The organism is Naumannella huperziae (assembly GCF_054073625.1).
Genome location: NZ_JBSXPH010000001.1, coordinates 452783 through 510132 on the forward strand (window position 1 = coordinate 452783; position 57350 = coordinate 510132).

General features: G+C 71.6%; 50 protein-coding genes (2 of these 50 running past the window's edge). 27 read left to right on the forward strand and 23 right to left on the reverse strand.

All coding sequences use genetic code 11. From position 1 onward, the window contains the following. On the reverse strand, positions 1 to 425 hold the beginning of the coding sequence (locus ACXDC7_RS02215; protein ID WP_459221029.1) for an outer membrane protein assembly factor BamB family protein. 1804 nt of this gene lie to the left of the window's left edge; 425 of the gene's 2229 nt are visible here — the first part of the coding sequence; the start codon lies at positions 423 to 425; the stop codon falls past the left edge of the window. Positions 426 to 681: 256 nt separating this feature from the next. Here ACXDC7_RS02215 and ACXDC7_RS02220 point away from each other — a divergent pair, with 256 nt between their 5' ends. Both ACXDC7_RS02220 and ACXDC7_RS02225 read left to right on the forward strand, forming a co-directional pair. Then, positions 682 to 1716, forward strand: a complete 1035-nt coding sequence (locus ACXDC7_RS02220) for a Gfo/Idh/MocA family protein (RefSeq protein ID WP_459221030.1) — start codon at positions 682 to 684, stop codon at positions 1714 to 1716. Further along, positions 1713 to 2717: a Gfo/Idh/MocA family protein gene (locus tag ACXDC7_RS02225; protein ID WP_459221031.1), complete on the forward strand. Its 1005-nt coding sequence runs from the start codon at positions 1713 to 1715 to the stop codon at positions 2715 to 2717. The genes ACXDC7_RS02220 and ACXDC7_RS02225 overlap by 4 nt, the downstream gene beginning before the upstream one ends. A 55-nt stretch (positions 2718 to 2772) precedes the next feature. Here ACXDC7_RS02225 and ACXDC7_RS02230 read toward each other — a convergent pair whose 3' ends face one another. From ACXDC7_RS02230 to ACXDC7_RS02240, 3 genes are all read right to left on the reverse strand, one after another. Continuing rightward, positions 2773 to 3639 (reverse strand): carbohydrate ABC transporter permease, encoded by an 867-nt coding sequence (locus ACXDC7_RS02230; protein ID WP_459221032.1) that lies wholly within the window; start codon positions 3637 to 3639, stop codon positions 2773 to 2775. Further along, positions 3636 to 4514, reverse strand: coding sequence for a carbohydrate ABC transporter permease (locus tag ACXDC7_RS02235; protein ID WP_459221033.1), 879 nt, complete (start codon positions 4512 to 4514; stop codon positions 3636 to 3638). Before ACXDC7_RS02235 ends, ACXDC7_RS02230 begins: the two co-directional genes overlap by 4 nt. Before the next feature lie 83 nt (positions 4515 to 4597). Further along, positions 4598 to 5968 (reverse strand): ABC transporter substrate-binding protein, encoded by a 1371-nt coding sequence (locus ACXDC7_RS02240; protein WP_459221034.1) that lies wholly within the window; start codon positions 5966 to 5968, stop codon positions 4598 to 4600. A gap of 164 nt (positions 5969 to 6132) precedes the next feature. Between ACXDC7_RS02240 and ACXDC7_RS02245 the strand changes: the two genes are divergently transcribed. Then, positions 6133 to 7149 (forward strand): Lrp/AsnC family transcriptional regulator, encoded by a 1017-nt coding sequence (locus ACXDC7_RS02245; protein WP_459221035.1) that lies wholly within the window; start codon positions 6133 to 6135, stop codon positions 7147 to 7149. A gap of 54 nt (positions 7150 to 7203) precedes the next feature. Here the strand turns inward: ACXDC7_RS02245 and ACXDC7_RS02250 are convergent, their stop codons facing one another. From ACXDC7_RS02250 to ACXDC7_RS02270, 5 genes are all read right to left on the reverse strand, one after another. Continuing rightward, a complete protein-coding gene (locus tag ACXDC7_RS02250) occupies positions 7204 to 8235 on the reverse strand; it encodes a prenyltransferase (RefSeq protein WP_459221036.1) in 1032 nt (343 codons plus the stop codon). Then, on the reverse strand, positions 8232 to 8933 hold the full coding sequence (locus tag ACXDC7_RS02255) for a class I SAM-dependent methyltransferase (RefSeq protein ID WP_459221037.1): 702 nt from the start codon (positions 8931 to 8933) through the stop codon (positions 8232 to 8234). Before ACXDC7_RS02255 ends, ACXDC7_RS02250 begins: the two co-directional genes overlap by 4 nt. Continuing rightward, a complete protein-coding gene (locus ACXDC7_RS02260) occupies positions 8934 to 10196 on the reverse strand; it encodes a glycosyltransferase family 4 protein (protein WP_459221038.1) in 1263 nt (420 codons plus the stop codon). A gap of 61 nt (positions 10197 to 10257) precedes the next feature. Then, on the reverse strand, positions 10258 to 11262 hold the full coding sequence (locus tag ACXDC7_RS02265; protein ID WP_459221039.1) for a hypothetical protein: 1005 nt from the start codon (positions 11260 to 11262) through the stop codon (positions 10258 to 10260). Between the two features lie 139 nt (positions 11263 to 11401). Continuing rightward, positions 11402 to 11935 carry a TetR/AcrR family transcriptional regulator gene (locus ACXDC7_RS02270; protein WP_459221040.1) on the reverse strand — a complete coding sequence of 178 codons (534 nt, stop codon included), beginning with the start codon at positions 11933 to 11935 and terminating at the stop codon, positions 11402 to 11404. 70 nt (positions 11936 to 12005) lie between these two features. On the opposite strand from ACXDC7_RS02270, the gene ACXDC7_RS02275 reads away from it, so the two are divergent. Then, positions 12006 to 13004, forward strand: coding sequence for an FAD-dependent monooxygenase (locus tag ACXDC7_RS02275; protein WP_459221041.1), 999 nt, complete (start codon positions 12006 to 12008; stop codon positions 13002 to 13004). On the opposite strand, the gene ACXDC7_RS02280 is transcribed toward ACXDC7_RS02275, so the two are convergent. Next, positions 13005 to 14534 (reverse strand): ATP-dependent DNA ligase, encoded by a 1530-nt coding sequence (locus ACXDC7_RS02280; protein WP_459221042.1) that lies wholly within the window; start codon positions 14532 to 14534, stop codon positions 13005 to 13007. A gap of 125 nt (positions 14535 to 14659) precedes the next feature. Between ACXDC7_RS02280 and ACXDC7_RS02285 the strand changes: the two genes are divergently transcribed. Genes ACXDC7_RS02285 through ACXDC7_RS02295 form a run of 3 tightly spaced genes read left to right on the forward strand, consistent with a single transcriptional unit; the run spans position 14660 to position 18294 of the window. Beyond that, positions 14660 to 15811 (forward strand): acyl-CoA dehydrogenase family protein, encoded by a 1152-nt coding sequence (locus ACXDC7_RS02285; RefSeq protein ID WP_459221043.1) that lies wholly within the window; start codon positions 14660 to 14662, stop codon positions 15809 to 15811. 19 nt (positions 15812 to 15830) lie between these two features. After that, entirely contained in the window at positions 15831 to 16421 is a 591-nt protein-coding gene (locus tag ACXDC7_RS02290) for a flavin reductase family protein (RefSeq protein WP_459221044.1), read from the forward strand. 31 nt (positions 16422 to 16452) lie between these two features. Further along, complete coding sequence (locus tag ACXDC7_RS02295) at positions 16453 to 18294, forward strand: cation:proton antiporter domain-containing protein (protein WP_459221045.1); 1842 nt, start codon at positions 16453 to 16455, stop codon at positions 18292 to 18294. 190 nt (positions 18295 to 18484) lie between these two features. On the opposite strand, the gene ACXDC7_RS02300 is transcribed toward ACXDC7_RS02295, so the two are convergent. Both ACXDC7_RS02300 and ACXDC7_RS02305 read right to left on the reverse strand, forming a co-directional pair. Beyond that, positions 18485 to 19165, reverse strand: coding sequence for a 4a-hydroxytetrahydrobiopterin dehydratase (locus ACXDC7_RS02300; RefSeq protein ID WP_459221046.1), 681 nt, complete (start codon positions 19163 to 19165; stop codon positions 18485 to 18487). 48 nt (positions 19166 to 19213) lie between these two features. Continuing rightward, complete coding sequence (locus ACXDC7_RS02305) at positions 19214 to 19969, reverse strand: SIR2 family NAD-dependent protein deacylase (protein WP_343045900.1); 756 nt, start codon at positions 19967 to 19969, stop codon at positions 19214 to 19216. Between the two features lie 131 nt (positions 19970 to 20100). Between ACXDC7_RS02305 and ACXDC7_RS02310 the strand changes: the two genes are divergently transcribed. The 4 genes from ACXDC7_RS02310 to ACXDC7_RS02325 are packed head-to-tail and all read left to right on the forward strand — an operon-like array spanning position 20101 to position 25176. Then, positions 20101 to 21153, forward strand: a complete 1053-nt coding sequence (locus ACXDC7_RS02310) for an extracellular solute-binding protein (protein WP_459221047.1) — start codon at positions 20101 to 20103, stop codon at positions 21151 to 21153. A gap of 10 nt (positions 21154 to 21163) precedes the next feature. Next, positions 21164 to 22684 carry an ABC transporter permease gene (locus tag ACXDC7_RS02315; protein WP_459221048.1) on the forward strand — a complete coding sequence of 507 codons (1521 nt, stop codon included), beginning with the start codon at positions 21164 to 21166 and terminating at the stop codon, positions 22682 to 22684. After that, complete coding sequence (locus ACXDC7_RS02320; RefSeq protein WP_459221049.1) at positions 22681 to 23712, forward strand: ABC transporter ATP-binding protein; 1032 nt, start codon at positions 22681 to 22683, stop codon at positions 23710 to 23712. Before ACXDC7_RS02315 ends, ACXDC7_RS02320 begins: the two co-directional genes overlap by 4 nt. A 45-nt stretch (positions 23713 to 23757) precedes the next feature. Continuing rightward, positions 23758 to 25176, forward strand: coding sequence for a protealysin inhibitor emfourin (locus tag ACXDC7_RS02325; protein WP_179445007.1), 1419 nt, complete (start codon positions 23758 to 23760; stop codon positions 25174 to 25176). Here the strand turns inward: ACXDC7_RS02325 and ACXDC7_RS02330 are convergent, their stop codons facing one another. Further along, positions 25177 to 26460, reverse strand: a complete 1284-nt coding sequence (locus ACXDC7_RS02330; protein WP_459221050.1) for a cation:proton antiporter — start codon at positions 26458 to 26460, stop codon at positions 25177 to 25179. Positions 26461 to 26569: 109 nt separating this feature from the next. On the opposite strand from ACXDC7_RS02330, the gene ACXDC7_RS02335 reads away from it, so the two are divergent. Then, entirely contained in the window at positions 26570 to 27220 is a 651-nt protein-coding gene (locus tag ACXDC7_RS02335; RefSeq protein ID WP_459221051.1) for a hypothetical protein, read from the forward strand. 7 nt (positions 27221 to 27227) lie between these two features. Here ACXDC7_RS02335 and dinB read toward each other — a convergent pair whose 3' ends face one another. Together dinB and ACXDC7_RS02345 are read right to left on the reverse strand one after the other, a co-directional pair. Beyond that, complete coding sequence (dinB, locus tag ACXDC7_RS02340) at positions 27228 to 28448, reverse strand: DNA polymerase IV (RefSeq protein ID WP_459221052.1); 1221 nt, start codon at positions 28446 to 28448, stop codon at positions 27228 to 27230. Between the two features lie 57 nt (positions 28449 to 28505). Then, positions 28506 to 29219, reverse strand: coding sequence for a transporter substrate-binding domain-containing protein (locus tag ACXDC7_RS02345; RefSeq protein ID WP_459221053.1), 714 nt, complete (start codon positions 29217 to 29219; stop codon positions 28506 to 28508). Between the two features lie 98 nt (positions 29220 to 29317). On the opposite strand from ACXDC7_RS02345, the gene ACXDC7_RS02350 reads away from it, so the two are divergent. Next, positions 29318 to 30079 carry an IclR family transcriptional regulator gene (locus ACXDC7_RS02350; RefSeq protein WP_459221054.1) on the forward strand — a complete coding sequence of 254 codons (762 nt, stop codon included), beginning with the start codon at positions 29318 to 29320 and terminating at the stop codon, positions 30077 to 30079. Between the two features lie 58 nt (positions 30080 to 30137). Here ACXDC7_RS02350 and ACXDC7_RS02355 read toward each other — a convergent pair whose 3' ends face one another. Continuing rightward, complete coding sequence (locus ACXDC7_RS02355) at positions 30138 to 30944, reverse strand: hypothetical protein (protein WP_179445001.1); 807 nt, start codon at positions 30942 to 30944, stop codon at positions 30138 to 30140. Between the two features lie 144 nt (positions 30945 to 31088). On the opposite strand from ACXDC7_RS02355, the gene hutH reads away from it, so the two are divergent. From hutH to ACXDC7_RS02405, 10 genes are all read left to right on the forward strand, one after another. Continuing rightward, positions 31089 to 32630 carry a histidine ammonia-lyase gene (hutH, locus tag ACXDC7_RS02360; RefSeq protein ID WP_459221055.1) on the forward strand — a complete coding sequence of 514 codons (1542 nt, stop codon included), beginning with the start codon at positions 31089 to 31091 and terminating at the stop codon, positions 32628 to 32630. A 78-nt stretch (positions 32631 to 32708) separates the two neighbouring features. Continuing rightward, positions 32709 to 35516 (forward strand): reprolysin-like metallopeptidase, encoded by a 2808-nt coding sequence (locus ACXDC7_RS02365; RefSeq protein ID WP_459221056.1) that lies wholly within the window; start codon positions 32709 to 32711, stop codon positions 35514 to 35516. 65 nt (positions 35517 to 35581) lie between these two features. Further along, complete coding sequence (locus ACXDC7_RS02370; RefSeq protein WP_459221057.1) at positions 35582 to 35941, forward strand: ArsR/SmtB family transcription factor; 360 nt, start codon at positions 35582 to 35584, stop codon at positions 35939 to 35941. Beyond that, positions 35941 to 36423 (forward strand): SRPBCC family protein, encoded by a 483-nt coding sequence (locus ACXDC7_RS02375; protein ID WP_459221058.1) that lies wholly within the window; start codon positions 35941 to 35943, stop codon positions 36421 to 36423. Before ACXDC7_RS02370 ends, ACXDC7_RS02375 begins: the two co-directional genes overlap by 1 nt. Before the next feature lie 96 nt (positions 36424 to 36519). Next, positions 36520 to 38175, forward strand: coding sequence for a urocanate hydratase (hutU, locus tag ACXDC7_RS02380; protein WP_459221059.1), 1656 nt, complete (start codon positions 36520 to 36522; stop codon positions 38173 to 38175). Positions 38176 to 38177: 2 nt separating this feature from the next. Next, positions 38178 to 39602 (forward strand): purine-cytosine permease family protein, encoded by a 1425-nt coding sequence (locus tag ACXDC7_RS02385; RefSeq protein ID WP_459221060.1) that lies wholly within the window; start codon positions 38178 to 38180, stop codon positions 39600 to 39602. Then, the gene (locus ACXDC7_RS02390) at positions 39599 to 40801 is read left to right on the forward strand and encodes an allantoate amidohydrolase (protein ID WP_459221061.1); all 1203 of its coding nucleotides are present in this window, start codon (positions 39599 to 39601) and stop codon (positions 40799 to 40801) included. Before ACXDC7_RS02385 ends, ACXDC7_RS02390 begins: the two co-directional genes overlap by 4 nt. Continuing rightward, entirely contained in the window at positions 40798 to 41970 is a 1173-nt protein-coding gene (locus ACXDC7_RS02395; RefSeq protein ID WP_459221062.1) for a formimidoylglutamate deiminase, read from the forward strand. Before ACXDC7_RS02390 ends, ACXDC7_RS02395 begins: the two co-directional genes overlap by 4 nt. After that, positions 41967 to 43100, forward strand: coding sequence for an imidazolonepropionase (hutI, locus tag ACXDC7_RS02400; protein WP_179444993.1), 1134 nt, complete (start codon positions 41967 to 41969; stop codon positions 43098 to 43100). The genes ACXDC7_RS02395 and hutI overlap by 4 nt, the downstream gene beginning before the upstream one ends. 40 nt (positions 43101 to 43140) lie before the next feature. After that, positions 43141 to 43908, forward strand: a complete 768-nt coding sequence (locus ACXDC7_RS02405; RefSeq protein ID WP_179444992.1) for an SDR family oxidoreductase — start codon at positions 43141 to 43143, stop codon at positions 43906 to 43908. A gap of 22 nt (positions 43909 to 43930) precedes the next feature. Here ACXDC7_RS02405 and ACXDC7_RS02410 read toward each other — a convergent pair whose 3' ends face one another. From ACXDC7_RS02410 to ACXDC7_RS02430, 5 genes are all read right to left on the reverse strand, one after another. After that, positions 43931 to 45037 (reverse strand): alpha/beta hydrolase, encoded by a 1107-nt coding sequence (locus ACXDC7_RS02410; RefSeq protein ID WP_459221063.1) that lies wholly within the window; start codon positions 45035 to 45037, stop codon positions 43931 to 43933. Positions 45038 to 45046: 9 nt separating this feature from the next. Next, the gene (gene fabG / locus ACXDC7_RS02415) at positions 45047 to 45820 is read right to left on the reverse strand and encodes a 3-oxoacyl-ACP reductase FabG (protein WP_179444990.1); all 774 of its coding nucleotides are present in this window, start codon (positions 45818 to 45820) and stop codon (positions 45047 to 45049) included. 122 nt (positions 45821 to 45942) lie between these two features. Continuing rightward, positions 45943 to 47508 carry a M20/M25/M40 family metallo-hydrolase gene (locus tag ACXDC7_RS02420; protein ID WP_459221064.1) on the reverse strand — a complete coding sequence of 522 codons (1566 nt, stop codon included), beginning with the start codon at positions 47506 to 47508 and terminating at the stop codon, positions 45943 to 45945. 84 nt (positions 47509 to 47592) lie between these two features. Then, positions 47593 to 48459, reverse strand: coding sequence for a M56 family metallopeptidase (locus ACXDC7_RS02425; protein WP_459221065.1), 867 nt, complete (start codon positions 48457 to 48459; stop codon positions 47593 to 47595). A gap of 7 nt (positions 48460 to 48466) precedes the next feature. Beyond that, positions 48467 to 48868: a BlaI/MecI/CopY family transcriptional regulator gene (locus ACXDC7_RS02430; RefSeq protein WP_459221066.1), complete on the reverse strand. Its 402-nt coding sequence runs from the start codon at positions 48866 to 48868 to the stop codon at positions 48467 to 48469. Between the two features lie 104 nt (positions 48869 to 48972). Between ACXDC7_RS02430 and ACXDC7_RS02435 the strand changes: the two genes are divergently transcribed. From ACXDC7_RS02435 to ACXDC7_RS02450, 4 genes are read left to right on the forward strand one after another with little or no spacing between them, the layout of a single operon-like run. Continuing rightward, positions 48973 to 50469 carry a cytochrome ubiquinol oxidase subunit I gene (locus ACXDC7_RS02435; RefSeq protein ID WP_459221067.1) on the forward strand — a complete coding sequence of 499 codons (1497 nt, stop codon included), beginning with the start codon at positions 48973 to 48975 and terminating at the stop codon, positions 50467 to 50469. A 12-nt stretch (positions 50470 to 50481) separates the two neighbouring features. Beyond that, on the forward strand, positions 50482 to 51513 hold the full coding sequence (gene cydB, locus ACXDC7_RS02440; protein ID WP_459221068.1) for a cytochrome d ubiquinol oxidase subunit II: 1032 nt from the start codon (positions 50482 to 50484) through the stop codon (positions 51511 to 51513). A 10-nt stretch (positions 51514 to 51523) separates the two neighbouring features. After that, entirely contained in the window at positions 51524 to 54895 is a 3372-nt protein-coding gene (gene cydD, locus ACXDC7_RS02445; RefSeq protein ID WP_459221069.1) for a thiol reductant ABC exporter subunit CydD, read from the forward strand. Beyond that, positions 54873 to 55151, forward strand: a complete 279-nt coding sequence (locus ACXDC7_RS02450; RefSeq protein WP_179444984.1) for an HU family DNA-binding protein — start codon at positions 54873 to 54875, stop codon at positions 55149 to 55151. Before cydD ends, ACXDC7_RS02450 begins: the two co-directional genes overlap by 23 nt. 194 nt (positions 55152 to 55345) lie before the next feature. Here ACXDC7_RS02450 and ACXDC7_RS02455 read toward each other — a convergent pair whose 3' ends face one another. Together ACXDC7_RS02455 and ACXDC7_RS02460 are read right to left on the reverse strand one after the other, a co-directional pair. Further along, entirely contained in the window at positions 55346 to 57169 is a 1824-nt protein-coding gene (locus tag ACXDC7_RS02455) for a hypothetical protein (protein ID WP_179444983.1), read from the reverse strand. After that, positions 57166 to 57350: the final stretch of an outer membrane protein assembly factor BamB family protein gene (locus tag ACXDC7_RS02460; protein ID WP_459222793.1), read on the reverse strand. It continues 1552 nt past the right edge of the window; the window shows 185 of its 1737 coding nt (coding positions 1553–1737); the start codon falls outside the window, past its right edge — the gene reads right to left on this strand; its stop codon occupies positions 57166 to 57168. Before ACXDC7_RS02460 ends, ACXDC7_RS02455 begins: the two co-directional genes overlap by 4 nt.

The following is a 57350-nucleotide window of genomic DNA, read 5'->3' on the forward strand; positions in this document are numbered from 1 at the left end:
AGGTACCGCTCGTACAGCTCCGCGGCCGTCACGTCCCAGCGGATCTCGTGGTTGCCCGGCACATGCCAGACGATGTCTCGCAGCGATGCCGGCACCAGGTCGAGATAGGCCTGGTACTCCGCCGCGCTCCCGTATTCCGTCACGTCACCCCCGTGCAGCACCAGGTCCGGCCGATCGGCCTCGATCGCGGCGAACACGGCCCGCAGGTTGGTCAGATGCCGGGCATTCTCCGGATCGACGTGGGTATCGGTCAGGAACGCGACGGTACGCCGAGACTCCGGCGTGCCTGGCTGAGCCGCGGCGCGCGGGGACCGCGTCGACGCGGCGGCCGCGCCCACCAGCACCGCCGCGCCGCCACGCAGCGCGGCGCGGCGGGAGAGGGCGCTCCGGTCGGAAAGATCGATGCCGGGTTCGGTGTCGCTCACGGCCCTGATTCTTCAGCGGCCTCGCAGCGCGCGGCAACCCTTCGTGCACGAGTGCCCGATACGTTCGCCGCTTCCGATCAACAAATCTCCGCAACATGCTTGTACTTCTCATCGAGTGCAGTTCTGAAACAACTTTCGTTCAGTCGCGCCCGACTTCGGACCTGCCTCCTTCAGGCCGCTCGAAGTCCGATCTCCGCAGGCACCGCGGCTGCTAGCGTCCGGCGCGAGCACAGCACGCAGCCAGGGAAGGGCGGCAATGGGAGAACCGGCCGACAGCGAATTGATCACCGTCGGCATCATCGGCGCCGGCGGGATCGCCAATGCGCATCTACCGGCATGGCGCGACCTCGGTGTCCGCGTACTGGTGTACTCCGTCGACGAGGGCGCCGCCGGGCTGATCGAGCGGCATGGCGCCGGTGAGGCCGTGACCAGCCTGGCGGAGCTGTTGGAGCGCGCCGACATCGTCGACATCTGCAGCCCGACCTACACCCATCGCGATCTGGTGTTGCAGGCCGTCGCGGCCCGCCGCCCGGTGATCTGTGAGAAGCCGCTCGGATTGGATCCGGAACAGGCGCGAGAGATCATGTCCGCCTGCGCCGCAGCCGGTGTCTCGCTGTTCCCGGCCCAGGTCGTCCGCTTCTTCCCCGAATACCGGGCGCTGCAGCAGCAGGTGGCCGCCGGCATCGTCGGTACGCCGGCCGTGCTGCGGTTCACCCGGATCGCCGAGCGCCCGAAGCGCGAGTGGTTCCATCAACCGGCGCTCGCCGGCGGCATCATCCTCGACCAGATGATCCATGACCTGGACATGGCCCGCTGGCTGGCCGGTGAGGTGACCGAGGTCTTCGCCCGTTCCGTCACCCGCGCGGCCGACACGGGTGAGGTGACCGCCGCCCAGGTGGTGATGCGGCACGCATCAGGGGCGATCAGCAGCGCCTTCGGCGCCTGGGCGAGCGCCGGCACCAGCTTTCGAACCGCCTTCTCCGTGGCCGGCACCGCGGGCTATCTGCGCCACGATTCCGCCGACAACCGACCGGTACGCGTGGACGCCCCGGCGCCGGGTCAACCCCGCGGCGGCCTGCTCCCGCGCAACCTCGGCCGGAGCCCGTTCCATGATCAGCTCGGCGAGTTCTTGTCCGCGATCCGCGACGGCGCCCCCACCCGGGTATCGGCGTTCGACGGGGTGCAAGCGGTCACGATCGCCACCGCCGCGTCGGAATCGGCACGGGCCGGGCGTCCGGTCCGGCTCGGCGACGCATGGACCAGCACGCAGCCCGAGGAGCGCAGCGCATGAGGATCGGCATCCACTCCCTCGCCCACACCCACGGGTACAGCTATCTGCGGGTCCTGGCCGAGCGTCCCGGGGTGGAGGTCGGGCTGGTGGACACGCCGCCCCTCGAGGGGTCACCACGCGGCCCGGAGGCCGCCGCCGCCTACGGCGCCCGGTACTTCGACGATCTCGATCAACTGCTGTCCTGGCATCCCGACGGAGTGATCGTCTGCACCGAGACGAGCCGGCACCGCGAGGCGACCGAGAAGATCGCCGGCGCCGGTATCCACGTGCTCTGCGAGAAACCGCTGGCGACCTCGCTGACGGATGCCGATGCCATGATCGAGGCGTGCGCCGCGGCCGGGGTGCACCTGATGACGGCCTATCCGGTGCGCTTCTCCCGACCGTTCGCCGCCCTGCAGGCCACGCTGGAGTCCGGGCAGCTCGGGGAACTGGTCAGTTATGCCGGCACGAACAACGGCAAGCTCCCCTCCGAACGGGCCTGGTTCTCCGAGCCGGCCGAATCCGGCGGCGGCGCGATCATGGACCATACGGTGCACATCGCCGACCTGCTGACGGTCCTGCTGCCCGACACCGAGGCGACCTCGGTGCTGGCGGCGGCCAACACCATGATCAACTCCGACCGCGCGCGAGCCGAGACCGGCGGCCTGGTCTCGATCGAGTATGCCAACGGCGTGATCGGCACGATCGATTGCAGTTGGTCGCGCCCGGACAGCGACCTGGTCTGGGGCGGCCTCACCCTGCAGGTGCTCGGCACCGGCGGTCTGGCCGACATGGACGCCTTCGACTCCCAACAGATCTCCGGATTCTCCGGTGAACAGGGAAGGCCGCTGCGGCGCGACTACGGCGAGGATGCGAACGCCGCGATGCTCGCGGCCTTCCTCGACGGCATCCGCACCGGGGTCGCGCCGCAGCCCGACGGGCGTAGCGGTCGGCGCAGCATGGCGATCGCCCTGGCCGCCTACGAGTCGCTGGCCACCGGCAGCCCGGTCCGGCCCGGTTGAGCCCGCAGCACGCCTCGGCCGCGCCCACCGGTCGCCCCCTCCCGCGAGTCCGCGGTCACTTCTCGGCCCCGGAGGTGAGCCCGTCGATCAGGAATCGCTGGACGACCGAGAACAGGATGATCACCGGCACCGTCACGGTGATCGATCCGGCCAGCAGGACGGTCACGGGCACGTCGAAATCGCTCAACTGCGCGATACCGAGCGGTGCGGTCCACTGCTCCCGGCGCTGGACCAGGAAAAGCAGGGCGTAGAAGTACTCGTTCCAGGCGATCATGAACGTATAGATTGCCGTCGAGACGACACCGGGGATCGCCACCGGCAAGATGATGTTCCACAGCATCCTGGGCAGCGAGGCGCCGTCGACCGTGGCCGCCTCCTCGATGCTGATCGGCAAGGCGATGAAGTAGTTGCGCATCATGTAGAGCGCGACCGGCACGGTGCTCGCCACATAGACCAGGAACAACCCGGCCAGCGAACCGGTGAGCCCAACCCGGGCGAGCAGTACGAACAGCGGTACGGACAAGACGATCCCGGGGAACAGATAGACCGCGAGGATGATCGCGTTCACCACGCCTCGACCGGCATAGCGCAGGCGGGCGGCAGCATAGGCGCCGAGCACCGACACCAGGATCGACAACACGACCGTGCACAGCGCCACCAGCAGGGAGTTCAGGACGAAGCGCCCCAGCCCGAATCCGCCGGCCGACTCGTTCAGCATCGCGGTGGCATAGGCGGACAGATCGATCTCGTCCGGGCCGGGGATCAGCCGCAGCGGCTCCCGGATCACCGACGACGCCGGTCGCAGGGTGAGCAGTACGCCGTAGAGCACGGGGCCCAGTGCGGCGACCAGCGCAGCGGCGATGATCACGCCCCGGAGGATCCGCAGCGGGAGCGGGCTACGCAACGAGGAGCGAGAGCTCACATGGCCTCCTTGCGGCGTCCGATGATCACGTACGCGGCCAGCAGCACGGTCAGCACGGCCGACATCAGCAGGCCGTAGGCGGCGGCACTGCCGATATCGGCGCGAGTGATCAGCTCGGTGTAGACCTTCAGCGCCATCACCTGGGTGCCCCCCGCCCCCTCGGTCAGCAGATAGACCTCGTTGAAGCTCTGGAAGGTCCAGATGAATCGCAGCAGGCAGAGCAGCAGGATGACCCCCCGTAGCTGCGGCAGGACGATCTGCGTCAATGTCTGCCAGCGGGAGGCGCCGTCGAGCGCCGCCGCCTCCTCCAGCTCGACGGGCACGCTCTGCAGCCGGGCGGTGATGAACAGGAAGGACAGCGGCGCGGAGCTCCAGATCTCGAAAACCACCACGACCAGCAGCGACAGCGGGATCGGAATCCCCCACGCCTCCACCGTGGTGGTGTTCAGGAAAGCCACCGGGGCCGACCAGCCGAGGAACTCCCGGCCGATCGCGTTGACGATGCCGTACTGGGGATTCAGCATCGTCTGCCAGATCGTCACCGCCGCGATGATCGGCAGGACATAGGGCACCAGCAGCAGCGCCCGCACGACACCCCGTCCGGGGAACGGCCTGCGCAGGCACAGCGCCAGCACCAGCCCGCAGCCAACCGATCCGATCATGGTCAATGTGGCATAGAGCAGTGTGGTGCCGAGCGCATTCCAGAAGGTCGGGTTGCCGAAAGCGCGCTCGAAGTTCGCCAGCGACCACTCGATCGGCTCGGTGCCGATCCGGGGGATGTCGACCAGCCGGATCTCGGAGAAGGCGAAGACGAAGACCAGCACCAGGGGCAGGATCGAGGCGAAGGTGATCACCAGCAGGGTCGGGAGGGTCAACAGTTGCCCCTGTCGGCTCTCCCGCCGCGCCAACTGTCCCCGCCGCGGCCGGGTCAGGACACGTTCCGTCACAGCCCTGCCCGTCACAACCCTGCCTGGACTCCCTCGACGGCGCTCTTCATGGCTGCGGTGACCTCGGCCGCTGGCCGGCCGCTGTACAACTGCTCGATCTCCGCGGCCAGTACCCCTTGGTTGAACACCACTCCGGCGAGCTCGGCATCGGGCGTACCCATGCCCCACTGGTAGACCGAGTTGATGCCGGTGGACATGCTGTCGACGAACTCCTCGCCGTACAGGTCGCCCGCGCTCGCCTTGGCGCCGGCACCGATCCCGAGTCTGCCCCAGGCGTCGAGATACTCGGTCGGGTTCTCCTGGGTGCCATTGCGCAGCGGGATCCGCCCCTCGGTGGCGACTGCGAGCGTGTCCACATAGCCGGTGCTCATGACGTACTCGACATAGCGCTGGGCGGCCTCGGCGTTGGCACCCTGCGGAATGTTGTACCCAAGCACGGTGCCGTACTGCCGCGGGTTGTCCGGGTTGAGTACGGTCAGGAACTCGCTCTGCTTGGCCAGGAAGGCCGGGTCGTCGGCGCACTGCTCACAGGTCGGCGGGTTGGCATCATCCAGCCCGGCGAGCTCGTCCAACAGGTGGGTGGAGAACAAGAGCATGCCCGCATCGCCGTTCAGGTACGCCGCCCGGGCGCTGCTGACATCGAAGTCACCGGAGGTCGAGGAGTTCCGCAGGGTCATGAACTGCTCGGCTGCGGCGGTGCACTCCGGGGAGTCGATGGTCACCATGCCGTCGGTCACCAGCTCACAGCCGGCGGTCTGGAAGAGCGACTGGATCCCTTCGGTGGCCGACGCGGTGCCGGCCTGAGTGCCGAAGGCCAGCCCGGTGATGCCCAGCTTCTCCTTGATCGTCGTCGCGGCGGCGGCCAGTTCCGCCAGGCTGGTGGGTGGTTCGACCCCTGCCTTCTCCAGCAGATCCTTCCGGTACGCGATGACATGGGTCCACCCGTCGCTCGGCACTGCGGCGGCCTGGCTCTCCGGGGTGAGCGCCTGCAGCGCGCGCTCGTTGAAGGTGCCCGGCCCGAGCGCCTCCACCGTGGCCGCTGCCGCATCTGTGTCGAGCAGGCCCTGGGCGTTCCAGGCGCTGGTCTGGGTCGCCGATGCGAGGATCACATCGGGCACGTCGCCGGAGGCGGCACCCGTGACCAGAGCCTGGTCCTGGTCGGCAGCGGCCATCGGCACCACGTCGACCTTGATGCCGGACTCCTGCTCGAAGGCGGCGGCGATCGCCTGCTGGGCAGCCAGCCGCTCGGGTGATGTCTGGGGCGTCAAGAAGGTGACGGAGTCAGACTCCCCGGCGTCACCGCCGGCGCCGGAGCAGGCGGCAAGGACCAGCACGGACGCGGCCGCGACGGCCACCGCCGAGCGATGCAGGAAACGGGACATGTGCAGCCTCCTCGGATCGCGGGGAGCGTGCAACACGGGTGCGTCGGCGCACGCTCGGTTCCTGTCCGCAACGTATCCCAGCTGTACCATTCGGTCGCAACACCCGCTCCTTTTGCAATGAACGATGATCCAAGACTGAGGAAGTGAATCAAATGACGCCTCAGATGGATGCGGTTGACCGGAGAGTCATCGGCGGGCTGCTTGCCCATCCGCGGGCGACCAATGCGCAGCTCGCCGACGCGGCCCATACCTCTCCGGCGACCGTCTCCCGCCGGGTCAGCCGGCTCGTCGCCGACGGCACCGTGTGGGTCACCGGCGTCGTCGACAGCCGCGCCACGAACCGGTCGCGGTCGCTGTTCGTGCGGCTGCGCTGTACGCCCGGCAATGTCTTGTCCACGGTCGAGCGGTTGGCATCGTGGCCCGAGTGCGGTTCGGTCAAGCTGGTGACCGGCAGCGTCGACGCGGTCGCCGAGATCAGCTACACCAGCCAGGACCATCTGCTCGACCTCACCCTCGAGCAACTGCCCGCCCTGAACGGAGTGCAGGCGATCTGGAGCAATCAGGTGATCCGTCGCTACTCCACCCCGCATCGGTGGATGCCGCCGCTGCTCCCCGACGCCGCCGTGGCAGCCCTGCGCGCATTGCGTATCGACCGCTGGCTGGAGTCCTCCCCGCCCGATCGCGCGGATCTGCCCCCGGTCGCGGCCCTGGTCGCCGGTGCCATGCAGGACGACGCCCGGCAGTCCTGGCGCATGATCGCCCGGCGCTGCGGCATCAGCGCCGTGACCGCTCGGCATCACGTGGAGCAGATGATGGCGAGCGGCACCCTGCGTACCCGAACCGTCGTCGAACCGGAGGCCATCGGCCTGGCTGTGAACGCGTTCGTCTGGCTGAACGTGAACCCGACCCAGCTCGGCAAGGCCGGGGCGGTTCTCGCCGAGCATCCCGCGGTCTTGATGATCGCGGCGACCACCGGCGACCGGAACCTGTGCGGCGAGATCGCGGTGGCCTCGGAGTCCGAGCTCTACACCTTCATCTCCCGGACGATCGGCGGCCTGCCGGGACTGCAACATGCCGATGTCGCGATCGCCCTGCGATCGCTGAAGCGGGCGGGCCGTGCCGTCCCGCCCGGACCGCGCGCGCCACAGCCGAACGGACAACCGGCGCGGACAAGCACCTGAACCCGGGCAGGGTCGGCGACGGCTGCCTGGCCGACTACGGCGACAACACGATCGTCAGCGAGCCGGGCGGTGCACCCGATGCCCCGGGGTCGCCACGGTGATCGCGTCCGCGGCGAGCAGCATCGCGGCGGCCGTCCAGGATGACAACTCCTCCGGCCAGCGCAGCCCGTCGCTGAAGACCAGCCCGGTCCAGTAATTGCCGTCCGCCTCGCGCAGGTGCTGCATGTCCGCCAGCAGCCGTTCCGCGCCGTCGCGATCCCCCAGCCCCGCCAGACAGATCGCCAGCTCACAGGTCTCCGCGCCGGTCACCCAGGGCCGGTCGGCAACACATCGGATGCCGAACCCCGGCACCACGAACTCCTCCCAGCGGCCCGACAGCCGGGCCCGGGCCGCCTCGCCCGTGATCGCGCCGCCGAGCACCGGGTAGTACCAGTCCATCGACCACCGACGGCGGTCGGCGAACCGCTCGGGGTGCCGGCCGAGATCATCGGCGATCCGGGCCCGCAGCTCTGCCCAGTCCGGACGCCGCTCCCCGACGGCCTCGGCCAGCGCCAGCGCCGCGGTCAGCGAGTGGTGCACGCTGGCGCTGCCGGAGACCAGCGCCTCGTCGAACCGATTCCCGCGTGCGTCCTCGGCCCAGGCGATCATGCCGTCGGTGGTACGCATCCCGCACACCTTGTCCACGGCGGCCCGCACGATCGGCCACAGCTCGGCCAGAAAACGATCATCGCCGGTGACCAGCCACTGGTGCCAGACCCCGACGGCCAGGTAGCTGATGAAGTTGGCATCGGTGCCGTCGTCGGCGACCGTCTCGTCGGCGTTGATCTTGATCGGCCAGCTCCCGTCCGGGCGCTGGGTCGCGGCACTCCACCGGTACGCCCGTTCGGCCTCGTCGACGAATCCCGCGACGGCCAGCCCCATCGCGGCCTCGACATGGTCCCAGGGGTCGATGTGCCCGCCGGTGAACCACGGGATGGCTCCGCTCGGGTGCTGCATCGCCGCGATCCCCGCGCCGGTGGCGCGTACCTCCGCGGCCGACAGCACTCCGGGCAGCACCGGCACCGCGCGGGAGGTGATCGCGGTCATGGTCGGGTCAGGTAGAGGTTGATCGACTTGCCGAGCACCGGGTCGAGCAGCCGCTCGGCGGCCCGCGTCGGCCAGGGGGCCTTCATCAGGTCCCAGACCAGCATCGCGTGCCAGGCCCGGGCCAGCGGATGATCTTCGCCGAGCCCGGCGCGCAACCACCAGTACGGCGCATGCAGGGCATGCGCCCCGCCGCGGCCGTCCAGCCGCAGCCCGGCGGCGGTCAACTTCGCGATCAGCTCGGTCTCGGTGTAGATCCGCACGTGTCCGCCCGGCACGGTGTGGTACTCGGTCGACAGGGCCCAGCAGATCCGCTCCGGCCAGGCCCGCGGCACCGACACGGCGACCCGCCCGCCGGGACGGGTGACCCGCACCGCCTCCCGGATCACCGCAAGATCACCGGGCACGTGCTCAAGGATCTCGGACAAGATCACCAGGTCGAAGTGGCCGTCCGGCCACGGCAGGTGCGCGGCATCGCCGGTGACCACCTCCGCGGTCGCACCGGCGGGCACCTGCCCTTCGAGTTCCATCGCCACGAACAGCTCCTTGACCTGGGCAAGATCATCGACGGCCTGGTCGAAGGCGATCACCTCGGCACCGCGCCGGTAGAGCTCGAAGGAGTGCCGACCGAGGCCGGCGCCGATGTCGATCGCCCGAGTGCCGGGGCCCACGCCGAGCCGGTCGAAGTCGAATGTGAGCACCTATGCTCCCTTCCGGTATGCGGCCCCGGACTCCTCGATGGCCCGGGTGTAGACCTGCGCGGTGGCGCGCGCGGCGGCGACCCAGCCGTAGCGCTGCAGCACCCGCTCGCGCCCGCGGCGCGCCATCGCCTCGCGCAGTTGCGCGTCGTCGAGCACCTTGGCGAGCGCCAGCCGCAACTCACCCGCGTCGCCGGGCGGCACCAGCATCGCCGCCTGGCCGACCACCTCGGGGATGGCGCCGGCGCGGGTCGCCACCAGCGGCGTACCGCTGGCCATCGCCTCCACCGCCGGCAGCGAGAATCCCTCGTAGAGCGACGGCACGCACGCCACCTGCGCGGTGCCGATCGCCTCGGCCAGCTCCTCCTCCGACAGCCCCGAACGGATCCGCACTGCCCCGGCGAGCCCGAGCCGGCGCACCTGCCGCTCGGCGCTGCCGCCCGGCGGGGTGATCAACTCCAGCTCGACCTCGCGATCGGCGCGCAGCGCGGCCAACGCCTCCAGCAGAACCGGTACGCCCTTGAGCGGCATGTCGGCGCTCGCGATGCAGACGATCCGACCGGGCACGCGCTCGCGGCCGGGCGCGAACAGCGCGGTGTCCACGCCGAGCGGCACGGTGGTGATCTGCTTGGGCGAGACGCCGAAGTCGGCGACGATGTCGGCGGCAGAGCTCGCGGACACAGTGATCAGGTGCGGGAGCCGCCGGGCGACCCGGCGCTGCATCCGCAAGAAGCCGTACCAGCGGCGCACCGTGATCCGCCGCCAGCCCCGCGCCCGCGCGAGATCGAGTCGGCGGTCGCGGCTGATCGGGTGGTGGATGGTGGCGACCAGCGGCCAGCCCTGTCGACGCAGCGCGAGCAGGCCGCTGCCGAGCGACTGGTTGTCGTGGATCACGTCGAAGTCGCCGTGCCGCTCGGCGAGCAGCCGCGCCACGCGCACCGAGAAGGTCCACGGCTCGGGGAACCCGGCGCTGCACATCAGCGCGAACTCCGCCACATCGACCGCGTCCCGGAACTCCGCCAGCCTGGGCACCCGGAACGGATCCGGCTCGCGGTAGAGGTCGAGGCTCGGGACCCGCGTCAGGCGGACGCGCGGATCAAGCTCGGGATAGGGCGGCCCGGAGAAGACCTCGACGCGGTGCCCGATGTCGACCAGGCCACGGCTGAGCTGGCGTACGTAGGTGCCCTGCCCGCCGGAATGCGGCTTCGAGCGGTACGACAGCAACGCCACCCGCATCCGCACCACCTCGCCTTCGCCCGCCAGCACCCCCGTCGAACACCTTTGAGTCAATCATGATGGCTGGCCTATGTGACCGGCGGGTAACGAGTCACGAGCCGGTTGACCCCGGCTCGGGTTCGGCGCCGCTGCGGGCGCCCGAGCCGGTGCCCGCATTCGACCCCGAATCCGTGCCCCCGTCGCCCGATCCCGAACCGTTGCCCGAGCCCGAGTTCGACCCGGAGTCCGCGTCGGAGTTCGAGCCGGACCCGCCGGATCCACCCGACCCGCCCGATTCACCGGACCCGCCCGCCTCGCTCGTCGGCCGGCTCCCGGGATCGGCACTCGGGGTGGAGCCCTCGGCGTCCGGGGTGGGCCGCACGCTGGGTTCGGCGCTGGCGCGCGGTTCGGGGGTACGCCCGGTCGGCTCGCGCTCGGAGCCGGACCCGGGGCGTTCGGTGGGCCCGTCGGCCGGTTCGGTGCCGCCGCCGTTCGGCCGGTCGCCGCGCTGCAGCGCGGTGACGGTGGTGCCGCTGCCCCGCGGGTCGGACAGCGGGTGCCCGAGGACCGCCTCGACGCCGGTAATCACGGCCATCGCCGCGACCGCGATCAGCCCGGCGGCGCCGACGACGATGCCCCACCGGATCCGGCGCCGGCGACCCGGTGACTCGGTTGGTTCGGTTGGCTCGGTTGGGCCGGTTGGGCCGGTTGGCTCGGTTGGGTAGGGCGCGGCTTCCGCATCCGCCCCGACCGCCGCAACCGGCTCGGTGGGCGGGTCCTCGGTCCGGGCGGCGGCCTCGGTCCGGGCGGCGGTACGCGGAAGCACCCGCGTCGCCTCCGGATCCGCCGCCTGGGGCGTACCCCCGCGTCCGCGGCCGCGCAGCGCGGCGAGCTTCTCGGCGTTCAACCTCAACGAATTGCTGTAGAGGGTCCCGCCCACGGTGGCAATGACGCTGCCGAGCGCGGCGCCGACGACCGTGCCGGCCACGCCGAGCCGGGAGGCCGCGACGGCGGAGGTGATCGCCGCGAGCGCGCTGCCGATGACCTGGAGGAAGGACAGGTCGCCGACGAGCCTGCGGGAGGTGGAGCGGGGTGCTTCGGATTCTTCGGTGGACATGCGCCTGCCAGGGTCGAGTTGGGTGACGGAGTCTTCGACGGTAGGTCGCCGGGCGCCCCGACCAAACCCCGCTGGCGCGATCAGGACCACGGTCCGACCCACGCGCCCCGGCGCACGACCGTGGGCGGGAACTGCCCGATCAGCCCGGCACGATGCGCTCGATGCTCGGCCGCGGATCGAAGCCTGCACGGGGGAAGCACAGTTGGTGCAGGAGCAGGCCGTCGAGCTGATCGAGGATCGTGGCCAGCGCGTCGGCGGCCAGCCCGGCCGCGGCGAGCTCGCCGCCCGCCCAGGCCTCGATCCCGCTCCGCGACTGCTCCAGCGCGCCCCGCAGCGTCGGGTTGTCGGCCGCCGCGAGGAACAGGGCATAGCGCGCGGCCGTGAGGTTCCGCTCGGCGGTCAGCGCGCGATCCAGCCAGGCGGCCAGCGCGTCGATCAGGTCGGCGCGTCCGGTGAGCCGGCCGGGCGCGACGGCGCGCCACAGCTCGCGGTCGCGCTCGGCGACCCGGCTCGCCACGGCCCCCAGCAGCGCCTCCCGGGTGCGGAAGAGGTTCGACGTCGAGCCCTCCGGCAGGCCGGCCGTGCGGTCCACCACCCGGTGGGTCAGCCCGCGCATGCCGGACCGGCCGAGCACATCGATCGCGGTGTCGACGACCAGCTCTCGTCGCGCCATGGCACGAAGCTACCGACCGCCTCCGACACGGCGATTGCGCGACCCGACACTACATTTGTAGTATTGCCTCATGCGGACGGCGGTGATCATCGGCGGCGGGATCGGCGGCCTCGTGCTGGCGGGGCTGTTGCGGCGTGCGGGCGGGTGGGAAGTGACGGTGCACGAGCGTGCCTCCGCGCTGCCGGCCAGCGGCACCACCCTCGGCATCTGGCCGGACGCGATGGCGGTGCTCGACCGACTCGGGATCGGCGAGCGGCTGCGCGCGGCGGCGACACTGCAGTCCCGCGGTCGCCTCTGCCGACCGGACGGGTCGACCATCGCGCGAGTCGACCGCGAACCCGGGGCCTGGTTGATCAACCGGCCCGAGCTGCTGGCGGCCGTCGCCGACGCGAGCGGCAAGATCAACTTCGGCTCACCGATCGACGACCCGGGATCGGCGGCCGGCGCCGATCTGGTGGTCGGCGCCGACGGCGTACACAGCCCGACCCGGGCGGCCCTGACCGACGCCGGCGTACGACGCCCGGGGATCACCATCTGGCGCGGGGTGGCGCGCACGCCGTGCACCGAGCTGATCGAGACCTGGGCGCCCGGCGCGCTGTTCGGGATGACGCCGCGACCCGGCGGGTCGACCAACTGGTACGCCACGATCGCCACGCCGCCGGCCGACGCGCCCGCCGAGCTGCCACGCCTCTTCCGCGACTGGCACCCGCCGGTGCGCGCGGTGATCGATGCGATCGCCGACGACACCGTGCTGCGGCACGAGGCCCTGCTGGCGCCGCCGCTGCGCCGGTACGCATCCGGGCGGATCGCCCTGATCGGCGATGCCGCACACGCGATGGCGCCCAATCTCGGCCGGGGCGCGTGCGAGACGATCCTCGACGCGGGCGCGCTCGCCGACCACCTGGCCGGCCTGCCCGTCCCCGAGGCCCTCGCCGCCTACGACCGCGACCGCCGCCGCGCCGCCACCGGGGTCCAGCGCGCGTCGTCGGTCATGGCCCGGCTGGCCATGGCCCGGCGCGCGCTGCCCGCGCGCGACCTGCTGGCCCGCGCCGCGGTGCGGGTCGGCTGATCAGCCCGCGCCGAGCGCGCGTACCTGATCGATGGTGTCCGCCTCATCGGCGCGCTTGTCGTCGCGGTAGCGCAGCACGCGGGCGAAGCGCAGCGCGACGCCGCCGGGATAGCGGGTCGAGCGCTGCACCCCGTCGAAGGCGATCTCGACGACCTGCTCGGGGCGGAGCTTGATCACCCAGTCGTCGTCGCCGACCGGCCCGTCGGCCAGCTCGGTGAACCGCCGGGTCTGCCAGGCGAGCATCTCGTCGGTCATTCCCTTGAAGGTCTTGCCCAACATCACGAACTCGCCGGTCCCGGGGTCACGCGCGCCGAGATGGATGTTCGACAGCATCCCGCGCCGACGACCGCTCCCCCGCTCGACGGCCAGCACGACAAGATCGAGAGTGTGTCGCGGCTTGACCTTGATCCAGCCGGATCCGCGGCGCCCGGCGCTGTAGGGGGCCGCCAGGTCCTTGATCACCACGCCTTCGTGCCCGTCGGCGATCACGGCATCGAAGAAGGCCCGGGCGGCGTCGGCATCGGGGCGATCGAGGCGCCGGATCCGGTACTCCTGCGGCACCAGTTGGTCGAGCCGGCGCTGGCGTACCTCCAGCGGCTGGTCGATCAGCGCCTCGCCGTCGATCGCCAGCACGTCGAAGATCGCCGGCACCAGCCGGTGCCCCGCGCCGGCCGGCACCTCTTGGGTGGCGGTCCTGGCGGCGGTCTCCTGGAACGGCCGCGGGCGCCCTCGGTCGTCGCTGGCCAGCACCTCGGCATCGATGATCAACTCCTCGGCCGGCAGCGCGGCGATCACCTCCGCCACATCGCCCAGCCGCTCGGTCACCTCGTCCAGGCTGCGGGTGAACAGCCGCACCCGGTCACCGGACTTGTGCGCCTGGATGCGGATCCCGTCGAGCTTGGTGTCCACCGCGACCGGGCCGGAGAGCTTGGCGAAGGCGGCGGCGACATCGGGTGCGGAGCCGGCGAGCATCGGGCGTACCGGCCGACCGACCTCGAGCGTGAACGCGCGCACCGCCTCGGCGCCCCCGGCCATCGCCGCCTCGGCGACCGGTGCGGTCGCGCCGCTCAGCATCACGGCCCGCCGCAGGTCGGCCAACGGTACGCCGGACGCGGCGGCGACGGCATCGACGATGGCGGCATCCAGCGCGCCCTGGCGCAGCTCGCCCGAGACCAGCCCGCGGAGCAGCCGCTGCTCGGGCGCGGTCGCCGCACCGAACAGCTCCGCCAACGCGAACGCCCGCGCCCCCTGGGAGCCCGGGCCGGACAGCGCGGCGATCCGCTCGAACGCCGCATCGACCTCCGCCAGCGTCAATGTCGGTCGCTCGGCGGGCCCGGGCAGTTTGCCGAGCGAGGCCCACCCGACGCCCGTCCGCCGCTGCCGCAGCTCGCCGGCCAGGTAGCTGGTCAGCACGGGCAGGTCCGCGGGCTCGGCACGCCGGAGCAGGTCGGCGAGCAGATCGCGCTTGGCATTGCGTGAGCGGGTGGCGGCGAGCGCCGCCGAGGTCTCGGCGACCTCGTTCAGCAGCATGGCGGCATTCTGCCGCGCGCCGCCGACATCCGCCGCGTGCCGAGCCGCCCGCGCCGACCCCACCCGCTCCCCACCCGGCCGCCTTGGCAGGATGGGCCGTCCGAGCACCGGCAAGGAGGCTGGCGATGGGCCGTCCCAGGGCGATCTTCGACACCGAGCACGAGGACTTCCGCAAGATCGTGGCCGAGTTCGTCGCGCGCGAGATCGCGCCGCATGCCGAGCAGTGGGATGCCGACGGCATCGTCTCCCGCGAGGTCTGGCGCGCCGCCGGGCAACAGGGACTGCTGGGCTGGTTCGTCGCCGAGGAGTACGGCGGCGGCGGGGTGGGGGACGATTTTCGCTACAACGCCGTGCTGACCGAGGAACTCACCCGCCTTGGCGGCTCCGGCGTCGCGCTGTCCCTGCACAACGACGTGATCGGGCCCTACCTGGTGCGGCTGGCCGACGACGAGCAGAAGCGGCGCTGGCTGCCCGGCTTCTGCAGCGGCGAGTTGATCACCGCGATCGCGATGACCGAGCCGGGCGCCGGCTCGGACCTGAACGGCATCGCCACCCGCGCCGAGGACCGGGGCGATCACTGGCTGCTGAACGGGCAGAAGACCTTCATCAGCAACGGCATCTTGTCCGATCTGATCATCGTCGTCGCCCGTACCGATCCCGATGCCGGGCACAAGGGCATCTCGCTGCTGGTCGTCGAGCGCGGCATGTCGGGCTTCGAGCGCGGACGCAATCTGGCCAAGATGGGCCAGCACGCCCAGGACACCGCCGAGCTGTTCTTCACCGACGTCGTGGTGCCGAAAGCGAATCTGCTGGGTACGCCGAACCGCGGCTTCGCGCACCTGATGGAGAACCTGCCGTCGGAGCGGCTCGCGATCGCCGTGGCGGCGGCATCCGCCGCCGAGAAGGCGTTCGCGCTGGCATTGGAGCATGCACGGACCCGACAGGCCTTCGGCCGGCCGATCGGCGCGTTCCAGCACAACCGGTTCGTGCTGGCGGAGCTGGCGACCGAGGTCGACGTGATGCGTACCTATGTCGATCACTGCATCGCCCGGATGGTCGAGGGAACGCTCGACGCGGTCGGGGCAGCGAAGGCGAAGTGGTGGACGACCGAACTGACCCAGAAGATCATCAACGCGGCGGTGCAGTTGCACGGCGGCTACGGCTACATGAGCGAGTACGAGATCTCCCGGATGTACACCGACACCCGCGTACACACGATCTACGGCGGAACCACCGAGATCATGAAGGAGATCATCGGCCGCTCGCTCGGCATCTGAGGGCCTACGATTGTCGACCATGACGACTCTCGACCCGGCCGCCCTTGGCCCGTCGCGGACGTACAAGCTGCTCAGCGCGCTCGTCGTGCCACGACCGATCGCCTGGCTGGGCACGATGTCTGCGGACGGCGTACCGAATCTCGCGCCGTTCAGCTTCTTCAATGTCGTCTCCAACGATCCGCCGACGGTGATGGTCAGCATCACCAACCGGCCGGACGGCCGCGACAAGGACTCCCTGACCAATCTCGATCATGATCCGGGGGCGACGATCAGTCTCGTCTCCTATCCGCAGTTCGAGCAGATGTGGCATTCCAGCCTGACGCACGAGCCGGAGGTCGACGAGTACGCCGCGGCCGGCCTGCCGACCGAGCCCGGCGATCGGGTGGCGGCGCTGCGGGTGGCCGATGCGCCGGCCGCGCTGGAGGTCACGCGTACCCGCCGGATCGAGGTCGGTGCGTACACGCTGAACCTGCTCCGGGTGCTCGCGCTGCACGTCCGCGACGACCTGATCGACGAGCGCCTGCACGTCGACCTGGCGGGGCTGGACGCGGTCGGCCGCCTGTCGACCCGGTTCATCCGCGTCGACGACATCTTCGAACCGCCGAACTGAGACCAGCCGGCACCTGGGAGATCATTGCCGGGTGGAGAACCTGCCCTACCTGATCGCCGTGGTGGTCGCGGTGCTCGTCACGGCCCGGCTGGCGCGGGCGATCGCGCTGCCCGCGCCGCTGCTGCTGGTGGCGGTCGGCGTGATCGCCTCCTACGTCCCGTTCATCCCGCAGGAGCCGCTGGACGCCGAGCTCGTCCTGGTCGGGCTCCTGCCGCCGCTGTTGTATGCCGCCGCCCGGCAGTCCTCGCTGATCGAGCTGAAGAACGAGCGCTGGAAGATCGCCTTCCTCTCGGTCGGGATGACCCTGTTCACCACCATCGGTATCGGCCTGCTCGCCTGGTGGTTGCTGCCCATCCCGCTGCCGGCGGGGCTGGCCCTCGGCGCGATCGTCGCGCCGCCCGATGCCGTCGCCGCCTCGGCGATCGGCCGCCGGATCGGCCTGCCGCGCCGCGTCGTCACCTGGTTGGAGGGCGAGTCGCTGTTCAACGATGCGACCGCGCTGGTCGCCCTGCGGACCGCCATCGTCGCCCTCAGCACCACCGTCAGCCCGGGCGAGGTCGCCCTCGACTTCGTGATCGCCGCCGGGGGCGGCGTCGCCATCGGCGTACTGCTCGCGATCGTGATCAATCGCGTGCTGCGCGTCGTGCGCGACCCGGTCTCGACCACGGCGATCACGCTGATCACCCCCTATCTGGCCTATCTGCCCGCGGAGGCGGTCGAGGCCTCGGGTGTGGTCGCGGTCGTGGTCACCGGCGTGATCGTCGCGCACCAGGCGCCCCGGGTGCAGAGCGCCGCCGCGCGGACCAGCACTCGGGTGAACTGGGCCACGATCCAGTTCCTGCTGGAGAATGCGGTCTTCCTGCTGATCGGCCTGCAGGCGCGTTGGATCATCGACGCGGTGATCGTTTCGCCGACCTCGACGGTCGGCGCCATCGAGTTCGCGCTGATCGCACTGGTCGCGGTGTTCGTGCTCCGGCCGATCTGGAACCTGATCGGCTGGCCGTTGCTCACCCGCGGCGAACGCATCCCGATGTCCTATCTGGTGATCACTTCGTGGGCCGGGATGCGGGGCGTGGTCACCCTGGCCGCCGCGCTCACGCTGCCCGCCGACACCCCGCTGCGCGAGGTGTTGATCTTGACCGCGATGGTCGTCACCGCGGGCACGCTCGGACTGCAGAGCCTGACCCTGCCCGCGCTCGCCCGCCGGCTGGGGGTACGCGGTCCCGACCCGCGGGAGGATGCCCTGCAGGAGGCGATCCTGACCCAGCACGCCACCGACCGGGGCATCGCCGCCCTCGATGCCACCGATGACATCGACGACGAGATCCGCCAGAACCTGCGCAACCTGGCCGAGCGCCGCTCGCACATCGCCTGGGAGCAGTTGGCCGATCCGGACGGCGAGTACGAGACGCCGAGTGAGGCGTACCGCCGCGTCCGGATGAAGATGCTCGACGCCGAACGCGAGGAACTGCTCCGGCTGCGGACGACCGACGGCACCGACCAGGAGGCCGTGAAGAATGTGCTCGCCGGGCTCGACCTCGAAGAGACCGCCCTCGAGGTGGCACAGGTACGCCATGCCCGCCGCTCGCGCGAGTTGGAGACCGAGCCACCGGGCGGGGACTGCGCCGAGTTGCGCGCCGCCCCGCACACCGTCGCGCCCGACCATCCCGAGACCTGCCCGGACTGCGAACGCGACGGCACCAATCCCGTCCAGCTACGGATCTGCCTGACCTGCGGTCACGTCGGCTGCTGCGATTCCTCTGTCGGGCGGCACGCGACCCGGCACTTCGAGGAGACCGGGCACCCCGTGATGCGCAGCTTCGAGCCGGGAGAGTCCTGGCGCTGGTGCTACCGACACCGGATCACAGGGTGAGACAGCTTGGCGTCCATCCGGCGAAACACTTGCTAGCGACCCCATTCGGGGCAACACTTGGTGCCGGGAGTAGGAACCAGCCTTGCTGGGGGGCGGGCTGGCGCAAATCCCGGAGCAGGCGGGAGACGTGTCAGACGTCTCCCGCCTTCTCTTTCCCCACCCGCGATCCCTTGCCTGACAGTGATTGCGCTCAGCGCGCGAGCGGGCCGTCCTGCGCCAGCGGCGGCAATCCCTCGGTCTGGCCGCAGATCCGGGCCTGATTGCCGACCGGATCGGCCACCAGCCACCAGTTCGGCGCGTACTCGTCGCTGACCAGAGATCCGCGCGCCTCCAGTGTGGCCCGGACAAGATCACCCGGTGCGTCACCTGCATCGACGGTGACATTCACCCGGAAGCGACCCTGGCCATCGTCCCCCGTGATCTTGACGACCTCGTGATCATCGCCGATCACCAGCTCCTCCCCGGCCGGCGGGTTCGGGCCACGCAGCACGGCGAGCCAGAACGGCACGGCCGCCGACGGCACCGCCTCCCCCGCCCGGAAGCTCAGCGATCCGCCCTCGCGGCTGACGCCCTGCTCGGCCGCGAGCCCGGAGATCGTTGCGGCCAGGGCGGTATCGCGCTCGGTCACCGCGCCCTGATCATGGCTGTGCAGGGCGAAGTCGATCCGGCCGTAGCCGAGGGTCACATCGGGATGGTGGTCGGCGGCATCCGCCGCGTCGGCGACGGCGTCGAGCAGGCGTACCGCCGTGCGGAAGTCCCCCGTGTCGTAGCGCGCCTTCAGCACACCCCCGGCATAGGTCCAATCGGCAAGGCCGAGCCGCTCCAGCTCGCTCGGGTCGAAGGCGGCGGCATCCGCGGAGTTCGAGGTCATGGACCCGACGCTAGGACCGCCCCGCCGCGACGCGCCAGTGCCCGGGGATCAGTCGAGCGCGGCGACGAGAGCGGGCAGCCCCGTACCCGCGGTGGTACGCCAGGCGAAGTCGGCGTAGGGGCTGAAGGCCGACTCCGCGGGGTTCACCTCGATGGTGGGTACGCCGGCCGCGAGCGCCTGCAGCGGCAGCCCGGCCGCCGGGTGGACGAGTCCCGAGCTGCCCACCACGAGCACCAGGTCGGCCTCGGTCGCCGCCTGCTCCGCGCGGGCGAGGTCGCGCTGCGGCAACAGCTCGCCGAACCAGACGATGCCCGGGCGTACCGGCCCGGCGCACGCTCCGCAGACCGGCGGCTCCAACCGCTCGACCTGTTCGTCGGGGATCTCGACCGCCCCGGTGTAGCGGCGGTCGCAGTCGAAGCAACGCAGCTCGAACAGGCTGCCGTGCAGATGGGCGAGCACCTCGCTACCCGCCCGCTCGTGCAGGTCGTCGACGTTCTGGGTGGCGATCCGCACCTGCACGCCGTCGCGGCGGCCCCACTCGGCCAGCGCGCGGTGCCCGGCATTCGGCTGCACCTGCTGCATCAGCCGGCGGCGCCAGGCGTACCAGGCCCAGACCAGCTCCGGATCGGTCTCGAAGGCCTCCGGCGTGGCCAGCGTCATCGGGTCGTATCGGGCCCACAGCCCGGTCTGCGCGTCGCGGAAGGTGGGCACGCCACTCTCCGCGCTCATCCCCGCACCGGTCAGCACGGTGACGCGACGCGCCTCGCGGGCCAGCCGGACGATCTCGGAGGGTGGCTCGCTCACGCGAGCACGGTATGTCGATCCCACCCAGCGCCGCCAACCGCACCGGTCGCGCGGCCCGGTTCGGCAACGACGAGCACCAGCAGCTAAGGTTCGCCTAATCTTACTTTCTGACCAAAGAACGGGAGAACGACATGCGTCGATCCATGGGCGCGCTCGCCACACTCGCCCTTCCGCTGGCCCTGCTGCTCGGTGCCTGCGGACAGGGCCAGGCCGGCTCCGCGCCGGATACGGCCGGGACGAGCACCACTGAGCCGGGCACGGTGACGCTGTACAGCGGCCGCGACGAGAAGCTCGTCGGCCCGATCATCGACCGCTTCCGTGCCGAGACCGGCGTGAACGTCGAGGTCCGCTACGGCAACTCGGCCGAGATGGCGGCCCAGCTCGCCGAGGAGGGCGAGGCGACCCCGGCGGACGTCTTCTACTCCCAAGAGGTCGGGGCCGTCGGTGCCCTCGCCCGCCGCGACCTGATGGGCCAACTGCCGCAGGCGACCATCGACCGGGTCGCGCCGCAGTTCCGCCCGGCCGCCGACCGCGCCTGGGTCGGCGTGACGGCCCGCTCGCGGGTGCTCGTCTACAACGAGGGCGCACTGGGCGACGCCCCGGCCCCGACCGGGATGGAGGGGCTGACCGATCCCGCGTACCGCGATCTCGTCGGGCTCGTGCCCGGCAATGCCGGATTCCAGGCCGCGATGACCGGCTTTCGGGTCTCTCGCGGCGAGCCCGCCGCGGAGCAATGGCTGCGCGACATGAAGGCGAACGGGGTCAACACCGGCTATGAGTCCAACGGCGACCTGTTGGAGGCCGTCGGTCGCGGCGACCAGGCGATCGGGCTGATCAATCACTACTACTGGGCGCGGCAGGAGCCGGCCGAGCGCGACCGGACGAAGATCGTCTTCCCGACCAGCGACGACCCGGGTGGCCTCGTCAACGCGACCGCAGCCGGCGTGACCAAGAAGGGCGAGACCAACCCCGCAGCCGTGCAACTGATCGACTACCTGCTCTCGGAGACCGGCCAGCAGGCATTCGTGGACGAGACCTGGGAGTACCCGGTGGTGCCCGGCATCGAAGGTCCCGCCGACATCCCGCCGCTCGCCGAGCTCGGCGGCCCGAAGATCGACCTGACCGACCTGGACTCCCTGGAGCAGACGCAGGCGATGCTGACCCGCGAGGGCTATCTCTCGTGACCGGCGCCCCATGAGCCGCGTCGGGCGGCCGCCGCTCGGCCTGGCCGCGGCGGCCGTCCTCGCCATCGCACTGGCGGTGCTGCCCCTGGCCTATCTGGTGCTCCGGGCGCTCGACGGCGGGGCTGCCGGGGCTGCCTCGCTGATCCTGCGATGGCGGACCGTTGAGCTGTTGGCCGTCTCGATCGGTCTTGCCGTCGCCGTGACCGCGAGCTGTCTCGTGATCGGGACCGGACTCGCGTGGCTGATCACCCGCACCGACCTTCCGGGCCGCAGGTTCTGGCAGGTTGCGTGCGGACTGCCGCTGGCGTTGCCATCCTATGTGGCCGCGTGGAGCTGGATCGCCGTGAATCCGGCGCTGGCCGGGTTCGCCGGCTCATGGCTGGTGTTGACCTCCATCTCCTATCCGTATGTCTATCTGCCCGCGATGGCGGCGCTGCGGCGTACCGATCCGGACGCCGAGGCGGTCGCCCGAACGCTCGGCCTCGGTCAGGCGGCGACCTGGGCGCGGATCGTGATGCCGCAGCTACGGCCCGCGCTGGCGGGCGGGGCCCTGCTGGTCGGGCTGTACGCACTGAGCGACTTCGGTGCGGTCGCGACGATGCGGCTGGAGGTGTTGACGACGAGCATCTTCCGCTCCTACCGATCGCTGTTCGACATCACCCCCGCGGCCGTGCTGGGTTGCCTGCTGGCCGGATTGGCGTTGCTGGTGGTGGTGATCGAGCAGCTCACCCGACGCGGCCGCGCGCGCCTGGCGGCGCGGGTGCCGCGGCGGCAACCGATCGTGCCGCTCGGTCCCTGGCGGTGGGTCGCGCCGCTCGCCCCCGCGGGGGTGCTGGCGGTGGCGCTGATCGTGCCGGGGATCGGCATGGCGGAGTGGCTGGGCCGCGGGGCCGTGGCATTCGAGATCCAGCGGACCGCGGTGGCGCTCGGTTCGACCGTGGTGGTCGCCGCGCTCGGCGCAGCCTGTGTGGTGGCGATCGCGTTCCCGCTCGCGGTGCTGGCCGTACGCTGGCCCGGTCGGCTCGCCCGGGCCGCCGAGCTGGCGGCCTACGCCGGCCACGCGCTGCCCGGCGTGGTCGTCGGGTTGGCCGTCGTGTTCTTCGGGATCAGGTTCGCGCGTCCCGTCTACCAGGAGCTGCCCCTGTTGATCATGGCGTACGTGATCTTGTTCTTGTCGCTGGCGCTGGGCGTGACACAGGCGGCGGTCGCGCAGGCGCCGCCGGCGCTCGAGGATGTCGCGCGCACCCTCGGCCACAGCCCCCGGCGGGCTCGGTTGTCGATCACCGGCCGCCTCGCGGCACCCGGGCTGGCGATGGCCGGCGCGCTGGTCTTCCTGACGGTGATGAAGGAACTGCCCGCGACCCTGTTCCTGCGCCCGACCGGCATGGAGACGCTGGCCACCGAGCTCTGGGGCAGGATCAGCGCTGCCTCGTACGCGGCTGCCGCCCCCTATGCGATCGCCGTGGTGCTGGTCGCGGCGGTGCCGACGGCGGTGCTGGCGTTGTTCGGCGAACGGCGGGAGCGGGCGTGAGCGACCTGGAGGTGCGCGGCGCCGCGCGCCGATTCGGCGATGTGCCGGCACTGGACGGTGTCGATCTTGAGGTGCCGTCGGGTCGGCTGCTGGCGGTCCTCGGCCCGTCCGGCTGCGGGAAGACAACGCTGCTGCGGGCGATCGCCGGGATCGCGCGGCCCGACGCGGGCACGATCGTCCTCGGCGGGCAGACCTTGGACGGACCGCGGGTGCACCTGCCGCCCGAGCGACGCGGGGTCGGCCTGGTGCCGCAGGAGGGCGCACTGTTCCCGCACCTGACCGTGGCGGGCAATGTGGGCTTCGGCCTGCGGCGCCTGGCCCGGCCCGAGCGCGCCGAGCGGGTCTCCGCGATGCTGGAGCTGGTCGGCCTCGGGGGCCTCGACGCGCGCGGTGTGGACGAGCTGTCCGGCGGCCAGCAACAGCGGGTGGCGCTGGCCCGGGCGCTCGCGCCGCAGCCGGGCGTCGTCTTGCTGGACGAACCGTTCAGCGCGCTGGACGCCGCGCTGCGCGCGGAGCTGCGGGCCGAGGTGGCCGCCCTGCTGCGGCGAATCGGCGCGACCGCACTCCTGGTCACCCACGATCAGACCGAGGCGCTGATGATGGCCGACGCGGTTGCGGTGATGCGCGACGGGCGGATCGTCCAGCACGGGGCCCCGCGGGAGGTCTATGCGCGCCCGGTCGACCCCTGGGTCGCGCGCTTCGTCGGCGAGGCGGTGCTGCTCGGCGGCGAGCTCGACGGGCCGCTGGTACGCACCGCGGCCGGGGCCGTGCCGGTCGCCGCGCCGGCCCGGCCAGCGGGCCCGCGGGTGCTCGCGTTCGTGCGGCCGGAGCAGGTGGTGCCCGATCCCGAGGGGGCGGCCGCCCGCGTGCTCGGGCTGCGCTACGCCGGCCCGGACGGCCTGGTGCGGCTCGAGCTCGGCGACGGCACCGCCATCAGCGCGCGCTGGCCCGCGCATGCGTTGCCGACGCCCGGGGAATCGGTCCGGATTCGGCTCGTCGGGGAGGCCATGGCGTACCCGGCGGATTGATCGCCCGGACGTCTGCTTGTCGGCACCCAGGAGCACACTGGAGCCATGAGCATCCCGATGCTGTTGCCGCCCTATCTCCTCGAGGCGATCGCCGAGCGCGGGCCCGAGCCCGCCGCCGAGCGCGCCCGCGCCACGCTGCGCCGCGACGCCGAGATCCGTAGCGCCCGCTCGACGACGTCCCCGGCGCCGCCGACACCCGCTCCGGGCGCCACCCCCGGCCAACCCAACCGGACGATCTTCTCGGCCAACAACACCGAGCAGTTGCCGGGCGACGAGGCCCGCGCCGAGGGCGCGCCGGCCACCGGCGATCCCGCGGTCGATGAGGCCTACGACGGCCTCGGCGCCACCTGGCAACTGTTCTTCGACGCCTACTCCCGCGACTCCCTCGACGGGCGCGGGATGCCGATGCTCGGCACCGTGCACTACGGCACCGACTACGCCAACGCCTTCTGGGACGGCAAACAGATGGTCTTCGGCGACGGGGACGGCGAGCTGTTCAACCGGTTCACCGCGAGCCTGGACGTGATCGGTCACGAGCTCAGCCACGGGGTCATCGAGTTCACCGCCGGCCTGCGCTATGCCGACCAGTCCGGCGCGCTCAACGAATCCGTCGCCGATGTCTTCGGCGCCCTGGTCAAGCAGCACCAACTCGGCCAGACCGCGGACCAGGCGGACTGGCTGATCGGTGCCGAGCTGTTCACCGACAAGGTGCGCGGGGTCGCGCTGCGTTCCATGATCGAACCCGGCAGCGCCTACGACGACCCGGTGCTCGGCAAGGATCCCCAGCCCGGCCACATGGACGGTTTCGTCACCACCACCGACGACAACGGCGGCGTACACATCAATTCCGGCATCCCGAACAAGGCCTTCCAGCTCGCCGCGACCGCCCTCGGCGGCAATGCGTGGGAGCGCGCCGGCGCGATCTGGTACGCCGCCCTGACCGGCGACCAGATCAGCGCCGACTGCGACTTCGCGACCTTCGCCCGACTCACCAGCCAGGCCGCGGCGGCGATCGGCGAGACCGAGGCCGAGGCGGTACGCCGGGCCTGGGCCGAGGTCGGCCTACCGGTCGACGAGGCGCCGGACGCCGAGCAGCGGCCCGCCCCCGCACCGGCGAGTGAACCAGCACCGTCGAGTGAACCAGCACCGTCGAGTGAACCTGGGGCGCCGGACGACCGAATCGGCGATGACGCCGAGCTCTACCTCGGCCGCTCGGGCGGCTTCACCGGGATGAGCCGGTCGCGGGAGTTCCGGCTGGGCGAGCTGTCGCCGCCCGATGCCGACTCCTGGCGACAGTTGCTCGGCGGCCCCGAGCTGACCACGTGGAGCCGCTCCGACGCGCCGGAGCCGGATCGCTACACCTACCGGGTCGCGTGTCGCACGGTGCCGCTCGATGTCCAGCTCCCCGAGCCCGAGCTGCCCGATCAGGTTCGCGAGCTGTTCCACCGCACCCTCGACGGCTGATCAGGCCGCCGCGGCCCGGATCCGTTCCAGGCGGCGCATCACCGGGGTCGCGAAGATCCCGTGCACCAGCACCGACACGATGATGGTGAAGGCCATGGTCGACCAGAGCTCGCGGAGCTCGGGGAAGACCGCCTGACCCTCGGCATAGGCCAGGTAGTAGACCGAGCCGACCCCGCGTACCCCGAACAGGGCGATCGCCCACCGCTCGGCCACACCGATCGGCTCCGACCGGTGCCCCACCCGCAGCGCGACCCAGCCGGCCAGCGGCCGGACGACGAAGACCAGCGCGAGCCCGACCAGCACACCCGGCCAGGTCAGCGCCGCCAGCAGCCCGTTGGTCAGTGCGATCCCGAGCAGCAACAGCACCATCAGCGTGAGGATCTGTTCCAGGCGTTCGATCATCGAATGCATCGTCTCGTGGTACTCGTGGCCGCGTTCCTGGGAGCGCAGGGTCATCGCCGCCGCGAACACGGCCAGGAATCCGTAGCCCTGGGCGACCTCCGCGAGGCCGTAGACCGCCAGCAGCGCGCCCAGTGCCAGCAACGGTTCACCCCGGCGGGCCACGGCCAGCGACTCGCGAGCGGACCGGAACGCGATCTTGCCCAGCAACCAGCCGCCGACCACACCGATGATCACGCCGATGGCGATCTTCGCGATCACATACCAACCGACCCACTTCAGGCCCCACTCCGCGACCGGACCCGCCGTGGCCAGCAGGATCGCCGCATAGACGAAGGGAAAGGCCAGCCCGTCGTTCAGGCCCGCCTCCGAGGTCAGCGCGAACCGCACATGATCGGATTCCTCGATCTCGTCATGATCATCGGTGACCGATGGTCCCTCGACCTGGACATCGGAGGCCAGCACCGGATCGGTCGGGGCCAGGGCCGCCCCGAGCAGCAGCGCGGCCGCCGGGGCCAGGCCCATCACCCACCAACCGAGCAGGGCGACGCCGGCGATGCTCAGCGGCATCGCGATCAGCAGCAACCGCCAGGTCAGCGACCAGCCCCGCCAGCTCCGCGGGCGGAGCAGGCTGAGCGGGCGATCCAGCGCCAACCCGACGCCCATCAGGGCGACGATCACGGTCAGCTCGGCCAGGTGCTCGGTGAAGGCCTGCTGGCTGACCGGGTCGAGGCCGTACTTGTCGAACGGCAACAGCCCGATCACCGCGCCCACACCGACGAGGACGATGGGCGCCGAGACGGCACAACGCGACAGCGCGATCGGCAGGACGACCGCGAGCAGCAGGGCGAGACCCAACACCAGATAGATGAGATCGGCCGACATAGTCGATCTATCTACCCGAGCCGGGGCCGGTCAGACAAACCGGCCGGTGGTGCCGTCAGCCCCGTCGTGCGGCCCCACCCCTGACCGGCGCCCGTGCGATCATCGGCGGATGGACCTGCCGACGGCGTTGATCATCGGCGGCGCGCTCCTGCTCTCGGCCGCGCTGTTGATCGGGATCGGCCTGCTGCACCGAAGAATCATCCGGCAGCGGGAGCGGGACGGGCACTCCGGGCCCGAATCCGCCGCCCTGCTGAGGCGGCTCGGGCTGGCCGGCCTGGTGCGGAACGCCTCGGGGATCACCACCTGGTCCCAAGCCGGGCGAAATCTGACCGCGGCCCGCACCGACGGTCGCGGCTGGGCGACCAGCCGGGGCGGTGGGAACATCCGCATCGAGACCCGGCTCACCATCAGCGGGCTCTCCTACAGCCTGGTCGCCGTCCAACTGCCCGCCGCCCTGCCGACGATCAACATCGTCAAGGGCGGCCGGATCGAGCGTTCCGATCTCGATGTCGAGTCGGCGCGGTTCAACTCGGCCCGCGACGTGATGGCCGACGACGACCAGCTCGCGCATGCCGTGCTCTCACCCAACGTGATCGCCCTCCTGCAGGACCTGCCGAAGGACCTGACCGTCCAGGTCATCGGTGATCACCTGATCAGCTTCCGTCGTGGACGTCCCGATCCCGCGGAGGTACGCGATCGCGCCGCCACGCTGATCGCCATCGCCGAGGCCGTCCCGGACTTCGTCTTCCGGCGCGGCTGAGGGTCGATCAGTCCGGCAGCAGCGGCACCTCGGCGCCCGCATCGCGGCCGACCAGCACACCGCGCGTCACCGCGCCCCGGCCCCAGCGCCGCCGGACCTCGTCCAGCGCCGCATCCAGCTCCGTGTCGTGCAGCGGATCCAGCGGCAGGGTCGGCTGCAGGCTGCCGGGCTGATCGAGATTGGCGAGCGTGATCCCGATCAGCGTGCAGCCGCGCTCGATGATCAACGGCAAGGCGTCGCGCAGCAGCCGTCGCGCCGCGGTCATGATCAGCTCGGTCTGCGACGTGGCACCGGGCAGGGTGTGCGAACGGGTGACCCGGGAGTAGTCGTCGAAGCGCAGCCGCAGCACCACCGTCCGGGCCTGCCGGCCGGCGCCACGCAACCGCTTGCCGAGCCCGTCGACGATCCCGAGCACCGCGGCGTCCAGCTCGGCGGCGCTGTGCGCGCCGCGGCCGATGGCGCGCTGGGAGCCCATCGAGCGGCGGCGTACCCCGGTGCGGACGCGCCGCGGATCGCGCGCGTGCGCCAGCGCGTGCAGATGCCGCGCCGCGCCCGGCCCGACGATCCCGGCCAGTCGGCGCTCGGACTCGGCTGCGAGCTGGCCGACGGTGACGATCTGCTCCCGAGCCAGCTTCTCCGCGGTGGCCTCGCCGACACCCCACAGCCGCCGCACCGGCAGCGGATGCAGGAACGCCAGCTCCTCGCCCGCGGGCACCTCCAGCAGGCCGTCGGGCTTGCCGACCGCGCTCGCCACCTTCGCCAGGAACTTCGTCGTCGCGATGCCGACGGTGATCGGCAGCCCGACGCGCTCGCGCACCTGCGCGCGCAGCCGCGCCGCGATCGAGGCCGGCGAGCCGCGGATCCGGCGCAGGCCCGCCACGTCGAGGAATGCCTCGTCGATCGAGATCGGCTCCACCAGCGGCGTGGTGTCGTCGAACACCGCGAACACCGCCCGGCTCGCCTCGGTGTAGGCCGCGAACCGGGGCGGCACGACGATCGCCTCCGGGCACAGCCGACGCGCCCTGGCGCCGCCCATCGCCGTGCGCACGCCGCGGGCCTTCGCCTGATAGCTCGCCGCGAGCACCACCCCGCCGCCGACGATCACCGGCCGGCCGCGCAGCCGCGGGTCGTCGCGCTGCTCGACCGAGGCGTAGAACGCGTCCAGGTCGGCGTGCAGGATGCTCGCCGCCGCCCGCCCGTCGCCGCCCGGCGCCCCCGCCTCGCTCACGCCACCAGCATCACAGCGCGCACCGACAACCCGGCCGCGCCGGCCGGGCCGTCGCGCTCAGTCGGCGGGCGGCGCGACGGTCGCGACCTGCCCGGCGCGGGCGAGCGCATCGGCGACCAGCCCGGACGCCTTGGCCCGCTCGACGAATCCGCGAAGGTACGCCGCGGCGCCCGGCGCGAGCCCTCGCGGGCCCGCGACCGCCTGCCGGATCTGCATGAACGCCGGCTCCACCACCCGCAGCCCGTGCGCGCGGGCGTACTCGGTCACCGGCGGCCGGATGCCGGCGAGCACGTCCGCGCGCCCGTCGGCCAGCACCTGCGGGCCGTCGGCGCCGCGGACCACCTCGGCGGCCGCCAGCGTTCGCGTCAGGTAGAGGTCGTAGGCCGAGCCCTCCTTCACCGCGATCCGTACGCCGGCGCGGTCGACCTCGTCGGCGGCCGCGAGCTCACTGCCCTCGGGCACCGCGTACACGCCCTCGATCAACAGGTAGGGGGCGGTGAAGATCACCTGTTCGGCGCGGGCGGGCTCGTCGGCGAGGAAGGCGATGTCCACCTCGCCCGCGACCAGCGCGTCGAATGCCTTGCGCGCCCCGTCGACCGTGCTCAGCCGCAGGTCGACACCAAGATCATCGGCCAACGCTCGGGCGAGCTCCGTCGTCACCCCGCTCGGCGCATCGGGCGTACCACCGGCGAGCACCGGATTGCCCAGGTTGATCACGGCGCGCAGGGGACCGGTCGGCGCCAGCGCGGCGCCGGGCGAAGTCTCGTCCATGCCCGTGATCATCCCAGAGGAGTCACCTGGACCAACGGGGTCTCGACAAGCGCGACCAAGCTCGACCAACGGATGGCGCGGCCTGACACACTGGGCGGATGCAACAGCGGGCACCTGCGGCCGGGCACGCGCTCGGGGTGTTGAGCCTGCTGGCGCGCCAGCCCGAACCGCTGCCCGCCACCAGGATCGCGGCCGAGCTGGGCCTGCCGCGGTCCAGCACCTACCACCTGCTCGGCGTACTGGTCGATCACGGCTACGTCGTGCACCTGCCCGAGGAGCGCCGCTACGGCCTCGGGGTCGCTGCGCACGAGCTGGGTTCGGCGTACGCCCGGCAGGCGCCGTTGCAGCGGCTCGCCCGCCCGCTGCTGAACCGGCTGGTCGACCGGAGCGGGCACAACGGGCACTTCGCGGCGCTGCACGGCGGCGACGTCGTCTATCTGATCGAGGAGCGGGCGCCGGGGCGCCCGTCGCTGGTCACCGATGTGGGCGTACGCCTGCCCGCCCACCTGACGGCCAGCGGGATGGCGCTGCTCGCCGCGCTCGGGCCGCGCCAGATCCGCGCGCTCTACCCCTCTGCGGCCGCGTTCACCCACCGGCTCGAGGCCGGCCCGCGGACGCCGACGCAGCTTCGGCACGCGCTGATCGACGTGCGCGGCGCCGGGTACGCCTGCGAGCGCGGCTCGGTCACCGCCGGCCTGTCGTCGGTCGCGGTCGCGGCGCTCGACCACACCGGCCACCCGGTCGGAGCGTTCGCGCTGACCTATCCCGATCCGGGTACGCCCTCCGACGAGGTCACGGAGTTGATCATCGGGGTACGCGATGCCGCCGCCCGGTTGGGTCGCCGGCTGCACCGCGGGTGAGCTTTCGAGACGTGGTCTCGACCGCGCTCGGCCTGGCGCCTCGCCGGCTCGACCGGCGCTACTTGCAGGCGGGCGCCTTCTCGTAGCCCGCGATCGCGTCGTCGAAGGCGTTGATGTTCGGCGGGGCCGCGCCCCACGCCTTGCGCCAGATCTCCGCGGCATCGGGATTGTGTTCGTGCCGCGAGCGGGCCATGTCGGCCTGGTGGCGGCGCCAGTCCTTCATCGCCGCCTCGGCGCGCTGCATCGGCCGCGCCTGGGCGTCGAGGCGCTGTTGGCACTGGTCCATCCGCTTGGTCTCCGCGGCCGACGCGTCGGCGGACCCGCCGCAGTCGCCGTCGGTGCCGGAGAGCTCCTTCTTCGCATCGTCGTAGCGCCGCAGGTCGTCCGGACCGGCCTCACGGGTGCGCTTGAAGATCGCGTCCATCTGATCGGTGTCGATCTTGTCCGAGTTGACGTCGGTCTGCGCCTGCACGTGCTCCGACCAGTGGCCCACACCGGTGCGCGCCTCGCTGATCACCCGATCGCCCGCCGCCACCCGCGCGACACACGCGCTCAACTGGTCGGCGCTGGGGGCGGAGACCGACGGAGACGACGCGCTGGTCGGCTCCGGGCTGGCCGGCCCCAAGCTGGGTGGCTCCTGGCCGGGAGGCGCGGGCTCGTGCGACGCCGGGTCGTGCTGTTCCGGCGTGCTGGCCGCGACGGGCGCGCCGGGCGCGGCGCCGATCCCCATTTGCCGGGCCGCCAGGCCGACCCCGAAGCCGGCGAGGATCGCCAGCGCGACGGCGCCGACGATCAGGACGGCACGGCGGCCTCCGCTTCTGGGCGGTACCGGCGGTCCGGGCATGGCCCGGCGCGCTTCACTCATGTTCTGTCTCCCCCGAGCAGCAACGGCACTGTGCCTTCGGCGCAGCTTATCCGGACTCGGCGTCAGGGCAACTGTCTCGAATCCGAGACGGCAACGCTGCCGGCCGCGCAGGGACGGCGTTTCGGGTCGACTGCAATGGCAGGCATGAGCGAGATCATGATCAGCATCGGCCCGCTGAGCGCCGCCGAGGTGGTCGCGGTTGCCCGCGACGGGGCGCGCGTACGGCTGACCGAGGAGGCAGTGGACGCGATCGCCGAGACGCGGAGCGTGATCGCCGGGCTCGCCGAGGACCCGGTGCCCCACTACGGGGTGTCCACCGGGTTCGGGGCGCTGGCGACCCGGCACATCCCGGTCGAATCGCGAGCCCAGTTGCAACGCTCGCTGATCCGTTCCCACGCCGCCGGCACCGGCCCCGAGGTCGAGGCCGAGGTGGTCCGCGCGCTGATGCTGCTGCGGTTGTCGACGCTGGCCACGGGCCGGACCGGGGTACGCCCGGCCACCGCGCAGGCCTATGCGGCGCTCCTGAACGCACAGATCACCCCGGTGGTCCGCGAGTACGGCTCGCTGGGCTGTTCGGGTGATCTTGCCCCGCTCGCCCACTGCGCGCTGGCGATCATGGGCGAGGGTGAGGTACGCGTGGCCGGTGGCGAGATCGTCGACGCGGCGACGACCTTGTCCGAACACGGCATCGTGCCGGTGGAGCTGGTCGAGAAGGAGGGGCTGGCGCTGATCAACGGCACCGACGGGATGCTGGGCATGTTGATCATGGGGCTGGCCGACCTGCGGCGGTTGTCGATCACCGCCGACATCACTGCGGCGATGAGCGTGGAGGGGCTGCTCGGCAGCGACGCCGTGTTCGCGGCAGACCTGCAGGCGCTGCGCCCGCAGCCCGGCCAGGCAGCGTCGGCAGCCAACCTGCGTGCACTGCTGGCCGGCTCGCCGATCCGGGAATCGCATCGCGATCCGGCCGCCTGCACCCGCGTACAGGATGCCTATTCATTGCGCTGCTCGCCCCAGGTGGCGGGCGCGGTCCGCGACACCATCGAACATGCGGCCGCCGTCGCCGGCCGGGAACTGGCCGCGGCGGTGGACAATCCCGTGGTCACCCCGGACGGCCGGGTGGAGTCCAACGGCAATTTCCACGGCGCGCCGATCGCCTATGTCCTCGACTTCCTGGCCATCGCCGTCGCCGACCTGGCGAGCATCAGCGAGCGGCGTACCGACCGCTTCCTCGATCGGGCGCGCAACAACGGGCTGCCGCCGTTCCTGGCCGACGATCCGGGCGTGGACTCGGGCCTGATGATCGCCCAGTACGGGCAGGCGGGCATCGTGGCGGAGCTGAAACGGCTGGCGGTGCCGGCGTCGGTCGACTCGATCCCGAGCAGCGCGATGCAGGAGGATCACGTGTCGATGGGCTGGTCGGCGGCCCGCAAGCTGCGCCGGGCGATCGACGGGCTCACCCGGGTGCTGGCGATCGAGCTGCTGACCGCGGCGCGGGGCATCGAGCTGCGCGCGCCGTTGCGACCGGGGCCGGCGACCGCCGCGGTGATCGCCGCGCTGCGCGAGGGCGTACCGGGCCCCGGGCCCGACCGCTTCCTCTCCCCCGAGATCGAGCGGGCCGTCGCGTTCGTCGGTTCCGGCGACGCGGTCCGCGCCGCCGAGGCGGTGACCGGGCCGCTCGCCTGAGACCGACCGCTCGGCGCGGAACCCGGGAGGCGGGTGCCGGACTCGTCGGGACCGATCGGCCCGAGGAGATGAGACGCGATGACGCACGTGCCTGCCCGTTCCCACCTGTCGGCCCTGCGCCGCGGCGCGCTGTGCGCGGCCCTGTTCTTCGGGGCGCTGGCGCTGCTGCTCGCCGGGCTACCCGTGCGATCGAGTGCCGCGCCCGCCGACGCCGATCGGCTCTGGCAGCCGGCGCCCGCCACACAGCGGCGGGCCGACCCGGCATGGCGCCTGGACCTGCCGGCGATGCGGGCCGACCTGGCCGCCGGCGAGGTGACCGTGCCGCGTCCCGACGGGACGCTCGTGGCGTTCCGGGTGGCCCCCAGCCAGGTCCTGGAGCGGCCCGATCCGCGCATCGCGACCTATGCCGGGCGTGCCGTCGACGATCCGCGCGTGCGGATCAGGATCTCCGAGACGGTGCTCGGGTTCAGCGCGTATGTGAACTCGGGGGGACAGTTCTGGTACGTCAACCCGGCGCCCGGCTCTGCCGGCGAGCCCGCGGCGGCGTACCGCAGCGCGACGGGTGCGGCACCCGAGATTCCCGAGGCCGGCCGGGCGGTCACCGCGGAGCGGATGCTGCGGGACCCGGCGCCGGCCGACCCCACCCGATACAACGGCAAGCCGGTCGGCCTGCGCGTGTTCCGGCTCGCGCTGCTGTCCGACCCGCTCTACGCGCGCTCTGTCGGCGACGACGGCGACGGCAGCCGCGTCCTCGCGGCCAAGGCGAAGCTGATCAACCAGGCCAACGATGTCTTCGAGACCGAGCGGGCCACCACCTTCCGGTTGATCGCGGAAACCGACAAGCTGAATCTGGCGACGGATGCCGAGGCCACCGGCCCGGACTCCTGCGGGCCGCGTAATCCGTGCTTCGACGCAGCAGAGCTGGAAACCTGCACCGAGGACACGATCGACCGGGTGAAGATCGCCGCGGCGTACCGGCTGCGCGATCCGGCGAGCTTCGACCTCGGCCACCTGCTGCTCGGCGGCGCCGGCAACGGGATGGCATCGGTCGGCGGGGCCGGCTCGGCGACCGATCGGACCGCGGGGTGCACCGGTGCGGACCCGGCGGACGACAGCCCCGCGACCGAGGTGTTCGAACACGAGGTCGGTCATCAGCTCGGAGCCAATCACAGCTTTGCCAGCACGGACGAGGCCTGCGTGGGCGAGGGAGTCTGGTCGAGCGCCCTCGAACCCGGCGGCGGGATGTCGCTGATGAGCTATCCCAATGTCTGCAATGCCGACGCCGTGCAGTCGACGCGCGACCCCTACTACGGCCACGGCAGCCGGGACGAGATGAATGCGGTGATCGACCCGCCGTTCTCCCGAGAGCCTGCGTCGGAGACCCAGTTCGTGTACCTGCCGGCCGGGACGACCGATCGGCCACTGCGGATCCGGATCGGCGATGCGGTCACCGAGCCGATCAGCGACTACGGCGCCGACGCCATCGCGGAGGCGATCGCCGCCGTGGTCGGCGAGTCGGTCGGCATCGGTGGGCTCGACGGCGCGGAGGCGCCGGACCAGCGCGGTTTCGCGCTCTACGGCCCCGGTGGGACCGACCTGCCCGAACTGATCATCGAGGACGCGCCGGATGCGCTCACCCTGACGATCAACGATGGCGGTGACTGGTCACCGGGATCGGTGACAGACACCGACAACACCGCGCCCGAGGTCAGCGGGCAGCAGACCGTGACCATTCCGGTGCGTACCCCCTTCCGGCTGACGGCCACCGGCAGCGATGCCGATGGCGATGCGCTCAGCTACCTGTGGGAGCAGAGCAACCCGGGCCAGGGCACGCTGGTCGCCAACGAACGGACCGACGGCCCGCTGTTCTCGATCTTCGGCACGGAGGAGGATGCGCTCACCTGGCCGTACTATTCCGGGCGCAATCGGCCGGCCGATCAGCCGACCAGGACCGTTCCCGATCTTGCCCAGGTGCTCGCCCAGAACACCAACGCCGAGACCGGCCGGTGCCCCGAGCCGGCCGCTGGTGAGCTGCCGACGGTCGAGCAGGTCGCCTGCTTCGCCGAGTTCCTCCCGACGGCGGACTACGCCGAGGACCTGCGCTTCCGGGTCACCGCGCGTGACGATGTGATGCCGGCCGGCGGGGTCGCGATGGCCGAGTCGACCGTGCGGCTGGCGCGCGACGCCGGACCCTTCCTGGTCACCTCGCAACAAGGCGGCACGGTCGGCGCGGGCGAGGCCGGAACGATCACCTGGCAGGTCAACGGCACCGACCGGCCCGAGCTTGCCGAGCGCGTCCGGATCAGCCTGTCCACCGACGGCGGCGCCACCTTCGACCGCGTACTGGCCGACTCGGTGCCGAACTCCGGCCGGGCGGAGATCGTCTGGCCCGCGGTCGACACGGATCGGGCCCGGATCATGATCAGCGCCGTCGACAACATCTTCTTCGACGTCAACGACGCCGCGTTCACGATCAATCCCGGGCCCGGGACGCCGACGCCTACCGTCACGGACTCGGCTACGCCGACCGTCACGGACTCGGCTACGCCGACCGTCACGAACTCGGCTACGCCGACCGTCACGGACTCGCCGACGCCGCCCCCGGGCACGTCGTCCCCGACCGCGACGCCGGTCCCCACGGGTACGCCGACCTCCGGCAGCACCCCCTCCGAGACCACCACCGGGTCTCCGACGCCCGGCGACTCCGGCCCGGGGACACCCGGCCCGGGCTCTCCGCGGCCGGGGACCCCGTCGGCCGCGGTACCTCCGCCGCCGGCTCGCCCGGGCTCGCCACTTGCCGACACCGGTGCGCCGGGGATGGTTCCGGGCGCCGCGGCGGCGGCCGCGCTGCTGCTGGCGTATCTCCTGCTCCGGCGTCGCCCCTGAGGGCGCCCGTCGGGCTCGCCAGTGCCTCTTGACAACGTACAACCGATCAGTTGTATATTCGTTCTGTGAGCGAGGACGAGGACCGGGCGGATGCCTGGTTCCATGCGCTCGCCGACCGGACCCGACGCGACATCCTGCGCCGGGTGCTGGCCGGGGAGCACTCCGTCTCGGCGCTCGCGGCGCGCTACGACATGAGCTTCGCCGCGGTACAGAAGCACGTCGCCGTGCTGGAACGCGCCGGGTTGATCACCAAGCGCCGCCAGGGCCGAGAGGCCTTGGCCAGCGGCGATGTCGCGGCGGTGCGGTCCGTCGGCGCGATGCTCAGCGACCTGGAATCGCTGTGGCGCGGCCGGATCTCCCGGATCGATGAACTGATCGCCATCGATACCGAACCAACCGAGAAACCCGAACCGAAGGAACGATGATGCCTGTCACCAATGTCACCCCCGATCTTGATCAACTCACGCTGACGATCGACGCGGAGTTCGCCGCGCCGGTCGAGCGGATCTGGCAGGTGTACGCCGATCCGCGCCAGCTCGAGAAGGTGTGGGGCCCGCCGGGCTACCCCGCCACCGTGGTCGATCACGACTTCACCGCGGGCGGCCGGGTCACCTACTACATGACCGGCCCCGAGGGCGAGAAGTTCGCCGGCTACTGGGACATCACCGGTGTCGACGAGCCGAACGGCTTCACCTTCGACGACGGTTTCGCCGATGCCGACTTCAACCCCAATCCCGACCTGCCCGTCTCGAAGAACGTGTTCACCTTCACCGCGGGCGGGGCGGGCACGAAGGCGCGCTATGTCAGCACCTACGCCAGCGCCGAGGCGCTGCAGCAGGTGCTCGACATGGGCGTGGTCGAGGGTTCGACTGCCGCGATCAACCAGATCGACGACCTGGTCGCCTGAGGCGGTCTCGGATACGAGACATCGGTCGCGGCGGGCAGGCTGCGCAGACGGCCGGGCGGGGCGTGAAATGGGGGCACCCGACGAAAGGATGCCGCCATGGAGGGGGCCCGCCCGGTCCGCGCAGCGCGCGGTACGACGCTGACCGCCCGCACCTGGGCCACCGAGGCCCCGCTGCGGATGCTGCAGAACAATCTCGACCCCGAGGTCGCCGAGCGGCCCGATGATCTTGTGGTCTACGGCGGCACCGGCCGCGCGGCCCGCGACTGGCGCTCCTTCGACGCGATGGTCCGCACGCTGACCACGCTCGCTCCCGACGAGACGATGCTGGTCCAGTCGGGGCGGCCGGTCGGCGTGATGCGTACCCATGAATGGGCGCCGCGGGTGCTGATCGCCAACTCCAACCTCGTTCCCGACTGGGCCAACTGGCCGGAGTTCCGCCGGCTGGAACAGCTCGGCCTGACCATGTACGGCCAGATGACGGCCGGCTCGTGGATCTACATCGGCACCCAGGGCATCGTCCAGGGCACCTACGAGACCTTCGCGGCGGTCGCCGAGAAGCGGTTCGGGGGTACGCTCGCCGGCACCCTCACCCTGACCGGCGGCTGCGGCGGGATGGGCGGGGCCCAGCCGTTGGCGGTGACCCTGAACGAGGGCGCCTGCCTGATCGTCGATGTCGACCGCTCCCGGCTGCAGCGGCGGGTCGATCACCGCTATCTGGACGAGATCGCCGATGATCTCGACTCCGCAATCGACAAGGCGCTGGCCGCGAAGACCGAGCGACGCGGCTGGTCCGTCGGCGTGGTCGGCAACGCGGCTGAGATCTTCCCCGAGCTGTTGCGCCGCGGCGTGGAGATCGACATCGTCACCGACCAGACCTCCGCACACGACCCGCTGTCCTACCTGCCCGAGGGGATCGAGCTCGACGACTGGGCCGACTACGCCGACAAGAAGCCCGAGGAGTTCACCGACCGGGCGCGGGAATCGATGGCCCGCCACGTCGAGGCGATGGTCGGCTTCGCCGACCGCGGGGCCGAGGTCTTCGACTACGGCAACTCGATCCGCGACGAGGCGCGCCAGGGCGGCTACGGGCGTGCGTTCGAGTTCCCCGGGTTCGTGCCGGCCTACATCCGGCCGCTGTTCTGCGAGGGCAAGGGCCCCTTCCGCTGGGCGGCGCTGTCCGGCGACCCGGCCGACATCGCCGCGACCGACCGCGCAGTGTTGGAGCTGTTTCCCGACAACGACCGGCTGCACAAATGGATCCGTGGCGCGCAGGAGCGGATCGCCTTCCAGGGATTGCCGGCCCGGATCTGCTGGCTGGGCTACGGCGAGCGCGACCGGGCGGGGCTGCGCTTCAACGAGTTGGTCGCCTCGGGCGAGATCAGCGCGCCGGTCGTGATCGGGCGTGATCATCTCGACTGCGGATCGGTCGCCAGCCCCTACCGCGAGACCGAGTCGATGGCCGACGGGTCCGACGCCATCGCCGACTGGCCGCTGCTCAATGCCATGATCAATACCGCCTCCGGCGCGTCCTGGGTGTCGCTGCACCACGGCGGCGGGGTCGGCATCGGCCGGTCCATCCACGCCGGCCAGGTATCGCTCGCGGACGGCACCGAGCTGGCCGCGGAGAAGCTCGCCCGGGTGCTCAGCAACGATCCCGGCATGGGAGTGATCCGACACGTGGACGCCGGCTACCCGGCCGCCCGCGAAGTTGCCCACCAGCGCGGCGTCCGTGTCCCCATGAACGAGGAGTAGCAGTGAGCGATCAGGCAAGCACCGCGATCGTCGAGCGGCGAAGCATCGACGTCGTTCCGGATTCGGAGCGGCACGGCCACCCGTTCAGCCAGTTCACGCTGTGGTGCGGGGCGAACCTGCAGATCACCGCGATCGTCGACGGCGCGCTCGCGGTGGTCTTCGGCGCCGACCCCGCCTGGGCGATCGCCGGCCTGCTGGTCGGCAACCTGCTCGGCGGCACGGTGATGGCCCTGCACTCCGCGCAGGGGCCGCGGCTCGGGCTGCCGCAGATGATCAGCTCCCGCGCGCAGTTCGGGGTGATCGGGGCGATCGTGCCGCTGGTCCTGGTGGTGATCATGTACCTGGGCTTTGCCGCCACCGGCACGGTGCTCACCGGCCAGGCGATCAACCTGATCATCGGGGTGTCGCAGCCCTGGATCGGCATCGTGATCTTCGGCGCGCTGACCGCGGTCGCGGCCATCGTCGGCTACCGCTGGATCCACCGCCTGGGTCGTGTCGCCACCGTGCTCGGCCTGCTCGGGCTGGCCTGGCTGGCGTACCAACTGCTCGGCGCCCACAACGCGGCGGCCTACCTCGGCACCAAGCCGTTCGAGTGGTCGACGTTCCTGCTCGCCGTCGCGCTCGGCGCGGGCTGGCAGCTCACCTTCGGGCCCTATGTGGCCGACTACTCGCGCTACCTGCCCCGCGACACCTCGCCGCGGTCCACTTTCTGGTTCACCCTGGGCGGTTCGGTGATCGGCTCGATGATCTCGATGACCCTCGGCGCGTTGATCGCCGCGATCCCGGCCGCGGCCGGCGGCTCGGCGTTCACCAAGAACCAGGTCGGCTTCGTCGGCGAGATCGCCGGCGGCGGGCTGATCGCGCTGGCCATCTACCTGGTGATCGTCGTCGGCAAGCTGACCGTGAACACGCTGAACGCCTACGGCGGCGCGATGACGATGCTGACGACGGTCTCCGCGGTACGCCGCGAGGCCCGCATCTCGCCGGTGGCGCGCGCGGGCTACATCGTCGGCTTCATCGCCGTCTCGGTGATCATCGCGATCGGCGCGAGCAGCGACTTCATCAACCTGTTCAAGAACTTCGTGCTGGTGTTGTTGATGGTGTTCACGCCGTGGAGCGCGATCAACCTCGTCGACTACTACCTGGTCTCGCGCGAGCGGGTCGACATCCCGGCGCTGTACGACCCCGCCGGGCGGTACGGCGCGGTGAACTGGCCTGCGCTCGGTTGCTATCTGCTCGGCATCGTCGTGCAGATCCCGTTCCTGTCCCAGGCGCTCTACACCGGACCGGTGGCCACGGCCCTCGGCGGCGCGGACATCTCCTGGATCGTCGGTCTGGTGATCACCGGCCTCGTCTACTGGCCGATCGCGCGCGCACAGCGCCGCTGGCCGGATGAGCTGATCCGGCCGGCCGAGGCGGAGCGATGAGCGATCCGGTCGCGGCATTCGATGCCGCCTGGGCCGACCTCACCCCGATCGGGCGGGCCGGCACCGGCGGCTACCGGCGCTATGCGTGGACGCGGGAGGACCACACCCTGCGTGAATGGTTCGCCGGCGAGGCCGCGCGCCGCGGGCTCGACCTCACCGAGGACCGCGCCGGGAACCAGTGGGCGTGGTGGGGCGACGCGACCCGCGGCGGCGCGCTGGCGATCGGCTCGCATCTGGACTCGGTGCCGGACGGTGGTGCGTTCGACGGCCCGCTCGGCGTGGTCAGCTCGCTCGCCGCCGTCGACGCGCTGCGCGCGGCCGGTCACACCCCGGACCGGCCCATCGCGGTGATCAACTTCGCCGACGAGGAGGGCGCCCGGTTCGGCATCGCCTGCGCGGGCTCGCGGATCCTCACCGGCCAGCTCGACGCCGACCGCGCCCGGGGTCTGCGCGATGGCGACGGGATCACCCTTGCCGAGGCCTGGCGCACCGCGGGGCGCAACCCGGACGCGCTCGGCGCCGATCCCGACCTGCTCGGCCTGGTCGACCGGTTCGTCGAGTTGCACGTCGAACAGGGCAAGGGCCTGGTCGAGCACGGCGTACCGATCGGGATTGGCAGCGACATCTGGCCACACGGCCGATGGCGGCTCGAGTTCGTGGGCGAGGCGAATCACGCCGGCACCACCGCCCTCGCCGACCGGCACGACGCGATGCTCGGGTACGCCGAGACGGTGCTCGACGCCCGGCGAGTGGCGGCCGGGCACGGCGTGGTCGCGACCATGGGCAAGGTCCGGGTCGAGCCCAACGGGGTGAACGCCATCCCGTCCCGGGTCACCGGCTGGCTCGATGTCCGCGGCGCCGACGAGGCGGCGGTGACCGCCTGCGTCGCCGCGATCGCGGAGGCCGCCGCGCGCCGGGAGGCGACGCTCACCCGCGAGTCGTGGACGCCGACCACCCAGTTCGACACCGCGCTGACCGGCGAACTGGCCGACCTGCTCGACGCGCCGGTGCTCGGCACGGGCGCGGGGCACGACGCCGGGATCCTCGCCGCGCACGGGATCCCGACGTCGATGATCTTCGTTCGCAACCCGACCGGCGTCTCCCACTCGCCGGCCGAGCACGCCGAACGCGACGACTGCCTGGCCGGCGTCGAGGCGCTCGCCCGGGCCGTCGGCGCCCTGACCGGCGGCCCGCGATGATCACGTTCCCCGGTTTCGCCAATGCCCACAGCCACGCCTTCCACCGGGCCCTGCGGGGGCGTACCCATGACGCCGGCGGGACCTTCTGGAGCTGGCGGAAGCTGATGTACGCCGTCGCGGACCGGCTCGACCCGGACCGCTACTTCACCCTGGCGCGCGCGACCTTCGCCGAGCTGGTGCTGGCCGGCTGGACGGGCGTCGGCGAGTTCCACTACCTCCATCACCGCCCGGGCGGGCGCCGCTATGCCGATCCGAATGCCATGGGTGCGGCGCTCGCGGCGGCGGCCGGCGAGGCGGGAATCCGGCTCACGCTGCTCGACACCTGCTATCTGGCCGGCGGCCTGGACTCGCACGGACACCTCGCGCTCGATGATCATCAGATGCGCTTCTCCGACGGGTCGGTCGATGCCTGGCTGGAGCGCGCGCTGGATCGGCCGGACTGGGGTGATCATGTCCGGCTGGGGGTGGCGATCCATTCGGTACGCGCGGTGCCCGAGGCCGCGCTGATCCGGATCGCCGAGACCCTGGCCGGCCGCGAGCTGCCGATCCATCTGCATCTGTCCGAACAGCCCGCGGAGAATGCCGCCTGCGTGGCGCGCTACGGGCGTACCCCCACCCGATTGCTCGCCGACTGCGGGCTGCTCGACTCGCGGCTGACCGCGATACACGCCACCCACCTGACCGATGACGACATCGCGCTGCTCGGGCGGGCCGGCACAACCGCCGCATTCTGCCCGACCACCGAACGCGATCTCGCCGACGGCATCGGGCCGGCCCGGCGGCTGGCCGACGCCGGTGCGGCGCTGGCGGTCGGTTCCGACCAGCACGCGATCATCGATCCGTTCGAGGAGGCACGCGCGGTCGAGCTCGACGAGCGGCTGGCGTCGGGCCGGCGCGGCAACTTCTCCCCCGACGCGCTGATCACCATCGGCACCACGAACGGCTGGCGCGCCCTGGGCTGGGATCCGGGAACAGTCGACGACCGGGTGATCATCGACGATGCCAGCCCGCGCACCGCCGGATCGGAGCCCGAACAGATGATCATGTCGGCGTCGGCGGCGGACGTGCGCGAGGTGGTCTGCCTCGGCGAGACGATCGTCGGGAACGGCGAGCACCGGCTCGGCGATATCGGCAAGCTGCTGCACGACGCGATCGGAGACCTACGATGAGCGCAACCCTGATCACGGGCATCACCGAGTTGATCACCAATGACCAGCCCGCGCCGGCCGACCCGGCGCTGATCGTCTCCGAGGGGATCGTGGCCTGGATCGGCCCGGCGGCCGACGCCCCGCCGGCCGATTCCAGGATCGACGCCGACGGGACGGTGCTTCCGGCCTTCGTGGATTCGCACAGCCATCTGGTCTTCGACGGCGACCGCTCCGCGGAGTTCGCCGCGCGGATGACGGGGAGACGCTATGACGGCGGCGGTATCGCGACGACGGTCGAGGCGACCCGCTCGGCCGATGACGACCGCCTGCGCGAGCTCGTCGCCGCCCGTGTCGCCGAGCTGCGGGCGCAGGGCACCGGGGTGATCGAGATCAAGTCCGGCTATGGCCTGAACACTCCCGACGAGGTCCGCGCGCTACGGATCGCCGCGGAGTTCACCACCGAGACGACGTTCCTCGGCGCGCACGTCGTCCCCGCGGAGTACGCCGGTGACCGCGCGGGCTATCTGGATCTGGTGCGCGGGCCGATGCTCGAGCGCGCCGCTCCCCATGCCCGCTGGATCGACGTGTTCTGCGAGCCGAACAGCCCGCACGCCTTCGACGGCGAGGAGTCCCGCGCGATCCTGACGGCCGGCCGGGACGCGGGGCTGGAGCTGCGCGTGCACGGCAACCAGCTCGGCCCGGGGCCCGGTGTCCGCCTCGCCGTCGAGCTGGGCGCCGCCAGCGTCGATCACTGCACCTTCCTCGACGACGCCGATGTCGATGCCCTGGCGGGATCGAGCACGGTCGCGACGCTGCTGCCGGGGGTGGAGTTCTCCACCCGCTCGCCCTATCCGGACGCGCGGCGCCTGCTGGATGCCGGGGTCACGATCGCCCTGGCGACCGACTGCAATCCGGGCACCTGCTATTCGACCTCGATGCCGTTCATGATCGCGATGGCGGTACGCGAGATGGGCCTCACGCCGACCGAGGCCCTGTGGGCCGCGACCCGCGGCGGCGCGCTCGCCCTGCGTCGTGACGACCTCGGCCGGATCCGGGTCGGCGACCCCGCGTACCTGACCGTGCTGGACGCGCCGAACCACCTGCACCTGGCCTATCGGCCCGGGGTGCCCCTGGCTCGACCTCTGCTCTGAGTTCCGACAGCCGGGCGACACCGCCTGCCACACTTTGTTCGTGGAACTGAACCAACGCGTGATCGTGGTGACGGGCGGCAATGCCGGGATCGGGGCCGGCATCGTCCGGGCCTGCGCGCGGCAGGGCGCGCGGATCGTGATCGGGGACAACCTGCTCGACGACACCACCGAGGGGCTGCTGGCCGAGGTCGACGAGCTCGGTGGCGAGGCCGTCGCCGTGCGCTGCGATGTCAGCCGTCGCGACGACCAGGAGAACCTGCTGGCCACCGCGATCGAGACCTGGCACCGACTCGACGGGTGGGTCTCCAATGCGGGCATCGCCGGACCCGGCACGTTGCTCGAGATGACCGACGATGATCTTGATCGCGTTCTTGCGGTGAATCTGCGCGGACCGGTGATCGGTGCCCAGCTCGCGGCTCGCCGATTCATCGAGCAGGGCGGCGGAGGCGTGATCATCACCACCTCGTCGGTGCACGAGGACTGGCCGATGCCGGACAACACCCCCTATTGCATCGCCAAGGGTGGCGTGCGCATGCTGACGCGCAATGCCGCACTCGAACTCGGTCCGCACGGCATCCGGATGATCAACGTCGCACCCGGCGCGATCCGGACCCGGCTGAACGAGCCGTGGCTGGCCGATCCCGGCAATGTCGAGCGTGCGAACGCGACCATTCCGCTCGGTCGCGTCGGCGAGCCCGACGAGATCGGCGAGCTGGTCGCGTTCCTGCTCAGCGATCGCGCGAGCTATCTGACCGCGACCACGGTCACCGCCGACGCCGGGCTGTCCCAGTACAACCACGAGGCGTGACGCTGTCGCCGCCGACGCGGCCTCACAAGGTGTTGAGCCAGCGCGCCAGGTCGGTGTGCAGGCGGCGGGACTCTGCGGGAGTGGACAGGGTGTGACTGCGGACATAGCTGCCCGCCAGCACCGGCACGCCCGCGCCGGCCAGCTCGGCGGCATAGGCCTCGCCGCCGACGACGGCCTCGTCGTACTCGCCGGTCGCGATCATGGTCGGCGGCGCGACCCGCGCCAGTCGCGGATCGATCAGGACCGGCGAGGCCAGCGGGGAGATGCCGACGAGTTCGCGCGCCTGCTCGGGGGTCGGCAACCCGAAGACTCCCTGCAACTGGTCCCACCGGGCCGCCCGCGCGGCGTCGTCGGCATCGTTGGCAGGGCCGAGAGTGGCGAGGTCCAGCGAGGGCACGATCAGTGCCTGCCCGTCCACCCGACGCCCCTGATGGGCGGCCATCAGGGTGGCGACGGCGACCGTGTGGGCGCCGGAGGAGATGCCCAGCAGCGCGACGCGCGGGCCGAGATCGTCGCGCCCGGCCACCCGGTCGAGGGCCGCCAACACGTCGAACACCGGCAGCGGATAGGGATGTTCCGGCGCCAGTCGGACGTCGATGTCGAGGACCGCCCAGCCCGAGCCGGCGGCGATCGCCCGCGCCTGCTCCGCGCCGAGTCGTTCGCGCGCCCGGCCGTCGCCCATCCACCAGCCCCCGCCGTGCACCATGATCAGCGCGCCGTGCGGCTCCGCGGGCCGGAACAGCGTGGCGGCGATCGTGTCGCGTACCGCATCGGGATGGGGCACCACCGGATCGATGGGTGCCGCGACCGCGGCGGCCAACCCGTCGTCGGGCCAGCGAGCGTCGGTGGGTACGCCGAACTCCTCGCTCTCGACGATCACCTCGCCGCCGCCACCCGGATACAGCGGTCCACCGTGATCACCGGGCAGCTCGGCCAGCCGCGGGCCTAGGTGCTCCGCGGCACGCACGGCCGCGGCATTGGCCATCGCCCGCGCCCGGCGTACCTCTGCCAGCCAACGGGTACGCGGCCCCGGTGCCGCGGGCGCGGCAAGACGGGGCCGCTCCACCGTGGGCAGCCCCGCGTCGCCGGCGATGCCGACCGCCGCCAGGAATGCGGCCTGATCATCCACCGGGTCGGTTCAGGCCTTCGGGCCGCCCGCGACGTAGACGACCTGGCCGCTGACGAAGCCGGCCTCGTCGCTGGCGAAGAAGGAGGCGAGGGCGGCGATGTCCTCGGGCTTGCCCGTGCGCTGCACCGGGATGCCCTTGGCCGCGGCGGCGACGTACTCGTCGTACGGTACGCCGACGCGCTCCGCCGTCTGCCTGGTCATATCGGTCTCGATCAGGCCCGGGGCAATGGCATTCGCGGTCACCCCGAACTTGCCCAGCTCGAAGGCCAGAGTCTTGGTGAAGCCCTGCATACCCGCCTTGGCGGCCGCATAGTTGACCTGACCGCGGTTGCCCAGCGCCGAGGTCGACGACAGGTTGATCACCCGGCCGAACTTGTTGTCCACCATGTACTTCTGCGCCGCCCGCGTGGTCAGGAACGCTCCGCGCAGGTGCACATTCATCACCGTGTCCCAGTCGTCGACGGACATCTTGAAGATCAGATTGTCGCGAAGCAGACCAGCGTTGTTGACCACGATCACGGGCGGCCCGAGCTCTTCTGCGACCTTGGTCACCGCGTCGCCGACCTGCTGCTCGTCGGACACGTCGACGCCCAGAGCGAGCGCCTTCCCGCCGGCGGCCTCGATCTCGGCGACGGTCTGCGCTGCGGCCTCGGTCTCCAGATCGAAGATCGCTACGGCATTGCCGTCGGCGGCCAGGCGCTTGGCCACGCCCGCGCCGATGCCACGGGCGCCGCCGGTGACGATGGCAACCTTCGGATGTTGTGCTGATGCGTCATTGCTCATGTCCCCGGAGCATATAGCGAACGCTCAGTCTTCGGCGGCGAGCGTTCCATCGTCCGAAATGATCACGGAACCAGCGCCTGCTCGGGCTCGATGCGGCGCGGACGCGACGACCTTCGGACTGATCAGGTACGCCGGCGCAGCAGCATCGCCCCGGCCAGCAACGCGGCCACGCCGAGCGCGGCGGCGCCCACGGCGGGGCCGCCGGTGGAGGCGAGGGGTACGCCGGGCGGGCGCGGGCGCGGCGCCGGAGCGGCCGTGGTCTGGCTCGGCACGGCGGTCGGGCTGGCGGTCGCGGTCGGCTCCGCCGAGGCCGTCGGAGCGGTCGTCTCGTCGCCGCCCGGCGGGGAACTCGGGCTGGTCGGGCTGCTCGGCGCGGTGCTCGACGGCGAACCGGTCGGCGACGGCGCCGGCACCGACTCGACCTCGAGGTCCAGCTCGATCGGGGCAAGCGGGTCCTGGGCGATGGTGACCGTGGTGGCTCCGGCCGGGGCGTCGTCGGGGACCGTCGCCCGCGCATCGAGGGCCCCATCCTCGCCGGCACGGACCGTGGCCACCGGCTGATCGCCGATCGTGATCTCGATCGGCTCGCCCGGCACGAAGCCGCTGCCGCTGATGGTGATCTCGGCGCCGGGCCGGGCCGCGCTCGGGTCGAGCTTCGCCGCCGGTGGCGCGACCCCGTTGATCGGCTCGCTGGACAGCCCGAGCGATGCGGCGGCGTAGGCCATCACGCCGGCATTGATTCCCACGCCTTCCAGGCTGACGTTGGCGAGGTCGTCACCGGCGCTGTGATAGTTCGGGTCGGGGAACTCGCCGGCGGTCCCGCCGAACTTCGCCGCCTCCTCCTCCGTCTTCGGGGCCTCTCTGCCGCCGGTGTAGAGGCCGCCGATGGGCACGCCCGCGTCGTGGAAGGCGTTGTAGTCGGTGCAGCACATCTCGCTCGGCTGCCACGGCTGGCCGATGGCGTCGAAATAGCCCGACTGGACGTCCATCGCCTGTGCCGATCCGTCGGCCAGGGGCTTGTCATTGTAGGTCTCGGCCTTGCCGTTCTCGACGCCGATCAGGTAGTTCGGCGAGCCGATCATGTCGTAGTTGTAGTAGACGACGAGTTGATCGACCTCGTCCTCGGAAAGCTCGCCGACATAGTGGCGCGAGCCCTCCAGGCCGGTCTCCTCGGCGCCCCAGAAGGCGAACCGGACCTGATTGTTCAGCGCGCCGAAGTCGGCCAGCTCGGTCGCCACCTGCAGCAGGGCCGCCGTGCCCGAGGCGTTGTCGTTCATCCCGGCGCCTGCCTCGACGCCGTCCCAGTGGGCGCCGAGCATGATCACATTGTCGGTACGCCCGGTCGGCGTCTCGGCGATCAGGTTCACCGACTCGTGTCCGGCGCGGGTGGTGAAGGTCTGGCGCTGCACGTCGTAGCCGGCCTCGGCCAGCCTGGTCGCGAGGTACTCCACGGTGGCGTCGCCGCCCGGCGTACCGTCCGCGCGATTGCCGCCGTTCTCGTCGGCGATCTTCTGCAGTGCGGCGAGATCGGCCGCGATCGCGTCGCGGTCGAGGTTCTCGGCGAAGGCCATCGGGTCCGGCGGCGCGGCGGCGGCACGGGGGGTCGCGGTGAGCGCCCCGGCCAGGCCGAGCAGCAGGATGGCGAGGGCTGCGGCCAGCCGGTGCCGCCCGGGTGTCGTTGCGTGCATCACGGATACTCCTGAGGACCGTTCGCGGTGCCCGCAGCCTAGAGCCTGGCACGCGCCCTGTCTGCCCTTTCTCCGCCGCCCGGTTCAGGATCCGATCGCGAGGATCACCGCGGGCAGCGCGACCAGCCCGGCGGCCAGGGCGTAGACGCCGGCGGCGAGCACCGGGTGGGCGTGATCGTGTCGGAGCCGGCGTACCCGCCGCAGCACCTGGCCACCGGCACCGAGCGCGTGCCGGGGCACCGGCGAGCCCGCCATGCTGACCAGGGCCCGCGCCAGGCTCTCCGGGCCGACCCGGCGGCGGGCGGCATCGTCGGCGAGCATCTCGACGAGCTCGCGGCACTCGGTGAGCGCGATGTCGCTGCGTACCGCATGCGGGAACGCCCGGTGCAGCGCGGTGAAGAAGTCCAGCACCACATCGTGCCGCGCGCGCAGGTGGGCCCGCTCGTGGGCGAGCACCGCGGCCACCTCGTCCGGCGCCAGGGTGTCCAGGGTGCCCTGGCTGAGCACGACGCGGGCATCGCGCAGGCCGGGCAGGCAGTACGCCATCGGCGCGGCCTCGGCGAGCACCCGCAGGCCGCGCTCGCGCGATGCCCGGGCCACGATGTCGACCGCGGCGCGGTGGCGGGCCCGCCGGTGACCGGTCTCCCGGGCCACCGCGACCACCGACCACACCAACCGCACCACCACGCTGCCGGCGAACAGCGCCGCCAGCGCCATCGCCGCGACCCAGACCAGCTCGGCCGGCCGGTGCTGCCACAGGTCCAGCCCGACCCGCACGCCGGCGCCGACGGCGGCGACCAGCGCCGCGACGGTGCCCGCCTGCCACAACACGATCGCCGCGCGGGGTACGCGATCCAGAAAGGACCAGCGGCGGACCCAGGCGGGCCCCGGCAGGACCAGGATCAGCGCCAATACCGCGAGCAACGGCCCGACCAGGATCTCGGGTCGCATGCCGGGCTCAGCGCTTGGTTGGTGGTTTGTCGCCGGCGGCCTCGACCGCGGCCAGCGCCTCGCGCAGCAGCGCGGCCTCCTCGGGCGTGACCCGGTCGGCGAAGGCGACCAGTGCGGCGCTGCGCTCGCCCGCGTCCACCCCGAGCGCGGTGTCCATGATCTCGGCGGCCAGGGCGTCACGGCCCTGGGCCGGCTGGTAGCGCCAGGCGCGGCCGTCGCGCTCGCGTACCACCAGTTCCTTCTTGGCCAGCCGATCCAGCACGGTCATCACGGTCGTGTAGGCGATCTCGCGGCGCTCGGCGAGGGCGGTGTAGACATCGCGGACGGTCTGCGAGCCGCCGGCACCCCACAGGTGATCCATGATCACGCGCTCGAGATCGCCGAGTCGTGCCTGCCGCCGCTTGCTCACCTGTCCGCCTGCCTGCTCATCACCGTGCAGCCTAACCGAATTCCTACTATCGGCCCTAGTACTACCACCTGGACTAGTACGACGCTCCGTAGTATGTTGCCGGCATGGACGCCGTATCCCTGGCGAGGTGGCAGTTTGCGATCACGACCGTCTACCACTTCTTCTTCGTTCCGCTGACGATCGGACTGAGCGGCCTGGTGGCCGTCATGCAGACGATCTGGCTGCGCACCGACAACGACCGGTGGCTGCAGTTGACCAAGTTCTTCGGCCGGCTGATGTTGATCAACTTCGCGATGGGCGTGGTCACCGGCATCGTCCAGGAGTTCCAGTTCGGGATGAACTGGAGCGAGTACTCCCGCTTCGTCGGCGACATCTTCGGCGCGCCGCTCGCGCTCGAGGGTCTGGTCGCCTTCTTCATGGAGTCGACCTTCCTCGGCCTGTGGATCTTCGGCTGGGACCGGCTGCCGCGCAAGGTGCACCTGGCCTGCATCTGGCTGGTGGCGATCGGCACCATCGCCTCGGCGTACTTCATCCTCGCCGCGAACTCGTTCATGCAGAACCCGGTCGGCTTCACCTACAACGCCGAACGCGGCCGCGCCGAACTGACCGACATCGGCGCCGTGCTGACCAATGAGGTCACCCTGGTCACCTTCCCGCACCAGATCTTCGCCTGCTACATGGTGGCCGGCGCCTTCGTCGCGGCGGTGGCCGGCTACTGGGTTCTGCGCCGCTCCCGCGAGCTGCGGGCCTCCGGAGCTGATCAGAACCCGGATGATCAGGGACCGGGCGCTCGGGACGGGGCCGATCCGGGTACGCCCGACCGCACCCTGCGTACCTTCGTCAACGCGTTGCGGCTCGGCGCGGCCACCTTGTTGATCTCCGGCATCGGCGTGCTGATCAGCGGCGACTTCCAGGCCAAGGTGATGACCCACGTCCAGCCGATGAAGATGGCGGCGGCCGAGGCGCTCTACAACACCGCGCAGCCGGCATCGTTCTCGATCTTCACGATCGGCTCGCTCGACGGCAGCCAGGAGCTGTGGTCGCTGCGCGTGCCCTACCTGCTGAGCTTCCTGTCCACCGGCTCGTTCACCGCGCCGGTGGAGGGGATCAACCAGTTGCAGGCCGCCTACGAGGCCACCTGGGGCCCGGGCACCTACTCGCCGAACATCCCGCTCGCCTACTGGAGCTTCCGGCTGATGATCGGCCTCGGGCTGGCGGCCATGGTGATCGGCGCGGCGATGTTGTGGTTCACCCGCAAGGGCGATGTGCCGCGCTGGCTGCTGCGGCTGCCCCGGTTCGGCACGCTGGTGCTGGTCGTCCTGCCGCTGCTGCCACTGTTCGCCAACTCGTTCGGCTGGATCTTCACCGAGACCGGCCGACAACCGTGGCTGGTCTTCGGGCTGATGCCGACCGCGACCGGGGTCTCGCCGTCGACCACGGTGATCGACGTTGCCATCTCGTTGACCGCGTTCACGTTGATCTACGGGATTCTCGCGGTGATCGAGGTACGCCTGATGCTGCGCTACATCGGCAAGGGACTGCAGGAGGAGCAGCAGCCCGAGATCGCCGACGACGACCAGCCGCTCTCCTTCGCCTACTGACCGGGGATCGCCATGGAACTCAATGTCATCTGGTTCGGCATCATCGCCACCTTGTGGATCGGCTATCTCGTCCTGGAGGGCTTCGACTTCGGGGTCGGGATGCTGCTCGCCAAACTGGCCCGCAACCGGACCGAGCGGCGGGTGATGATCAACACCATCGGACCGGTCTGGGACGGCAACGAGGTCTGGCTGCTGGTTGCCGGAGGGGCGACCTTCGCGGCCTTCCCCGACTGGTACGCCACGATGTTCAGCGGCTTCTACCTGCCGCTGCTGGTGATCCTGCTCGCGCTGATCATCCGCGGCGTCGCCTTCGAGTACCGGCACAAGCGCGATGACCCGCGCTGGCAGGCGAACTGGGAACGCTGCATCATCATCGGGTCCTTCGTGCCCAGCGTGTTGTGGGGCGTGGCCTTCGCCAACCTGCTGCAGGGCGTACCGATCGATGCGGAGAAGAACTTCGTCGGCTCGCTGGCCTCGCTCATCTCGCCCTACACCCTGCTCGGCGGGCTGTTGACCTGCGGGGTGTTCCTCACCCACGGTGCGATCTTCACCGCGCTGAAGACGCTGGGTGATCTTCGCCTGCGGGCTCGCCGGTACGCCGTGCGGATCGGGCTGGCGACGGCGGTCGTCGCCGTTGTCTTCATCGCCTGGACCGCGCTGGCGTACTCCCACACCATGCTGACCTGGGTCTTCGGCGGCGTGACGGCGATCGCCTTCCTGGCGGGGCTGGCCGCGATCGCGGCTGGCCGCGAGGGCTGGGCGTTCCTCGGCACCGCGGTCGCGATCCTCGCCTTCACCTGCATGGTCTTCGCGACGCTCTTCCCGAATGTGATGGTCTCCTCGCTGAACCCCGCCTGGAACCTCACCATCGCGAACTCGTCGTCGACGCCGTACACGCTGCAGATCATGACCATCGCCGCGGTGATCTTCACCCCGATCGTGATCGGCTACCAGGCCTGGACCTATTGGGTCTTCCGGCGGCGCCTCGGCACCCAGCACATGCCCGAGGCGGCAGTAGGCTCCGACGAGCCCGCTGCCAACTGAGGAGGGCCCGATGGCCAAAGGCCCGGTCGACCCGCGCCTGCTCCGGCGCAGCCGACCCACTCGCCGGTTCGTCGGTGCGCTGATCGTCCTCGGGTTGGCCCAGGCCGTGGTCCTGATCGGTCAGGCCTGGCTGCTGGCGGTCTCTGTCTCCGGGATGGTCGCCGGCCGGCCGTGGCCCGAGTTCGTCCCCCAGCTCGCCGGCGTCGCCGCGGGCTTCGCGGTGCGGGCCGCCCTGTCGGCCGGGCAGCAGTGGGCGGGTCAGCGGGCCGCGGCCGCGGTGAAGTCGCGGCTGCGGGCCGATCTGCTCCGGGCCCGGCTGGACCGGCCGTTCGCCGCCGACACCTCCGGCGGCCGGCTGGTCACCCTGGTCACCGAAGGGGTCGAGGCGCTCGACGGGTGGTACTCGGGATATCTGCCGCAGCTCGTCCTGGCCGCGATCGTGCCCCTCACCCTGCTGGTGGCGATCGCCACCGCCGACCCGACCTCGGCGGTGATCATCGCCGTCACACTGCCGCTGATCCCGATCTTCATGGTGCTGATCGGGCTCGCGACCAGGGACCGGATGGATGCGCGCTGGCGCTCGAATGCCCGGCTCGGCCATCACTTCGCCGACCTGCTCGCCGGGCTGCCGACCCTGCAGGTCTTCGGCCGCGCGCGCAGCCAGTTGGCCGGGCTGCGCCGGGTCGAGGAGCGCCACCGCGGCGCCACCCTGCAGGTGCTGCGGGTCGCGTTCTTGTCGGCGCTGGTGCTGGAGGTGCTGGCGACGCTGTCCGTGGCGTTGGTGGCGGTCAGCATCGGGCTGCGGGTGGTGACCGGGGAGTTCACCTTGTTGCTCGGTCTGTTCGCGCTGGTGCTGGCACCGGAGGTGTATCTACCGCTGCGCCAGGTCGGCGCCCGCTACCACGATGCGGCCGACGGGATGGCCGCCGCGGAGGAGGCCTTCGCGCTGATCGACGCGGAGTCGCGTGCGCCCGGCGGCACCCGGGTCGATCTGCGCGAGGCGGCGATCGAGTTCGACGAGGTGGCGCTGGCCCCGGCCGCCGCGGCGCCGGCGGCCCAGCGCGAGCTGTCCTTCGTGATCGGCCCGGGCGAGGTGGTGGCGGTGGCCGGTCCGAGCGGGGCGGGCAAGACCACGCTGCTGCGGGCCCTGCTCGGCCACGGGAATGTGGTCGCCGGCCGGGTCCTGATCGGCGGCGTACCCATTGCCGATCTTGATCGCGAACACCTGCTCGGCCAGGTCGCCTGGGTGGAACAAGATCCTCGACTGCTGCCCGGGACGATCGCCGAGAATGTGGCGCTCGGGGCGCCGGGCGCGCCACCCGGGCGGGTGATCGCGGCGCTGCGGCGCGCGGGTGCGGACGCTCTGGCGCCCGAACGAGAGCTCGGGGTCGACGGCGGGGGCCTGTCCGCCGGAGAGGTACGCCGGATCGCGCTCGCCCGGGCCCTGCTCCGGATCGAGTGCGGCGGCGCCCAGGTTCTGCTGCTCGACGAGCCCACCGCCGGGCTGGACCGGGCAACCGAGGCCCGGGTGGTCCGCGGCCTGGCCGATCTTGGTGTCACGGTGATCGTGATCAGCCACCGCACCGCCGCCCTGGACCTCGCCGGGCAGGTGATCTCGCTCCCGCCGAGCCCGGTCGCCACGACGCCACCGCTCGAGGACCCGGCCGGCGAGGCGGATCCGCGAGACGACGATGCGCGGGCGGCCGAGCCGAGGACCGCTCCCGTCCCATCCGGTGGCGACGGGCTGGTCTCCCGGCTCTGGGTCCGAGGCGGCTGGCACCGGCGGGCGCTGTGGTCCGGGACGCTGCTGCTCGGGGCCGCGGCGGCCGGCTGCGCCGTCGCGCTGCTCGGCACCTCCGGTTGGCTGCTGGCCAAGGCCTCCGAACAGCCGCCCGTCCTGCACCTGATGGTGGCCGTGGTGGCGGTGCGCTTCTTCGGCCTCGGCCGCGGGGTGTTTCGCTATGCGGAACGCCTGTCCGGCCACGATCTCGGATTGCGAGACCAGTCGGCGTTGCGCCTGCGTACCTTCGCCGCCCTCGCCGACTCCCCCGCGGCCGCCCGCCGACACGGCGAGCTCGTCGACCGCCTGGTCGGCGACGTCGCGGCCGCCCAGGACCTCGTGCTGCGCGCCCGGCTGCCCCTGCTCGCCCACGCGGTGGTGAGCGTCGCCGTGGTCGCCTTCCTGGCCCGGTGGTCGCTGCCTGTTGCCGCGCTGTTCGCGGGGTACGCCGTCCTCGCCGGCTGGATCTGGCCCCGGGTCGGCGCCCTGATCTCCACCCGCGCCGACCGCCGGCTCGGGACGCTGCGCGGCGCGCTGGCCGAACAGGCCTTCCTGATCCATCGGCACGCTCCGCTGCTGCACACGCACGGGGCCGGTGCCCGTCAGCTCGCCCGGCTGGCCGATGCCGACGCGGCCCTGGTCGCCGGCGAGCGGCGGGCGGCCACCGCACGCGCGCTCGCCGCGGCGGGACAGTTGCTCGTCCTCGCGGCGGCCTGGCCGTTGATGATCATCGCCGCGCAACAGGCCGCTGCCAGCGGCGCCTGGACAACGATCATGATCGCCACGGTCGCGCTCCTCCCGCTGGCGCTGCACGAGTTGTACGCCCAGCACACGGCCGCCATGCAGGCCGGAATCCGTTCCACAGCGGCGATCGCGCGGGTTGAGCAGACGATCGAGCAGGCCGCCGAGCTGCCCTACCCGCCGCCACCGGAGCCGCTGGGAGAGCCGGGAATCGCCGCCGATCAGCTCGTCCTGCAGCGCGGATCGCTGCCGCCGGTCGATCTTCGCGTGCGGCCCGGGGACCGGATGGTGATCGCCGGTCCCTCCGGCGTCGGCAAGTCCACCCTGTTGGCCACGCTGCTGGGCCAGTTGCCCGTCGGGTCGGGCCGGATCGCCACCGGCGGGCTGGTCGGCTGCCTGGGCCAGGATGCGCACATCTTCGACACCACCGTCGCCGAGAACGTCCGGCTGGGCGACCCCGGAGCCGACGAGGTCGCCGTGCACGCCGCTCTGGTCGCCGCCGGGCTGCCCGGACTGCCTCCGGACCGCCGGGTGGGCGAGCACGGGAGTTCGGTGTCCGGCGGCGAGGGGCGACGGCTGGCGCTCGCCCGGGTGCTCGCGCAGCGCCCGGACGTGTTGCTGCTGGACGAGCCCACCGAGCACCTGGACAGCCCGACCGCGCGTGCCCTGCTCGCCGACATCGACGCCGCCCTGCCGGACGCCGCGATTCTCGTCGTCAGTCATCAGCCCGACCTGATCCGCGACACGTGGGGGCCCCGTACGCGCGTCGCCGACGTGACAGGCGGCCCGGTGGGGATAAAGTGTCAGCCGACCGACTTCCAATCAGCAAAGGAATCTCATGACCAAGAAGGAACTCGTTGACGCGATCGCCAAGGAAGCGGACCTGACCCAGGCCGACGCCGACAAGGCCCTGGGGGCCGTCGTGTCCGCCATCTCGGGCGCGCTGGCCAAGGGTGACAAGGTTGCCGTGCCGGGCTTCGGTACCTTCGAGGTCCGCGAGCGCTCCGCGCGCTCCGGTCGCAACCCGCAGACCGGCGAGACCATCCAGATCGCCGCCTCCAAGGCTCCGGCGTTCAAGCCGGCCACCCAGCTTAAGAGCGCCGTCTCCGGCAAGTGATCTTGCGCTGATCAAGTATCCGGCGCGCCCGTCACCGATCCGGTGGCGGGCGCGTCTGTGCTCCCGGGCGCCCCTCATCCACCCGCGGCCCGTCCCGCACTCGCGATGATCAACGCCGCGCCCGCCGACTCAGCCCGCGGATGAGAACCCCACCCACCAAACGCGAACCCAACCGGCACCCGCGAACGTGACAGTCAGCGATTGATCACCGAGACGTCGGTCATGCGTTCGGCCTCCGGGTCGACCTCGCGGCCGCCGGCAAGGGTGATCAACAACCCGGCCACCACGGCGACGGCCGCCACACTGCCGACGAGCTGGCTGCCGGCGCCGGTGAACACCTCCAGGTCGATCGCCGATTCGGAGTACCGGCTGATCGCGATCATCAGCAGCGCGAGGCTCGCGAACAGCGCGTTCGCGGCGAACAACAGCACCCGTGCGGCGCGAGGGAAACCGGGTGAGTCGACGTGGGTGAAGTCAGCATCGGTCAGCACGCGCCACAACAGACCGAACAGCACCGCGGCGATGCCGCTGGCCCCCAGCAGCCAGGCCACCGGATCGGCGATCTGGTCGCGATAGGGCAGCACCAGACAGAACGCAAGACCCGCCAGCAGCCCGAACCGCCGGGTCGGCCCGAGCTGCCGGCGGACCGCCCAGCTCAGCGCGGCGAGCACCAGGATCAGCACACAGCCGGCCAGCAACACCGGCTCCAGCAGGGGCAGATCCAGCCACGCGCCGAGCATCAGCAACGACCAGCCGACCAGCCCCACCCAGACGAGCGCCGAAACCAGGTTGCCCCGCCGGGCGTACCAGATCGCCAGCACCGCTGCCGGCAGCGCGAGGAACGCCCGGATCGGCTCCATCTCCAGACCCGAGATCCGGTCGCCCAGCGCGTTCAGCGGATCGCCCAGGCCGGTGCCCGACACACCGTTCAACGAGATACCCAGCGCCAGCAGTACGGTCTTGACCAGGACGGGCAGGGTGACCACCGTCCCGACCGGGAGGGCCAGCACCGCGGCGCTCCCGAGGATCCGCAGCGGAGTGGGGTCGAGACCGCGACCGGGTGCCCGCCGGACGAAAAGCACCACCAGCGCGGTCAGGGCGATCAGCGCGGCGAGCACCGCGAGATTGCCGGGCAGCACACCCGGCAACGCGGCCGGCGGGTACCGATTGACGAACGACGCCACACACGCCGCGACCAAGGCCGCGAAGATCAGCCACCACAGCACGGGAACCCGTCGACGCTGCGAACCGAACCGCGCGCGGGCCAGGTGGCCGGCACCGATCCGACCGGTCTCCCCGCGCAACTCCGAGACCGACCAGATTGCGGCACTGCCGACCAGCTCGACGAAGGCGCTGCCGGCCGCGAAGGCCGCCGGGATGGCCAGCGGGATCAACCCCAGCAACACCACGGTGGTCACCGAACCCGTGACATCGGAGCCGAGCGCGCTGCCAGCGATGGAGATCAGCGCCACCGGCAGGGTGAAGACCAACACCACGATCGCCAGGATCAGCACGAACTCCAACCAGTGGAAGCTCTCTCGCCAGCGGACCAGGATGATCAACAACAAGAAGAGCAACGGGACCAGGATGACCAGCCGCAGCGAACCGAGCACCGCCATGAACCCGCCCGCGGGGAGCAGGGCAATCGCGGTGGCCACGAACAGCCCGGGGATCCGGACGGCGGGATGGACGTGCAAAAGCCCGGTCAGCAGCAGGGCGAGACACAGCGTCAGGATCATGATCACTACGGGTCCGGCGACCCGCGGATAGGTCATCAGGTCACCGGCCAGCACCAGCTCGGTCGACGAACGCATCGGCCCCGAGACCAAGATCATCGCAATGGCGATCAGATAGCAGACAGCCGTACCGATCATGATCGCGCGAAGGCCGGGCGGCCAGCCGCTGGGCCTGGGGCTGCCCCGGCGTACCGGAACCACGAAGACCTCACGGACGAAGCCGCGCACCCCGCCGGCCAGCCGACCGGTGCGGGTGTCGGGATTGATCAGCCGGCCGCTCACGGCGCCAGTTCCTTGGCAGCGCGCTGGATGATCAGATACGGGCTGGGCCCCGCGATCAGGGTCGGCGCCGCCAGCTCGGGCCAGGCGACCAGCTCGCTGCCGTCGGCGATCAGCCTGGTTCCCCCTGGCGCACCGACGAGGACCCGGCCGTCGGCATCCATTGCCAGCGCGGACGCGGCGG

Bases quoted from the DNA above. Each gene is read 5' to 3' on its own strand.
- hutI (WP_179444993.1), top strand. From the start codon at position 41,967: ATGAGCGCAACCCTGATCACGGGCATCACCGAGTTGATCACCAATGAC.
- ACXDC7_RS02265 (WP_459221039.1), bottom strand. From the start codon at position 11,262: ATGTCCACCGAAGAATCCGAAGCACCCCGCTCCACCTCCCGCAGGCTC.
- ACXDC7_RS02300 (WP_459221046.1), bottom strand. From the start codon at position 19,165: ATGACCTCGAACTCCGCGGATGCCGCCGCCTTCGACCCGAGCGAGCTG.
- ACXDC7_RS02325 (WP_179445007.1), top strand. From the start codon at position 23,758: ATGAGCATCCCGATGCTGTTGCCGCCCTATCTCCTCGAGGCGATCGCC.
- ACXDC7_RS02245 (WP_459221035.1), top strand. From the start codon at position 6,133: ATGGATGCGGTTGACCGGAGAGTCATCGGCGGGCTGCTTGCCCATCCG.
- ACXDC7_RS02290 (WP_459221044.1), top strand. From the start codon at position 15,831: ATGACGACTCTCGACCCGGCCGCCCTTGGCCCGTCGCGGACGTACAAG.
- fabG (WP_179444990.1), bottom strand. From the start codon at position 45,820: ATGAGCAATGACGCATCAGCACAACATCCGAAGGTTGCCATCGTCACC.
- ACXDC7_RS02435 (WP_459221067.1), top strand. From the start codon at position 48,973: ATGGACGCCGTATCCCTGGCGAGGTGGCAGTTTGCGATCACGACCGTC.
- ACXDC7_RS02355 (WP_179445001.1), bottom strand. From the start codon at position 30,944: ATGAGTGAAGCGCGCCGGGCCATGCCCGGACCGCCGGTACCGCCCAGA.
- ACXDC7_RS02285 (WP_459221043.1), top strand. From the start codon at position 14,660: ATGGGCCGTCCCAGGGCGATCTTCGACACCGAGCACGAGGACTTCCGC.
- ACXDC7_RS02345 (WP_459221053.1), bottom strand. From the start codon at position 29,219: ATGGACGAGACTTCGCCCGGCGCCGCGCTGGCGCCGACCGGTCCCCTG.
- ACXDC7_RS02330 (WP_459221050.1), bottom strand. From the start codon at position 26,460: ATGTCGGCCGATCTCATCTATCTGGTGTTGGGTCTCGCCCTGCTGCTC.
- ACXDC7_RS02395 (WP_459221062.1), top strand. From the start codon at position 40,798: ATGATCACGTTCCCCGGTTTCGCCAATGCCCACAGCCACGCCTTCCAC.
- ACXDC7_RS02425 (WP_459221065.1), bottom strand. From the start codon at position 48,459: ATGCGACCCGAGATCCTGGTCGGGCCGTTGCTCGCGGTATTGGCGCTG.
- ACXDC7_RS02450 (WP_179444984.1), top strand. From the start codon at position 54,873: ATGACCAAGAAGGAACTCGTTGACGCGATCGCCAAGGAAGCGGACCTG.
- ACXDC7_RS02365 (WP_459221056.1), top strand. From the start codon at position 32,709: ATGACGCACGTGCCTGCCCGTTCCCACCTGTCGGCCCTGCGCCGCGGC.
- ACXDC7_RS02220 (WP_459221030.1), top strand. From the start codon at position 682: ATGGGAGAACCGGCCGACAGCGAATTGATCACCGTCGGCATCATCGGC.
- ACXDC7_RS02390 (WP_459221061.1), top strand. From the start codon at position 39,599: ATGAGCGATCCGGTCGCGGCATTCGATGCCGCCTGGGCCGACCTCACC.
- hutU (WP_459221059.1), top strand. From the start codon at position 36,520: ATGGAGGGGGCCCGCCCGGTCCGCGCAGCGCGCGGTACGACGCTGACC.
- ACXDC7_RS02275 (WP_459221041.1), top strand. From the start codon at position 12,006: ATGCGGACGGCGGTGATCATCGGCGGCGGGATCGGCGGCCTCGTGCTG.
- ACXDC7_RS02315 (WP_459221048.1), top strand. From the start codon at position 21,164: ATGAGCCGCGTCGGGCGGCCGCCGCTCGGCCTGGCCGCGGCGGCCGTC.
- ACXDC7_RS02240 (WP_459221034.1), bottom strand. From the start codon at position 5,968: ATGTCCCGTTTCCTGCATCGCTCGGCGGTGGCCGTCGCGGCCGCGTCC.
- ACXDC7_RS02310 (WP_459221047.1), top strand. From the start codon at position 20,101: ATGCGTCGATCCATGGGCGCGCTCGCCACACTCGCCCTTCCGCTGGCC.
- ACXDC7_RS02225 (WP_459221031.1), top strand. From the start codon at position 1,713: ATGAGGATCGGCATCCACTCCCTCGCCCACACCCACGGGTACAGCTAT.
- hutH (WP_459221055.1), top strand. From the start codon at position 31,089: ATGAGCGAGATCATGATCAGCATCGGCCCGCTGAGCGCCGCCGAGGTG.
- ACXDC7_RS02280 (WP_459221042.1), bottom strand. From the start codon at position 14,534: ATGCTGCTGAACGAGGTCGCCGAGACCTCGGCGGCGCTCGCCGCCACC.
- ACXDC7_RS02270 (WP_459221040.1), bottom strand. From the start codon at position 11,935: ATGGCGCGACGAGAGCTGGTCGTCGACACCGCGATCGATGTGCTCGGC.
- cydD (WP_459221069.1), top strand. From the start codon at position 51,524: ATGGCCAAAGGCCCGGTCGACCCGCGCCTGCTCCGGCGCAGCCGACCC.
- ACXDC7_RS02375 (WP_459221058.1), top strand. From the start codon at position 35,941: ATGCCTGTCACCAATGTCACCCCCGATCTTGATCAACTCACGCTGACG.
- ACXDC7_RS02420 (WP_459221064.1), bottom strand. From the start codon at position 47,508: ATGCACGCAACGACACCCGGGCGGCACCGGCTGGCCGCAGCCCTCGCC.
- ACXDC7_RS02350 (WP_459221054.1), top strand. From the start codon at position 29,318: ATGCAACAGCGGGCACCTGCGGCCGGGCACGCGCTCGGGGTGTTGAGC.
- cydB (WP_459221068.1), top strand. From the start codon at position 50,482: ATGGAACTCAATGTCATCTGGTTCGGCATCATCGCCACCTTGTGGATC.
- ACXDC7_RS02250 (WP_459221036.1), bottom strand. From the start codon at position 8,235: ATGACCGCGATCACCTCCCGCGCGGTGCCGGTGCTGCCCGGAGTGCTG.
- ACXDC7_RS02335 (WP_459221051.1), top strand. From the start codon at position 26,570: ATGGACCTGCCGACGGCGTTGATCATCGGCGGCGCGCTCCTGCTCTCG.